Below are 56,667 nucleotides of genomic sequence, written 5' to 3'. Positions count from 1 at the left end.
CGTCGTGCTTGTCGCCGATCAGCCAGCCCTTGGCGGGGTGCTGGTCGCCGAAGGTCATCTCGCAGGTGTTCGACGCCTTGAGGCCCATCTTGTGCTCGACGTTCGTCGCGTACACGCCGTTGCGCTCACCGAGCTCGCCGGTGGTCCAGTCGAAGTGGTACTTCGGGACCAGGAAGAGGGAGAGGCCCTTGGTGCCCGGGCCCGCACCCTCGGGACGTGCCAGGACGTAGTGGAGGATGTTCTCGGACATGTCGTGCTCGCCCGAGGTGATGAAGCGCTTCACACCCTCGATGTGCCAGGAGCCGTCCTCCTGCTCGACCGCCTTCGTGCGGCCGGCGCCGACGTCCGAACCGGCGTCCGGCTCGGTCAGCACCATCGTCGAGCCCCACTGCTTCTCGACGGCGATCTCGGCGACCTTCTTCTGCGCCTCGTTGCCCTCGTCGAAGAGGATGCCGGCGAACGCGGGACCGGAGGAGTACATCCAGACCGCCGGGTTGGAGCCGAGCAGCAGCTCCGCGTAACCCCAGATCAGGGAGCGCGGGGACGTCGTGCCGCCGATCTCCTCGGGCAGTCCGAGGCGCCAGTACTCGGAGTCCATGAACGCCTGGTACGACTTCTTGAAGGAGGCCGGGACGGGCGCGGTGTTCGTCTCGGGGTCGAAGACCGGCGGGTTGCGGTCCGCGTCGGCGTACGAATCGGCGATCTCGTTCTCCGCGAGGCGGGTGACCTCGTCCAGGATGCTCTTCGCGGTGTCGACGTCCATCTCCGCGAACGGACCGGTGCCGTACAGCTTGTCGCGCCCGAGGACCTCGAAGAGGTTGAACTCGATGTCGCGGAGATTCGACTTGTAGTGCCCCATGGGAAGGCTCCGTAATCAATAGCAGTGGCGCGCAGCGCCCCGTGGAGGAGTGAGGATCGGGCGACGGACGGCCTGGCGTGGGTATATCAGCTGACCTCCACGATGATGCTACCCGTCAGTAATAAGACGCAACCCCTCAAGGTGCAGATGTGTCCGATTACTCTTTGCGGCATGTATGGCTACGACCAGAACCCGGGTGCACAGCAGCAGATGGGCGGCGGCTACGGCGAGCAGCCGTTGTACCCCGAGCCCTCGCCGCCGTCCCTGGCCGACGCGGTACGGGCCTTCACGACCGGTTCGCTCTCCGCGGAGGACTTCCAGCAGATCTTCGCCACGGCGAAGGTCTACTGCCCGCGCGGTGACAACCCCGGCTTCCTGGCGCTGCACAACACGCAGCAGCCGGTGATCCCCATGTTCACCACGCTCAAGGAGCTCAGGAGCTACGCGGGCAAGGAGTCCAAGTACTTCGTGATCACGGGCGCCGAGGTGATCGACCTGCTGCCGACGGGCTACGGCTTCGTCCTGGACATGGAGGGTGATCACCGCATGGTCTTCGACGCCAAGGCGGTGGAGCAGATGGTGGACTTCGCGATGCGCCGTATGTACGGCTGAGGCGTCCGCGCTCAAGGTCTCCCGAGGACCCGCACCGTTCCGGTGCGGGTCCTCGTCGCTGTCCGGGGGCGGCGGGAATGAATGTCGCCTTGCTAGATGTTCACCATTCAACTAAATTGGCAGCAGACTCCCGGAGGTGGCTTCCATGCCCGCAGTGACCGTCGAAAACCCGCTGACCCTGCCGAAGGTCGCGGCCGAGGCCGAGGCCGAGGCCCGCCCTGTACTGACCGTCACGACCGCGCCCAGCGGCTTCGAGGGTGAGGGGTTCCCGGTGCGGCGCGCCTTCGCCGGGATCAACTACCGGCACCTCGACCCGTTCATCATGATGGACCAGATGGGTGAGGTGGAGTACGCGGCCGGCGAGCCGAAGGGGACCCCCTGGCACCCCCACCGCGGCTTCGAGACCGTCACGTACATCATCGACGGGAGCTTCATCCACCAGGACAGCAACGGCGGCGGCGGGGCGATCGAGAACGGCGACACCCAGTGGATGACCGCCGGCAGCGGGCTCCTCCACATCGAGACGCCGCCCGAGGCGCTCGTCATGTCCGGCGGTCTCTTCCACGGCCTCCAGCTCTGGGTGAACCTGCCCAGGAGCGACAAGATGATGGCGCCCCGCTACCAGGACATCCGCGGTGGCCAGGTCCAGCTCCTCACCTCCCCGGACGGCGGCGCGCTGCTCCGTGTCATCGCCGGTGACCTCGACGGCCATGAGGGCCCGGGTATCACGCACACCCCGATCACCATGGTCCACGCGACGGTCAGGCCCGGTGCCGAGGTGACGCTGCCCTGGCGCGAGGACTTCAACGGCCTCGCCTACGTACTCGCGGGGCGCGGGAGTGCCGGAGCGGAGCGCCGCCCCGTCCGTACCGGGCAGACCGCGGTCTTCGGCAAGGGGTCGTCGCTGACCGTCCGCGCCGACGAGACGCAGGACGGCAACACGCCGGACCTGGAGGTCGTACTGCTCGGCGGGCGCCCGATCCGTGAGCCGATGGCGCACTACGGGCCGTTCGTGATGAACACCCAGGAGGAGCTCAAGCAGGCCTTCGACGACTTCCAGGCCGGCCGCCTCGGCACGGTCCCGGCCGTCCACGGCATGTGACCTGCCCCGCCGGGCGCGGATGACGCCGCGTACGGGCGGAGCCGGGCGTACAGGTGACGGCGCGTCACCCGTACGCCCGTGCGGAAGGGACACCGCTCCCGGCCCGTGATCGGGTGGGAGGGTGCCTAACCGGAAGCCCCTCCTGCCCGACGCCGCGCGGCGGACGGCCGCCTGGTGCGGTGTTCTGCTCCTGGTCGCCGGCGTCGTGGCCGTGGCCGTCTGGCTGTGCGTGACGCTCAAGACCGCGGTCACCCCGGTCCTGCTGGCGCTGCTCGGCACGGCCCTGCTCGGGCCCGTCCACCGCTGGCTGACCGCCCACAAGGTGAACAGATCGGTGGCGGCCGGGCTGACTTGTGCCGCGCTCGTCGCGGTGGTCGGCGGTGCCGGATACATCGTGGTCACCGCCCTCGTCGACACCGGCGACCAGATCGTGTCCTCGCTGAAGGACGCCGGGCAGTGGGTCATCGACCACTTCGACGTCGCGGGTTCCGCGAATGTGGACGACCTGGCGGAGAACGCCAAGGGCCTGGTCGAGAAGTTCGGCGCGAGCGCGGCGGGCGGCCTGCTCACCGGGATCAGCCTCATCGGGTCGCTCCTGACCACCGCCGTCCTGGCCCTGCTGCTGACGTTCTTCTTCCTGCGTGACTCCGACCGTGCCGCCCACCTCGCGCACGCGGTCGCTCCGCGCGGCCAGGGCGACCTCGTGGAGGCCATGGGGCGCAGGGCCTTCGAAGCCGTCGAGGGGTTCATGCGCGGCACCACCTTCATCGCCCTGATCGACGCGGTGTGCATCACGGTGGGCCTGCTGATCCTGCGGGTGCCGGGCGCGGTGGGCCTGGGGGCGCTGGTCTTCGTCGGCGCCTACATCCCGTATCTCGGGGCCTTCATCTCCGGTGCCGTCGCCGTGCTGGTCGCGCTGGCCGACCGGGGCTTCGTGATCGCGCTCTGGGCCCTGGGCGTGGTGCTCGCCGTCCAGGTGCTGGAGGGCCATGTGCTCCAGCCCGTCATCCAGAGCCGTACGGTCCAGATGCACCCCGCCATGGTCATGATCGCGCTGACCGCGGGTGCGAGCGTCGCGGGACTGGTGGGCATGCTGCTGGCGGTGCCGCTGTGCGCCGCCGCGTTCGGGGTGATCGGCGAGCTGCGCCGGGATTTCGAGGCCGAGGGCCCGGAACGCGCGGTTCCCGAGGGCTCATGAACTGACGCCGGCGCCCAGCTCCGCGGGCTCCGCCGACTCGTACAGCTCGAACCAGATCGACTTCCCCTCCCCCCTCGGATCCACGCCCCACACGTCGGCGAGCATCTCCATCAGCATCAGCCCGCGGCCGCTGGACGCCATCTCGCCCGGCCGCCGCTTGTGCGGCAGCTCGTCGCTGGTGTCGGCCACCTCGACACGCAGCCGCCGCCTGCCCCGCTCACCCGTCACCTCCGCGACGAGCAGCGCGTCCCCGTCCGTGTGCACGAGTACGTTCGTGGACATCTCGGAGACCATCAGCTCTGCGGAGTCGACCTGCTCCGCGTCCCCCCAGTCGTGCAGCAGCTCCCGCAGCTGCTGCCGGGCGGACGCGATCCGCTCGGGCTCCGCCTGGGCGATGGTCATGACCGAGCGCCGCGCCGGGGTCCTGCGCGTCCGCGCCCCCTCGCGGCGCAGCACCAGGACCGCGATGTCGTCCTCACGGCGGTCCGCCAGCGGCCCGGTCGTGTAGTGCGATCCGGGACCGTGGACCGTCTGCACGAGGGCGTCCGCGAGCTCCTCCAGGTCCTCCACGGGCTTCTCCAGGACCGGCCTGAGCCTGGTCCATCCGGTGGCCATGTCGTGTCCGCCGGTCTCGATGAGCCCGTCCGTGCACAGCATGATCGTCTCGCCCGGCCCCAGGACGACGCGGGTCGTCGGATAGTCGGCGTCCATCTCGACACCCAGCGGCAGCCCTCCGGCGGTCTGCCGGATCACCGCGGTGCCGTCGACGCTGATCACCACCGGGTCCGGGTGGCCCGCCCGGGCGACGTCGAGGGTCCCGGTCCCGGGGTCGGCCTCCGCGTACAGACAGGTCGCGAAGCGTGTCGCGTCCGACCGGTCCTCGCCGTCGAACGGGTCGTACGTCTCGGTCAGCCCGGACAGGAAGCGGGAGGCCCTGGAGAGCACGGCGTCGGGGCGGTGCCCCTCGGAGGCGTACGCGCGCAGGGCGATCCGCAGCTGGCCCATCAGGCCCGCCGCCCGCACGTCATGGCCCTGGACGTCGCCGATGACCAGGGCGATACGGCCGTTGGGGAGCGGGATCACGTCGTACCAGTCGCCGCCGACCTGGAGTCCTCCGCCTGTCGGGATGTAGCGCGCCGCCACCGTCAGGCCCGGTACATCGGGGCCGAGAGACGGCCTCATCGACCTCTGGAGGCCCAGCGACAGCTCGCGTTCGTTCTCGGCCGCACCGGCGCGGGTCAGCGCCTGTGCCAGCATCCTGGCCACCGTCGACAGTACGGAGCGCTCGTCCGGTGAGAAGGCCACCCGGTGCTGGAACCCCGCCATCCAGGCCCCCGTGGTGTGCCCGGACGAGATCAGCGGCAGGAAGGCCCAGGACTGGCGCCGGAACCCCTTGGCGAGGGGCCAGGTGGCGGGGAAACGCCGCCGGTACTCCTCGGGTGACTCCAGGTAGATCGCCTGGCCCGTCCGCACGACCTCGGCGGCCGGATAGTCGGTCTCCAGAGGCATGTCGGTGAACGGCTCCTCGTCACCGGCGTTCTGCCCGTGGTGCCCGATGACGGTCAGCCGCTCGCCCGAGATGCCGAAGAGGGCGAGTCCGTCCGGCGAGAAGCCGGGCATGGAGAGCGAGGCGGCGACCCGGAGGACCTCCTCGGTGGACGCGGCCTCGGCCAGCGCACGCCCCGCGTCCAGCAGGAACGCCTCGCGCGAGCGTCGCCAGTCGCCGGTGAGCGGGGTCTGCGCGGCGGCGCCCGCCGGGGGCTCGGCGACCTCCTGGAGCGTGCCCATCAGCACATATGTAAGACGGCCCGGGGTGTCCAGCGGGACCGGCTTCGACCGGGAGCGCACCGTGCGGAGGACCGAGCCGTTCTCGTCCATGATCCGGAGTCTGGCCTCGGCCAACGTGCCCTCGGCGATCGCGAAGTTCACGATGCCGTCGATCTCGTCCCAGTCGGCCGGGTGGAAGCGCGAGCGCACCTCGCCGCCGGGGCGGGTCGTTGGCTCGGCGGGCAGCCCCACCAGCCGTGCCGCCTCGGCGTCGAACGAGACCGAGCCCGATGAGCTGTCCCAGCTCCACAGGCCGGTTCCGATCGCAGCAAGGATCTCCTCGGTGCGCATTGCCCCACTTTAGGAAGATGTTCTCCGCGGTCGCCACCGAGGGAGACCGCCCGGCAGCGGCCTGCCGGGCGGTCTCCCCTCGGTGGCGACCGCGTCCCGGACAGCCGTGCGGCGACAATGCCAATGAAGCGCTGCGTCCATGGGCGGTAGCCTGGGGTGTCGCTACACCCCCGCCCCGCGAAGACTGGATGAACGACGATGCATCGGTACAGGTCCCACACCTGCGGCGAGCTCCGCGCCTCTGACGTCGGCACCGACGTCCGGCTGAGCGGCTGGCTGCACAATCGCCGAGACCTGGGTGGCATCCTCTTCATCGATCTGCGCGACCACTACGGTCTGGTGCAGCTCGTCGCCCGCCCCGGCACCGCCGGCAACGACGCCCTGGCGAAGCTGACCAAGGAGACCGTCGTCCGGATCGACGGCAAGGTCTCCGCGCGCGGTGCCGACAACGTCAACCCGGAGCTCCCGACCGGCGAGATCGAGATCGAGGTCACCGAGGTCGAGGTGCTGGGCGAGGCCGGCCCGCTGCCCTTCACGATCAACGCCGAGGACGGCGTCAACGAGGAGCGGCGCCTGGAGTACCGCTTCCTCGACCTGCGCCGCGAGCGCATGCACCGCAACATCATGCTGCGCTCGGCCGTGGTCGCCTCCATCCGCTCCAAGATGGTGGCCCTCGGCTTCAACGAGATGGCGACGCCGATCCTCACCGCGACCTCCCCCGAGGGCGCCCGTGACTTCGTGGTGCCCTCCCGGCTCAACCCGGGCAAGTTCTACGCCCTCCCCCAGGCGCCGCAGCAGTTCAAGCAGCTGCTGATGATCTCCGGCTTCGACCGGTACTTCCAGATCGCGCCCTGCTTCCGTGACGAGGACGCCCGCGCCGACCGTTCGCCGGGCGAGTTCTACCAGCTCGACGTGGAGATGTCGTTCGTCGAGCAGGAGGACGTCTTCCAGCCGATCGAGAAGCTGATGACCGAGCTCTTCGAGGAGTTCGGCAACGGCCGCCATGTCACCTCGCCGTTCCCGCGCATCCCGTTCCGCGAGTCGATGCTGAAGTACGGCAACGACAAGCCGGACCTGCGGGCCAAGCTGGAGCTCGTCGACATCTCGGACGTCTTCGCCGACTCCGGGTTCAAGGCGTTCGCCGGCAAGCACGTCCGCGCCCTCCCGGTGCCGGACACCGCGGGGCAGTCCCGGAAGTTCTTCGACGGCCTCGGTGAGTACGCCGTCGAGCACGGAGCCAAGGGCCTCGCCTGGGTGCGCGTCGGCGAGGACGGCACGCTGGCGGGACCGATCGCGAAGTTCCTCACCGAGACGGACGTCAAGACCCTCACCGAGCGGCTGTCCCTGGCCCCCGGCCACGCGGTCTTCTTCGGCGCGGGCGAGTTCGACGAGGTCTCCAAGATCATGTCCGCCGTCCGCGTGGAGGCCGCCAAGCGCGCCGGACACTTCGAGGAGGGCGTCTTCCGGTTCTGCTGGATCGTCGACTTCCCGATGTACGAGAAGGACGAGGACACCGGAAAGATCGACTTCTCGCACAACCCCTTCTCGATGCCCCAGGGCGGACTGAAGGACCTGGAGGAGAAGGACCCGCTGGACATCCTCGCCTGGCAGTACGACATCGTCTGCAACGGCATCGAGCTGTCCTCGGGCGCCATCCGTAACCACGAGCCCGAGCTGATGCTCAAGGCCTTCGAGATCGCCGGTTACGACCGCGAGACCGTCGAGCACGAGTTCGCGGGGATGCTCCGCGCCTTCCGTCTCGGCGCCCCGCCGCACGGCGGCATCGCCCCGGGCGTCGACCGCATCGTGATGCTGCTCGCCGATGAGCCCAACATCCGCGAGACGATCGCCTTCCCGCTCAACGGCAACGCCCAGGACCTGATGATGGGTGCTCCGACCGTGCTGGACGAGACGCGGCTGCGCGAGCTGAACATCCAGCTCCGCAAGCCCGTCGCGGCGACGAAGGAGAAGGCCGAGGCCAAGGACTCGGTGGCGAGGGACACCGGCGCGAAGTAGGCGTCACCCCTCCGCTTCGGTTCCACGTGAAACAGCCCCCGGCCACCGGCCGGGGGCTGTTTCACGTGGTTCTTGCCCGCGTACGGGTGGAACTCCCACGACCTCGGGTACACGGGCCGGGTACATCCGGATGGCCCCGGTTCAGGTTCGGCGCCCTCGGGCCCGGCAAAGACTGGCACGGGAAGCTCGTCCGCCCTCTCCACCGAGGAGTTCCGCACCGTGTCCCTCCCGCGCCGCCCCTACGTCCTTCTCGTCGCCCTGTACCTGCTGGTCATCGGCTGTTCCGCCGGGACCGTAGGGACCGTCGACCCCTCCGCGCCCCGGGGTGCGGCCGGCCCCGAGGCCTCGACCGCCCCGCCGCGCCCCGTGGAGAGCCTCCGCCCCCCGGCGGAGATCCCGGACCTGGGTCCGGGGACCCGCGCGCGGATCCCGGCCACGGCCCGGCAGGCCGTCGTGGTGACGGGGCAGGGCCCCGACTCCAACAATTCATCGGTCGTGCTCTACAACCTCGACGACTCCGCTCTCGGATGGAGACCCGGGGTGGGCCCCTGGCCCGCCCACAACGGAAGGGAAGGCTGGACGGACCACCATCTCGCGGATGACCTCAGATCCCCCGTCGGGGTCTACGGCCTCACCGACGCGGGCGGCCGGCTGCCCGACCCGGGCGCGCTGCTCCCGTACGACGAACAGCACCGCTTCGCCGTGACCGGCGAGGGCTTCCTCGGCGAGCCTCTGGAGGGATCCTTCGACTACGTCGTCGCCATCAACTACAACCGGACCCCGGGCACCAGCCCGCTGGACCGCACCCGGCCCCTGGGCCCGGAGCGGGGCGGCGGCATCTGGCTCCACGTCGACCACGGCGGCCCGACCCAGGGCTGTGTCTCGCTGGCCGAGGACCGGATGCGGGAGCTGCTGCTCACCCTGGACCCGGCGAAGCACCCGGTGATCGTGATGGGGGACGCCGCGTCGCTGGCCCTGTGAGAGGCGGAACCGCTCAAGAACTGGACGCGCTGACGGGCACACACAGGAGCCCGGGTCCCGATGCGTTCGGGGACCCGGGCTCCTGCGCTGTGTGCGTCGCTTACGCGGGCTTCTCCTCCAGGCGGGGGAACAGCACCGCGCCCTTCGTGACCGTCGCGCCCACGGGCAGCTGTCCCCAGCGGCCCGCGTCCTGCACCGGCTGGTCGGCCAGCGCGCCGAGGGACGCCTCGGCGCCCAGGGACTCCCACAGCTTCTGCGAGGTGTCCGGCATCACGGCGTTGAGCAGGACCGCGACAGCGCGCAGCGCGTCGGCCGCCGTGTACAGGATGGTCGCGAGCCGGGCCTGTCCCTCCGGGGACGTGTCCTTGGCGACCTTCCAGGGCTCCTGCTCCGTGATGTAGCCGTTGACCTGCTTCACGAAGTCGAAGACCGCCAGGATGCCGCCCTGGAAGTCCAGCTCCTCGCCGATCTTCCGGTCGGCGGAGGCGACAGCCTTGGCCAGGCCCTCCTGGACCGCCAGCTCCGCGTCACCGGCCGCCGTGGCCTCGGGGAGTGCGCCGCCGAAGTACTTGCCGACCATGGCCGCGACGCGTGAGGCGAGGTTGCCGTAGTCGTTGGCGAGCTCGGAGGTGTAGCGGGCGCTGAAGTCCTCCCAGGAGAACGAGCCGTCGCTGCCGTACGCGATGGCCCGCAGGAAGTACCAGCGGTACGCGTCCACGCCGAAGTGCGAGGTGAGGTCCTGCGGCTTGATGCCGGTCAGATTGGACTTGGACATCTTCTCGCCGCCGACCATCAGCCAGCCGTTGGCGACGACCTTGCCGGGCAGCGGAAGACCCTGCGCCATCAGCATGGCCGGCCAGATGACCGAGTGGAAGCGCAGGATGTCCTTGCCGATCAGGTGCACGTCCGCCGGGAACGTGCCGTCGAACTTCTCCTGGTTGGCGCCGTAGCCGACCGCGGTCGCGTAGTTGAGCAGGGCGTCGATCCACACGTAGATGACGTGCTTCGGGTCCCACGGCACCGGGACGCCCCAGTCGAACGTGGAGCGCGAGATCGACAGGTCCTGCAGACCCTGCTTGACGAAGTTCACGATCTCGTTGCGGGCGGACTCGGGCTGGATGAAGCCCGGGTTGGCCGCGTAGAACTCGATGAGCTTCGGGCCGTACTCGCTCAGCTTGAAGAAGTAGTTCTCCTCCTTGAGGAGCTCCACCGGCTTCTTGTGGATCGGGCACAGCTTCGTGCCGTCCTCGGCCTCGATCAGGTCGCCGGGGAGCTTGTACTCCTCGCAGCCCACGCAGTACGGGCCTTCGTACCCGCCCTTGTAGATCTGATCCTTGTCGTACAGGTCCTGCACGAACTCCTGCACACGGTCGGTGTGCCGCTTCTCCGTCGTACGGATGAAGTCGTCGTTCGCGATGTTCAGATGCTCCCAGAGGGGCTTCCAGGCCTCCTCGACGAGCTTGTCGCACCAGGCCTGGGGGCTGACGTCGTTCGCCTCGGCCGTGCGCATGATCTTCTGACCGTGCTCGTCCGTGCCGGTGAGGTACCACACCTTCTCGCCGCGCTGGCGGTGCCAGCGGGTGAGCACGTCGCCTGCGACGGTCGTGTAGGCGTGGCCCAGGTGAGGAGCGTCGTTGACGTAGTAGATGGGGGTCGCTACGTAGAAACTCTTCACGACGTCGCCCCCTTGCTTCTCGGATCCAGTGGCCGCCATGGGCGAAATCCTAACGGCCCGTGGGAGATCCACTCACATCGATAACGGCGGCCCGGGATGCGGAGAGGCGCGGAGAGCTTTGCGAAACATCCTTTCCCGTACCAAAGACGCATCCTGGGAGGAGTGGGCACGCGTGCACGAGGCAAGGGACAACACGATGCGGGTACTGGTCGCCGAGGACGAGGAAATTCTTGCGGAGCTGGTGGCGACCGGGCTGCGACGGGCCGGATTCGCCGTCGACACCGTGTACAGCGGCGACGCGGCGCTCGCCTACCTCGGGCTCCACGACTACGACGTCGTCGTCCTGGACCGCGATCTTCCCCGGGTGCACGGCGACGACGTGGCGCGCAGGCTCGTGTCCGCCGGCTCGCGGACCAGGATCCTGATGCTCACCGCGTCCGGGACCATGGAGGACCGGGTGGAGGGGCTCGACCTCGGCGCCGACGACTACGTGAGCAAGCCCTTCGAATTCCCCGAGCTGGTGTCCAGGGTGCGCGCCCTGCGGCGGCGCAGCGCCCGTCCCGTGCCGCCGCAGCTGGAGAGACACGGCATCCGGCTCGACAGCGTGCGCAGGGCCGCCACGCGTGACGGGCGGGACCTGGATCTTTCACCGAAGGAATTCACCGTGCTGCAGTTGTTGCTGGAGGCCGACGGAGGCACGGTCAGCGCCGAGGAGCTGCTGGAGCGGGCCTGGGACGCCAATGCCGACCCCTTCACCGGCGCCGTCCGCGTCTGCATGAGCAAGCTGCGCGCCAAGCTGGGGGAGCCGGCGCTGATCCGCACCGTCCAGGGCGTCGGATACGTGCTGTGAGGCGGCTGCTGAGGCTGGTGCTGCCCACCGGCACGGCGCAGGCCAGGCACTCGACGATCCGGATGCGGATCGCCCTCGTGTACGGCGGGGTCTTCCTGATCCTCGGTACGGCGCTGCTCGCCACGGTCAATCTGGCCTCACGGGCGGGCACGGACTCGCAGGCGCGGGCCATCGCCACGTCCGCTGCGGTCGCCCAGCCGGGCTTCGCGGTCAACGGGCCCCTGCACACGCGAGGGCGCCTCGGGCCGCCCACGGTCTACGACGTCACCGACGACGTCAGCAACGCGGCGAGCCGGGAGCTTCTGTCCTGGTCGGTCGCCGCGCTGCTGGTCATGACGGGGTGCGCGGTCGGCGTGGGCTGGTGGACCGCCGGCCGGGTGCTGCGGCCCGTCCACGCCATGACGGCGAAGGCACGGCGGCTCTCCGAGCACACCCTGCACGAGCGGATCGCGTCCAGCGGTCCTGACGACGAGCTGAAGGAGCTGGGGGAGACGCTCGACGCCCTGCTGGCGCGGCTGGAGAAGGCCTTCGACAGCCAGCGGCGCTTCATCGCCAACGCCTCGCACGAGCTGCGGACCCCGCTGGCCACCCAGCGGGCGGCGATCCAGGTGGGGCTCGACGACCCGTCTCCCGAGGACCTCGTGCGGACCCGGCAGACGCTGCTGGACAACAACCGGCGCAGCGAGCGGCTCATCGAGGGCCTGCTGGTGCTGGCCCGCAGCGAACGGGGGCTGGCCGGGAGCGAGCGCGCGGAGGTCGACCTGGCGCGGGTGCTGAAGGAGGAGTCGGCCAGGACCCCCGCGGCGGCGGGGCGTTCGGCGGCGAACCGGCCGAAGGTCACGGTCGAGGCCGAGCCCTGCGTCGTACGCGGAAACCGGCAGCTGCTCGCGCAGCTCGTGGCGAATCTGCTGTCCAACGCGGTGCGGTACAACGTGCCCGACGGCCGGGTGGAGGTGTCACTGTCGGCGGCCGGGGTCCTGGTGGTCCGCAACACAGGTCCTGTGGTGGCCGAGGGTGACATCGCCGGGTTCTTCCAGCCGTTCAGGCGTGGGGAGGGGCGGGACCGGATGGGGCAGGGCTCGGGGCTCGGACTGTCGATCGTGCGGTCGATCGCGCTGGCCCACGGCGGTACGGTCACGGCGGTGCCCGGCCCGGAGGGCGGGCTCGCCGTGACCGTACGGCTGCCGGCGGATCAGTCCTCCGCGACGACCCCGCGGGCGGCGGCCCAGGCGGGGAGCCCGGCGAGCACCTCCCGGTAGAACGTCGCGTCGGGCACCTCGCGCGGGGCGGGGCCCGCGTGGAAGAAACCGGCGTTGTCGACGTCCAGCCTGCGCAGGAAGTCGAAGCCCTTCGCGTCCTCTTCGCCGAACGCGACGAACTGGAAGAACAGCGGCAGCCGTGCCGCTTCCGCCAGGGCCTGCTTGGCCGCGACCTTGGCGTCCGGGGCACCGTCCGTCTGGAAGATCACCAGAGCCGGTCCTGTGGCGCCGGACTTCTCGTAGTGCGTGACGATCTCCTCGACGGCCCGGTGGTAGTTCGTACGGCCCAGGCGGCCGAGGCCCGCGTGCAGCTCGTCGATCCGGCCCTCGTGCGCGGCGAGGTCGATCGCCCCGGTGCCGTCGATGTCGGTCGAGAAGAAGACGACGGGCACGGTGGCGTTCGCGTCCAGGTGCGCGGCGAGCGCCAGTGTGCGGTCGCCGAGGTGCTGGGCGCTGCCGTCCTTGTAGAACGGCCGCATGGAGCCTGACCGGTCGAGTACCAGATACACGGTGGCCCGCAGCCCGGTCAGCCCGTGCGCCTTGAGCCCGGCCTGCGCCGCCTTGTACGGGGCGACGAGGGCGGGCGCCGCCGCCTTGACGCGGGCGAGGGTGACGGCAGGCTTGCCGGCGGGAGCGGAGGCCTTGGGCTCGATGGCCGGCTCGGCGGCCGCCTCTGCGACCGGCTCCCTGGCAGGCTCGACGACCGGCTCGGCGGCCGCCGCTTCGGCCTTCGGCGCTTCAGGTGCGGCCTCGGGCTCGGGAGCAGGTGCCTCGGCGGCCGGCTCCTCGGCCGTGACCTCGGCCGCGACCTCGGCCGCGACAGCGGCCTCCGGCTCCAGGTCGATGTCGATCGTGATCGGCTCGGCGTCGGCAGCGGCACTGTCGGCAGTCGCACTGTCGGCAGCCGCATCGCCGTCGGCGACAGCGGGAGCAGCGACTGTCTCGGCCTCCACGGCCGTCTCCGCAGCAGTTTCCGCAGCAGTCTCCTCGGCCGCGTCCGCCGCAGCGCTGTCCTTCCCGGCGCCGGCCGAGTCCTCCGCCGGCTTCGCCTCCGGGTCCGACCCCTGGGCCGGAATCCTCGGCGCGGGCGCGGGCGCGGGGGCCGTGTCGGCCGAGGTGCCGGCCGAGGGCTCTGCCGTCTTGTCGAAGGCCGCCGAAACCAGGTCCGACGCCTGTCCGCTGTCGGTCTCGGCACCGGCGGACCGGTCCGAGGGGGAAGCCGGGGCCGGTACCGCGGCCTTCGTGGGCTCGGCCGCCGAGCCGGCGGTCTCCGGCTCCGGCTCCGTGGCCTGGGTGCGCTCGGCCTGGGGCGGGACAGTGGCCGTGGTCGGCTCGTCCTGCTCCGTCCGGCCGAACACCTTGCGCAGCAAGCTCCGAATGCCCATGGGCGAGGCCTTTCGCATGAGTTGGGTGCGATAAATGTCCGTACTGCGGGAATTGATCCCTGGCCAGGGCGGATACGTAAGGTTAGCGGCCGGATCCGGCCGTTCGGCGGCGCGGCCCGCCCCTGCGTCAACCGAGCCCCAACCGAGTCGTCACCGAGTCCTGAACGGGAGCCCGGACGGGGGCCGGACGCGGCCCGGGCGGGAGCCCCGGACGGCCGGAAGAACAGCGGTGTCCCGGACTTCACTCTCCGTTCACCAGCAGTCCCACGAACGGGATTGACGCGCACCTACCGTCACGCGTGACACACAGACGGAGGGACGAAAACGTGCGCAATCTGCTGCCACTCATCGGCTCGCACCAGGGCGGGCGCTCTGCGTTGACCTGCCGCTACCGCTGCGGTGACGCCTGCTTCCAGGAGGTCCCGAACACCAGCGACAACGAGTACGCCGGTGACATCATCGCCGGTGCCCTGTCGCGCCGGTCGATGATGCGGGCCGCCGCTGTGGTGACCGTGGCGACCGCCGCCGGAACCATGGCTCTCGCCGGCCCGGGGGTGCGGACCGCCGAGGCCGTACCCTCCGCAGGCCGCCCCGGCAGCAAGCCGAAGCCCACCGCTTCGGGCGCCCGTGGCCTGCGCTTCGAGGCCGTCGCGCCCAACACGGACGATCAGGTCACGATCCCTGACGGCTACAGCCAGAACGTCGTGATCCGCTGGGGCGAGCCGATCCTGCGCGGGGCTCCCCGCTTCGACCCGGACAAGCAGTCCGCCAAGGCGCAGGCGGGCCAGTTCGGTTACAACAACGACTTCCTCTCCCTGCTCCCACTGCCCGGTGAGCGCGGGCGTCAGGTGCTGGTCGCCAACCACGAGTACACGGACGAGATCCTGATGTTCCGTGGATACGATCCGGCCAGTCCGACCCGTGAGCAGGTCGAGATCGCCTGGGCGGCGCACGGACTCTCCGTGGTCGTCGTCCAGGAGGAGAACCGCACGGGCAAGCTCGCCCCGGTCACCCGCCACCCGCTGAACCGCCGGCTCACCGCGACCAGCGAATTCCGGGTCACCGGCCCGGCCGCCGGCAGCCCGCTGCTGCGCACCTCCGCCGACCGCACCGGCCGCAAGGTGCTGGGCACCCTGAACAACTGCGCGGGCGGCACCACCCCGTGGGGCACCACACTCCACGGCGAGGAGAACTTCAACCAGTACTTCGCCAACGGCTCCAGCGACACCGATCTGCGCTACGGCATCGGCACGACCGCCACCGAGCGCAAGTGGGAGCGGTTCGACAAGCGCTTCGACCTGGCGCAGGAGCCCAACGAGGCACACCGCTTCGGCTGGGTCGTCGAGCTCGACCCGTACGACCCCGACTCCACGCCCCGCAAGCGGACCGCGCTCGGCCGGTTCAAGCACGAAGCGGCGCAGCCCCGGCTGACCGCCGACGGCCGTCCCGTGGTCTACATGGGTGACGACGAACGGTTCGACTACTTCTACAAGTTCGTCTCCAGCAAGCGGATGAAGAAGGGGAACTCGCGCGCCGCCCGCGAGCACAACCTCACCCTGCTGGACGAGGGCACCCTTTACGTCGCCAAGCTGACGGGCGACTCCCCGGCCGCCGAGTTCGACGGCACGGGCAAGCTCCCCTCCGACGGCGAGTTCGACGGCAGCGGCGTCTGGATCCCGCTCGCCACGGGCACCACCTCGCACGTCCCGGGCATGACGGCCGAGGAGGTGTACGTCTTCACCCGCCTGGCTGGTGACAAGGTCGGCGCGACGAAGATGGACCGCCCCGAGGACGTCGAGCCCTCGCCGCGCACCGGCCGTGTCTACGTCGCCCTCACCAACAACACCGACCGCGGCAAGGCGGGTATGGCCGGCGCGGACGAGGCCAACCCGCGCAACGCCAACAAGCACGGTCAGATCCTGGAGCTCGCGGAGAACTGGGACGACCCGGCGGGTGACGGCTTCGCCTGGCGGCTGTTCCTCGTCGCGGGCGACCCGGAGGACCCGTCGACGTACTTCTCGGGCTTCCCCAAGGAGAACGTCAGCCCCATCTCCTGCCCGGACAACGTGGCCTTCGACGACCACGGCAATCTGTGGATCTCCACGGACGGCAACCAGCTCGGTTCGCACGACGGCCTGTTCGGCGTGGCGACCCAGGGCGAACGGCGGGGCGAGCTCAAGCAGTTCCTGACCGTGCCGAGCGGTGCGGAGACCTGCGGCCCGGTGATCCAGGACCGCCGCGTGCTCGTCGCCGTGCAGCACCCGGGTGAGGTCGACGGCGCGTCCGTCGAGAAGCCGGCGAGCACCTGGCCGGACGGCCCCGGCAAGATCGTCCGCCCCGCGGTAGTCGCGATCTGGCCCAAGTCCGGCAGCGACGTCGGGGTCTGACGGTCGGGGGAGGTTACGGACGGGGGATTCGGACATATCGACCGGATTCCTGTCCGTAACCTCCCCTCGCCGGGGGAAGCGGCATCCACGCGGGCGGCATGGTCCGGTACGGCTACGGCTACCGGTACGTGATGCCCCAGGTCGCCACGCTGAAGTTCACCACGGCGAAGAACGGCGGGACGACCAGAGGTGTGCACGCGGGAGCTGTACAGCTGCGACATGGGGGATGTCGTCGGCGGCTTCCGTTCCTGAACCCCATCCAGGTGCCTCACCGGTCTACAGTCGTACGCATGGTTTCCGGTGAGGCGCCGCAGGCGGAGGGAAGCGTCCGGGTCGATGCCTGGGTCTGGGCGGTCCGGCTGACGAAGACGCGCTCGCAGGCGGCTGCCGCCTGCCGTGCGGGGCATGTGCGGGTCAACGGCGAGCGTGCGAAGCCCGCCCAGGCCCTGCGTACGGGCGACGAGGTGCGGCTGCGGCACGCGGGCCGGGACCGGATCGTGGTCGTCTCCAAGATCGTGAAGAAGCGGGTCGGCCCGCCGGTCGCGGCCGAGTGCTTCGTCGACAACAGCCCGCCCCCGCCGCCGCGCGAGGTGGCCGTCCAGGTCCCGGTCCGCGACCGGGGCGCGGGCCGCCCGACCAAGCGCGACCGCCGCGAGATGGAACGCCTCCAGGGCCACCAGGGCGGGTAGACCCGCTCCGCGGGCGTATCAGCGGCCGTGGAGGGACAGCTCGACGAGCAGGGCACGGTGGTCCGTGCCGCTCAGATCCAGGAAGCGGGCGGACCGTACGGAGAAGTCGTCGCTGACCAGGACATGATCGATCTGGGTGCGCAGAGGAGTGGGCCGGTCGGCGGGCCAGCTGTACGTACGGGCCTTCCCCGCGACCCGTGCACTGTCGTGGAGCGCGCCCGCGTCGAGGACCGCGCGGAAGGCGGCATGGTCCTGGGAGGCGTTGAAGTCGCCCGCGAGCAGGACAGGACCGCCCTTCGTCCCGGCCGCGAAGTCCCTGATCCTGCCGAGCTCGTCCCGCCACGCTCCGACGCCGCCCGGCACGGGCGGCAGCGGGTGCGCGAGCTGGAGCCGGATGTCCTTCCCGGCGACGGAGGCCACCGAGCCCGGCATCGCCATGGTCGCCTCGACCGGTTCGGCGGTCCGCAGCGGATACCGGCTGAGCAGGGCCGACCCGCGTGAACCGTCGAGGCGGACGACATTGCGGTAGGGGTATTCGGCCTCCGGGATCCGCGCGGCGAGTGCGTCGGCGCAGCGCGGATCGCACTCCTGGACGAAGACGAGTCCGGGGCTTTCGCGCCGGACCGCGTTGATCAGCGCATCGGTGGCGCCGCCGAACTCCACGTTGGAGGTCAGCACGCGCAGCTCGGCCAGGACCGGCCCGTGCGCGCCTGTATCGCCGGGACCGTAGGGCCTGGCGTACCAGCAGGTGGCCGCGAGGACCACGGCCGCCCAGACCATGCCCGTGCGCCACCGGGCGGCGCCGGCCAGCGCGAGGGCGACGGCGCCGGGGGCGAGCAGCCAGGGGAGGAAGGCGAGGGCCTGGGGCAGCGGCGTGGGGCCGTCGGCGTCCGCGGCGCGGAAGCCGAGCACGACCGTGGTGCAGCACAGCGCGAGCGCCGCACAGCCGCCGGCCACGGTGCGCCACCGCCCGCGCGGCCGGGGACGGGCCTCCACGGCTGACCTTGCGACGCTGCTGCTCACACCGGGGCCCTACCCGCCCCGGGCCCCCGCGACCCGTCCCACCAGCACCCTGCCCACCAGGCCCCCGACCACCAGGACCGCCCCCACGATCAGTACGGCCCACACCGTCGTCCGCAGGGACGCGGTCAGCGCGTCGTACACCGCGGCGGCCCCGTCCCGGTCGGTTCCCGGCACCTGACCGAGCACCCTTTCGCGGCCGGCGGCGACCGCGATCCACAGCAGGGCCGCGCCGAGGGCGAGGCCGCCGCCTGCCACGGCCGTGGCCGTCAGGCCGGCCCGGGGGCCGCCGCGTACGAGGGTGAGACCCAGAACCAGGACGAGGAGCACCGCCGTCCCCACGGTCGGCCAGACGCTCCAGTACCTGAGCCACTGGAACGAGTTCCGCAGGTCGTCGGCGCGGTCCGCGGACAGCACGGTGATGGTGGTCTCCCGGACCGGGATCCGGTCGGCGAACGGTACCCGGCTGTCGACGAGTTGCTTCTTGACCTCCTCGATCACCGGAGCCAGATCGATGGTCACCGCCTGCCCGTCGTCCCCGTGCAGGGAGGCGGTGACGGCCTGCTGCGCCTTCCGGTTCGCGCCGTCCCAGGCCCGCTGGAAGGCCTCGGTCGTGGTGAACGACAGGGCGGTCTCGTGCAGGAACTGCTCGACGGTGTCCTGGAGCGGTCCCACGTCGATGTTCTTCATCGCCTCGTCCGTGACCCGTGCGGCCACGGTGTCCCGCACATCGTCGTCGGAGGCCAGCGGGGAGACGGCGGCGAGATACCGGTCGGTGTCGTCGAGCTCCAGATCGACCCAGGCGGACAGCGCGCTCAGCGGGACCAGGACAGCGAGCAGGACGAGGAGTACCGCCGACAGCGCCGCTGAGAGAGAGGTCCGCACAGCACCAGCCAATCCCCTGCGGTGGCGGGGCGCTCCGGGCCGTACGCCATTCGAGTTGCCGGGCGGCCCTGCCGGGTGTGCGCTGGAGGAGACCCGACGATGGACCACCGGGGGCGACGGAAGGGGCTGTGCACCATGGCCACACACGCGACGATGCCGACGCACCGGCGAACACCTGCGCGTACCCCCGCCCGGCAGGGGCACAGCGCGCTCTCCTGGGCGGTGCCCCTGGTGCTGGGCGTGATCCTCGGCTTCTGGGCCTTCTTCATCAACCGGGACGGCGGAAGGACGACCAACGGCCAGATCTGGCTCGGTGTCATCTCCGGCGTGGGCTTCGCCGTGCTCTGCTACGCGTTCGTACGGATCCGGAAGGCCCTGCCGCGCGAACTGCGCGCCGCGGCGATCGGGGCGCTGACCGGCGGCGCGGTCGGCTATCTGTCCAGCCTGAACGGCAAGAGCGTGCTGATGTCGGGGTTCATCGGCCTGGTGGTCGGCGCGGGGATGCTCCTCACGATGTTCTACGTGTACTACACCCGCGAGGAATGACCCCGGAGCGGCCGGCGGTTGACGTTCCCGGTGGGGGAAGCCTCAGCATCGGCGGGGCCGGGCGCATCCGTCCGGCGCGAGGAGGGGGCTGTGGTGGAGCGCGAAGGCGGGGCGTCCGGGCACGCGGGGCTGGTGACGATCGGGGAGTTCGCCCGGCTGTCCCGGCTCTCGGCGAAGGCCCTGCGCCGGTACGACGAGCTGGGGCTGCTTCGCCCCGCCCTGGTCGATCCGGTGAACGGCTACCGCTACTACGCCCGTACGCAGGCGGAGACGGCACGGCTCGTGGCGTGGCTGCGCCGGATCGGGATGCCGCTCGCCCGGATCGCCGAGGTGGTGGCGCTCGACGACGGCGCGGCCGCGGCGGAGGTCCGCGCCTACTGGGCGAGGACGGAGGCCGAGACGGCCGCCCGCCGGGAGCTCGCGGCCTTCCTCGTCGACCATCTGTCAGCGAAGGAGAACGCCGGAATGTCGAACGGCAACAAGACCGGCCGGGGGCCGGCCACCCTGGGCATCCGTTATGCGGCACTGGCCCACCCGGGGGCGGTACGCGCCTCCCAGCAGGACACGGCGTACGCAGGGGCACGGCTGCTCGCGGTGGCCGACGGCTTCGGGGTGGGCGGTGCCGGGGCGAGCGCGGCGGCCGTGGAGGCGCTGAAGCCGGCAGCGCGCGGCGCGGTGGACGCGGCGGATCTGCTCAGCGCCCTGCACGAAGCGGCGGAGTCCAGTGCGCGGGCGGTGCACGACGCGGTGGGCGGTGACGGCGTACCGGCGGAGTCGGGGACCACGCTCACGGCCCTGGTGTGGACCGGCGAACGGCTGGGCCTGGTGCACATCGGGGACTCCCGGGCCTACGTACTGCGTGGCGGCGAGCTGTTCCGGATCACCCATGACCACACCCTGGTGCAGTCGATGATCGACGACGGCTCGCTCACCGAGGAGGAGGCGGTCTCGCACCCGCAGCGCGCGATGCTGCTCCGAGCCTTGGGCGGCGACCCCCGGGAGCCGGCGGCCGGCCCGGAGGTCCGGCTGCACGACACCGTGCCGGGCGACCGCTATCTGCTCTGCTCGGACGGGCTGTCGGCGGTCGTCGACGAGGCAGACGTGACCCGCACGGTCATCGCGGCGGACGGTCCTGACGCGGCCGTACGCGCTCTGGTCGACCTGGCTGGTGACGCGGGCGCCCCGGACAACGTGTCCTGCGTCGTGGCCGACGTCGTCGCCCTCTGACCCGGCGCGCGACGCCCACGAGCGAGGGCCACGAGCGAGGGCCACGCGCGACGAGCTGATGGGCGGGTCCCCGTGCGTCGGGGCCCGCCCGTTCCGGCCGGGTGTGGAGGGCGCCAGTCGGGGGGCGTCTGTCGGATGGGCGTCAGTCGGATGGGCGTCAGTCGCGGACGACGGTGACCGGGCAGCTCGCGTGCTGGGCGACATGGAGGCTGACCGAGCCGAGCAGCGTCGCCTTGAAGCCGCTGTAGCCACGGGCGCCGACGACCAGCAGATTCGCGCCCTTGGCGCGTTCCAGCAGGGACTGGGCGGGATTGCCGATCACGACGATCTTCTCGACGGCCGCGGCCCCGTCGACGCCGAGTGCCTCCTCCAGTGCCTCGGTGAGCGCGCTGGTCGCCACCGCCTGGGGGTCGAAGTCCTCCGGCACGCCCGGCATCATGGACCCCCAGCTGGTCGCGGGGTACTCCCAGCTGTTGACGGCCTCGACGGTGTCGCCGGTCAGTTCGGCCTGGCGCACGGCCCAGCGCAGCGCCTTGATCGACGGGTCCGATCCGTCGACACCCACGACGATCCTGCCCATGTCTGCCTCCAGTGTGCTCAACGCGTGTTCAACAGGTACGGCATACAGGCTGCAACTGTAGTCAAGGCAGGCATCGCGGGCCTTGGGGGCCTTGCGGGCCTTGCGGGCAGCCCCGCAGGCCCCGACGCCGTGGTCAGCCGACCCGCAGAGCGGCGAGCTGCTGCGCGAAGGGCACGACCGCGTCCTCGCCGTCGTCGAGCGCCAGCGCCCTGGAGGCGCCGGAGACGGTCCGTCCCGTGACGGCGGCGGCGAGCTCGCCCCCCGCGCGCCGGATGCGGGAGGGCAGGCCCTCGGTGTACTCGTCCCCGGCCGAGCCCCAGTCCTCCGAGGCCGCGTACACGGAGGTCGGCAGGGTGACGGCCCGCAGATAGGCGAAGAGCGGGCGCATGGCGTGCTCCAGGACCAGCGAGTGCCGGGGGGTTCCGCCGGTCGCCGCGATGACGACCGGCTTGCCGGTCAGCGCGGTGTTGTCGATCAGGTCGAAGAAGGACTTGAACAGTCCGCTGTACGAGGCGGTGAAGACGGGCGTCACCGCGATCAGCCCGTCGGCCCCGGTCACCGCGTCGATCGCCTTCTTCAGGCCGGCCGGCGGGAAGCCGCTGACCAGGTGGCCGGCTATGTCGACCGCGAGATCACGCAGCTCGACGACCTGGATCTCGACCCGGCGGTCCTGCTCGGCGGCCAGCCTCTCGCGGGCGGCCTCGGCGAGCCGGTCGGCCAGCAGCCGGGTCGACGAGGGGCTGCTGAGTCCGGCCGCGACGGCGACGATCCTCAGCGGGGCGGTGGCGGGCACGGTCATCGGAGCTCCTCGGGGGCTGTGGCGGCGGCGCGGGCGGCGGCGACCGCGGGGTGGACGGGGGCGTCCGGCACTCCGGCCGGGCGCAGGCGGGCGAACTCCTTGCGCAGCACGGGCACGACCTCCTCGCCCAGGATGTCGAGCTGCTCCAGGACCGTCTTCAGCGGCAGTCCCGCGTGGTCCATCAGGAACAGCTGGCGCTGGTAGTCACCGACGTCCTCGCGGAAGGACAGGGTCCGGTCGATGACCTCCTGCGGGGAGCCGACGGTCAGCGGGGTCTGCTGGGTGAAGTCCTCCAGCGAAGGCCCGTGCCCGTAGACCGGCGCGTTGTCGAAGTACGGGCGGAACTCCCGCACGGCGTCCTGCGAGTTCTTCCGCATGAACACCTGGCCGCCGAGGCCCACGATCGCCTGCTCCGCGGTGCCGTGCCCGTAGTGGGCGTAACGGCGCCGGTAGAGGTCGACCATCTTCCTCGTGTGCTCCATGGGCCAGAAGATGTTGTTGTGGAAGAAGCCGTCGCCGTAGTACGCCGCCTGCTCGGCGATCTCCGGCGAGCGGATCGAGCCGTGCCAGACGAACGGCGGGACGCCGTCCAGCGGGCGCGGGGTCGCGGTGAAGGACTGCAGCGGGGTGCGGAACTTCCCCTCCCAGTCGACGACGTCCTCGCGCCACAGCTTGTGCAGCAGCGCGTAGTTCTCGATCGCCAGCGGAATGCCCTGACGGATGTCCTTGCCGAACCAGGGGTAGACCGGGCCGGTGTTGCCGCGGCCCATCATCAGGTCGACACGGCCGTCGGCCAGGTGCTGGAGGGTGGCGTAGTCCTCGGCGATCTTCACCGGGTCGTTGGTGGTGATCAGCGTGGTGGACGTGGAGAGGATCAGCTTCTCGGTGCGGGCCGCGATGTAGCCGAGCGTGGTCGTCGGGGAGGACGGGACGAACGGCGGGTTGTGGTGCTCGCCGGTCGCGAAGACGTCCAGGCCCACTTCCTCGGCCTTGAGCGCGATCGCGAGGGTCGCCTTGATCCGATCGTTCTCGCTGGGTGTCCTACCGGTCGTGGGGTCGGTGGTGACATCCCCGACGGTGAAGATCCCGAACTGCATGGGGCCCGCCTCCTACTGATTGAGCGAACTGATCGAGCAAGCCGATCGAGCCAATGGTTGAACGTTGAACTATGTGAACACACCCTACAACGGAGCACCCCCTCTCTCTATTCCACCCACTCCGGGACAGCTGTCCACCGGGGCTCTGCGTACCCTGGAAGGCGGCGCCACGGCGGCAGCCGGACGGAGGAGGCCCTGATGAGCGAGAGCGAGAGCTGGAAGGAACGCAGCGTCGCCCTGCGCGTCTTCGTCTACATCTTCGCGACGCACATGTTCGCCGGGTTCGTCATGCTGCTGTTCTACGTGGGCGGCGACAAGTAGGCGGCAGGCAGCGGAAACGCTCTGCCCCGCGCGGGCCGGTGCACGCTACACTCGCCCCATGACCTCCGTTACGTGCCGAAACTGGTGGCGCTCCTCCTAGGAGCGGCCACTCCCTCTGCACGGAACCAAGGGCCGTTCGATCTTCGGACGGCCCTTTTCGCTGCCTCGCCGCCCCGTGACGGGCCGTCCTCCACGCGTACACCACCAGCGAGGAGACCCCCCGTGACCATCACCGACGACCTGTCCGTCAGCCCCGCCGTGCGTCGCAGCGCCGAACTCGAACAGCAGCTCGCCCTGGACCCCGGACGCTTCCGTGTCCTCACCGGGGACCGGCCCACCGGCGCCCTTCACCTCGGGCACTATTTCGGCACCCTCCACAACCGGGTGCGCCTCCAGGACCTCGGCGTGGACGTCTTCGTGCTGATCGCCGACTACCAGGTCCTCACCGACCGTGATGTCGCCGAGCGGCTCACCGAGCATGTGGAGGGGCTGCTCCTGGACTATCTCGCCATCGGGATCGACCCGTCCCGCACCACGGTCTTCAACCACAGCGCGGTCCCCGCCCTCAACCAGCTGCTGCTGCCCTTCCTGTCCCTCGTGTCCGTCGCGGAGCTCGGCCGCAACCCCACAGTGAAGGATGAGATCGCGCACTCCCGGCAGTCCGCGGTCAGCGGCCTCATGTACACCTACCCGGTGCACCAGGCCGCCGACATCCTGTTCTGCAAGGGCAACCTCGTGCCCGTCGGCCAGGACCAGCTGCCGCACCTGGAGCTCACCCGCACCGTCGCCCGGCGCTTCAACGAGAGGTACGGCGACGTCTTCCCCGAGCCCGACGCACTGCTCTCGGCCGCGCCCCTGCTGCTCGGCACCGACGCCACCAAGATGAGCAAGAGCCGCGGCAACTCCATCGCTCTGGGCGCCGACGCCGACGAGACCGCCCGGCTGATCAAGGGCGCCACGACCGACGCCGAACGGCACATCACCTACGACCCCGAGCTGCGGCCCGGAGTGTCGAGCCTGGTGCTGCTGGCCGCGCTCTGCCTCGACCGCGACCCGCACGAGGTCGCGGAGGAGATCGGGAGCAGTGGTGCGGCCGGCCTCAAACGGACCGTGACCGAGGCCGTCAACGCGACGATGGCCCCGATCCGCGCCCGGCGGGCCGAGTACGCCCAGGACCTGGGGTACGTACGGGACGTGCTGCGGGCCGGCAACGAACGGGCGAACGCGGTGGCCGAGGCGACGCTCCAGGAGGTGCGGGACGCGATGGGGACAATTCGATAGTGGGTCCGTGCGGCCCCGGGCACACTGGGCGCCATGCCCGTCTCGCTGCATCACATCGTCATCGACGCCCACGACCTCCCCGCCCTGTCCCGGTTCTGGGCCGAAGCACTGCGCTGGCGCATCCTGTCCGAGCGGGAGCGTGAGGTGGTGATCGGGCCGGACGAGACCTCACCGGTGGGTATCTGCTTCATGCCGGTGACGGATCGCAAGGTCGTCAAGAACCGCCTGCACCTCGACCTGACGTCCGCCGCGGAGGACCGGGACGCCGAGATCGAGCGCCTCTTCGCGCTCGGCGCCCGTGAGGCGGACGTCGGTCAGACCGGCGACGAGTCGTGGACGGTGCTGGCCGATCCGGAGGGCAACGAGTTCTGCGTGGTCCGCCCGAAGGAGACCCTCATCGGCTGAGGGCTCTCCCGGGCGGGCCCCGGCTCGGCGGCGGGCCGCCCGGGAGGGGCGGGCCCCGGCTCAGCGATGGGCCGCGTAGCGCTGGCCGCGCAGCAGTTCGGCCAGACCGCGCCGCGTCGCGGCGATCACCACCCGGTCCTGGGGCTGGAGCACATAGCCCGGGTGTAGATCCCAGACCAGTCCCGATGGCCGGTCGGGGGTGCTCTGGGCGGCCGGGGCGAGGGGGTCGAACGGCGGTACGGCCGCCAGGTCCGGGAGGCGGTCCGCGGGCGGGGTGGCGTCCAGGGCCAGCACCCGCCAGGCGCCCGCCCGGAACGCCTGGTCGACGGTCCTGCCCTCCAGATGGGGGTGCCCCGCCACCTCCAGCGCGGCGAAGAGCATCACCTTGCGCTCCACCGGGACCGCGCCCAGGATCTGCCGGCCCATCATGGCGACCGCGAACGAGGGCGCGGCCAGATGGGACACCGAGCGGGAGCGGGTCAGCGCCTGCGGGTGTGCCGTGCGCAGGGTGCGGTAGACGGCCGTGGCGAACTCGTCGTCGTACAGGCGCAGCGCCACCCGCAGGCCGGGCTTGAGCGAGCGGGCGTAGAGCACGGCTTCGAGGTTCGTCGTGTCGATGCTGGTCAGAGCGAGCAGCGCGCGGGCCCGGCGGATCTTGGCCGCCTCCAGAACGCCCTCCTGGGTCACATCGCCGAGCACCGTCGGGACGTGCAGGCTGCGGGCCAGCGGGATGCCGCGCGCCTCCGGGTCCTCCTCGACGACCACCACCGGGATGTCCAGCTCACGGAGGCGCACCAGCACCCTCGTACCGATCTTGCCGAGCCCCAGCAGGACCACATGGCCGGACAGGCCGCGCGGCGGGCGGCGCAAGGACGACGCGGTACGCAGTGAGCCGAACGCCTCCAGGACGGCAGCGACCAGCAGGGGCAGCAGCAGAAGCCCGGCCACACCGGAGAGCAGCTGGATGACCTGGCGGGACGTCGTGTCGGTGTCCTCGACCGCAGGGTCACCCATCGCCAGCAGATCGAGCAGGGTCAGATAGGCGGCGTGCAGAGGGCTGTCACCCGTGGTGATCACCGAGGTGACGGCCAGCGCGAGCACGGACGCCGCGACGCCCAGCGCCGACCAGCGCAGCCGCCGTGAGAAGACCTTGCCCAGCGGTGCGCCCCTGCCTCCCATGCGGGCGGGCCCCTGGTCGGGCCCCACCTGGCTGATGGCCTCCAGGACGACGGTGCCCCGGCCCGTGGCGGCGTTCACCGTCGCCCGGTCGGGCAGGAGCTGGGGGCCCTCGTCGCCGCTGCTGTCGGAGCCCTCGCTGCCGGCCGGGTCCTGGCTGGTGGAGGAGAGCAGGGCCAGGGTGCACAGACCGGGGTCGGCGAGCTCGCCCGGGCGCGGTGGGTTGCGTTCGACGGCGCGCAGGAGCAGGCCCTCGGCCTGGATGACCTTGTTGCTGCCGGGCAGCGCGGTGGCGGCCAGGGCGGGCGCTGCGGTGTCGGCGTCGGACAGGACGGTGGTGGAGGCGTCCAGTGCGGCCGGGTCGAGTCCGGGCATGGAGACGGCGGCCGCCTGGTCGAGCAGCGTCTCCAGGTGCTGGCCCAGCTTGCGGTTGTAGAGCCGGATGACCAGGCGCAGGCGCGGATTGAGCCGACGAGCCGTCAGGGCGGCCCGGATGTTGAGCTCGTCGTCGTCGTAGACGAGGGCGAGCGCCGCGGCCCGGTCGGCTCCAGCCTCCTCCAGCACCTCGTCGGAGGGCTCGTGGGCCTCCATGATGCGGACGGCCTCGACGCCGGCGTTCGTGTCGCCCGAGCCGTTCCCCGTGCCCCCGTGGCGGTTCATCGCCGCCGACATCCGCCCGAACAGGGCCCCGGCACGGGCCCGTTGGGTCAGCGGCTGGTCCGGCCTGCTGGGCTCCCGGCCCGGCGGGACCAGGAGCGTGACCCGCTCCCCGTACACGTAGCGCAGTTCCACGGCGAGCCGGCGGGCGAGGGTGTCGTCACCGCAGACCACCATGTGGCCACTGCTCGCTGAGCGTTGGGGCTGTTGAGGAAGTGAGGTCACGGAACCCAGCATGCCTTGCTCCCCCCGGTTCAGTCGGGCGTGTCGGTGATCATCGCGTGACGGGGACGTGGGTGCGCGTCCGCCCGGTGCGGGCCCGCGGCCCGCTCGATGGCCGCCTCGACCGCCGCGAGCCGGTCCGCGAGCAGCCCGAGCGCACCGACCGCGCGGGCGGCGGGGTCGCCTTCCGCGCCGCCGATGGCCTGCGTACGGACGTGGGCGGCGGTGACCGCCGACCAGCGCTCCGCCTGTGCCGGGGTGAGCGTGCCCCGCAGGGCGGCCAGCTTCAGCAGATTCGACTCGGCGCCCGTGGTGAGGGTCTGCGCCTCGCCCGCGTAGTGGTCGTCGACGACGGCGGACAGCTCGGCCTCGTTCATGACGGGCACGATCCGCTCGACGATCTTGTTCATGTTGCGGTACGAGCCCTGGAGCCTGAACGGCGGCTCGGTGCGCGCCGCGTCGCTCTGCGCCGCGGAGGCGATGTACGCGGCGTTCACCGCGAGGACCGTCTCGCGTGCGGTGAGCAGATGGCGCAGCACCGACACGATCCTCTCCAGCTCCGCCGGGGCGTAGGCGTGCTCCAGCTGGTCGGCCCGCACCGCGAGCCCCGAACCTGACGCCATGCGCACGAGCAGCGCCAGGTCGGCGCGCGAGCGGCCTGCGAGCGGGGCGAGGACCGGGTTGGCGGTCAGGGCGTTCTCGACGAAGCTGAGCGCGAAGACGTCCTCCCGGCCGCTGAGCACCTCACCGAGATTCCATACGTCGGCCCGGTTGGCGAGCATGTCCGGAATCCTGAACCGGTCCCCCGACTCGGTGTACGGATTGCCCGCCATGACCACCGCGAACCGCTTGCCCCGCAGGTCGTAGCTGCGCGGCTCGCCGTCCTTCACCCCCTCGACACGACGGGTCGCGTCGCAGAGCGGAATGAACTTCTGGAGCAGTTCCGGCGAGGTGTGCTGGATGTCGTCCAGGTAGAGCAGGGTGTTGTTGCCCGACTCGAGCGCGAAGTTGATCTTCTCGATCTCGCGGCGTGCGGTCGCTCCGCGCGCCTGCGCCGGGTCCAGCGAGGTCACGTCGTGGCCGAGGTTGGGCCCGCTGACCTTCACCAGGACCATGCCGAGCCGGTCGGCGACGTACTCCATGAGCGTCGTCTTGCCGTAGCCCGGCGGGGAGACGAGCAGCAGCAGGCCCTGCGAGTCGGTGCGCCGGTCCGCGTCGGCGGTGCCGAGCTGCTTGGCGAGGCTGTCACCGATCAGCGGCAGATACACCTCGTCCAGGAGCTGGTTGCGGATGAACGCCGACATCACGCGCGGACGGTGGTCGTCCAGCCGAAGCCGGGCGCGCTCGGAGTCGACCAGCTCGGTGCGCAGCCGCTGGTAGGCCCGGAAGCCGGGCACGGCCTCGGCGCGGAACCGGGCCGTACGGGCGAGGAATTCGTCCAGCCGGACCGTCAGCGTCCCCCTCTCGATGCGAGGGTGGTCGCCGAGCAGCCCCTCCACCGTCGCGCCGAGCGGGGCGTCCCGGTCGTACCGATCGAGGCCTGGGCAGAGCTCCACGGCGACGGCCTCCGCCAGGTCCCCGGCGTCGGTCTCCGTGCCGGACGCGTCGGCGTACGGGCCGAGCCAGCCCTCGACCAGCTGGCGCCGGGCGGGCAGGTCGTCGCGGAGTGCGGCCAGGTCGTCGTCGTACGCCGAAGTACCGGTCGCCCGGCGGAACTTCTCCAGGAAGGTACGGGTCGCGGCGCTGGTGACGAAGCCGGCCGGGCCGCTCGTCAGCTCCTCGAAGAGATACCCGGCGACCGCTGCCTCCGCCCCCATGACCTCCGCCCACTCCTCCTGGAGGACGGCGATCGCCGGGGCGAGCCCGAAGGTGTCACGGGCCCGCGCCAGCGACACGGCACGGCGCTGCCAGGACGTGCGCAGGGCGTCGTCGGCCTCGTGCGCCCAGAACAGCTGCGCGGCGGCCCGTACGCCGGGTCCGTACCGCAGGAGCCCGGCCCCGGCGTGCAGCCGCAGCAGGACGGTCAGGATCGCGGTGGCGTCCTCGTCGTGCACACCCCGCTGATGGCCCTCGTCGTACGCCGCCGCTGCCGCCTCCCGGACGAGCGCGGCCAGGTCGGGGGCGCCGGCCAGGGCGTCGGCGCCGTGCTCGTCGAGCAGCCGGGCGGCCAGGTGCTCGGCGCGGTAGACGTCCCCCGACTCGGAGGGCAGCAGCCGGTCCCAGTACGGGCGGGTCGCCGCGAACCCAGGGTCGGTGACCGGGGCACGGTAGTCGGTGCCGGTCAGCGCGAAGGCGAGCCGGTCGCCGTGCGGGACCAGGGTCAGGTCGAAGGGCTGGGTGTTCACCGCGAACCTGTGGCGGCCCAGCTTGAGGACGGTGCCGCCGTCCGCGTACAGCTCACCGCGGTCCCTGAGCGCCCGGCCGGCCTCCTGACGGGCCGCCTTCAGCCGGCCGTCCAGCTCATCGGCGCGCACCGGGTCGCCCAGCTTACGCAGCTCATCGGCGGTGCGCCTGACCTTGGCGACCATCGGGTCGGAGGCGAAGTACGTGTGGACGGCGTCCAGGTCCTCCAGGGTGGCCAGGCGGCGGTCCACCGTCTCCAGCACCCGGGCGGCCGAGTCCGCGAGCCGCTCGGCCCGCCGGGCGCGGGCGTCCTGAAGGGTCTGCCGCCTGGCCGAGAACGCCTCGTGGACCTCGGTCCTGCGCTCGGCCAGCCGGCCGAGGAAGTCGTCGGACTCCGAGAACCTGGACTCCAGGTTCTCCAGCTGGAGCAGCAGCCGCGCCAGCTGCTCGTCGCAGGACTCCGGGGTTTCGGCGGCGGCCAGCGCCCCCGTCACGGCCTGTCCGAGCAGCGCGAACTCGGCGGCGAACTCGGCCCGGCCCTCCTGGGACAGCAGCTCCCTGCGGCGGGCGTCGAGGGTGGCGCGGGCCCGGTTGGCATCCCCCAGCACCCCGGCGATCCGCTCCAGGATCGACGTACGGACCGTGGCGTCCCCGATGTCAAGACCGGTCACCACGTCCGTGACGGTCGCCAGGCCCTCGGTGATCTCCGTCAGCCGGTCGCCCACCTCCGAGGCGTCCGCGACGGCCGTCAGAGCGTCGGCGGTGGTGGTGAGGGCGGCGAGCTCCTCGTGGTAGCCGGTGAAGGAGTCCTCGCGGGCCAGGAAGGAGACGGCACGCCGCGCGGCCGACGCCAGGTCGTCCTCGGCCTCTGCGGACAGTGTGGCGATCCGCTCGGTGTCGGCGTACCGCATCTCGGCGAGCGTCGCCAGATGGCCGTGGGCGCGCCGGAGTTCGGTGAGCTGGCCGACCCATGCGGCGGCCGAGCGCGGGGCCTCTCCCCGGATGCGGCGGACCAGGGCGGTGAGCCGGGCGGCCGTCCCGTCCAGGGCGTCGGCGGCCTGCCGGGTCAGCTCCTGCACCGTCTCGAACTCGGCCAGGACCTGGCCCGCGGTGGCCCCGATCTCCGTCAGGGGCTCGGCGAGTCCGCCCAGGTCCGGGTCGGTGAGCCAGTGGTAGCGGTCGCCGGCCCTGGCGCAGTCGGTGACGAGCCGGGCGTACACGGCGGTGGTCGGCGTCATGTCGCGTACGCCGTGTGCCAGGGCGAGGCAGTCGGAGATCCCGCGCACCAGGTCGGCGTTGCCGGTCCGGGCGAGCGGACCCGTGCCTGCGGGGTGCGAGGCGGCGTGGGTGTCGGAGACGTACGGGGTCTGCCAGCGCTGAAGGGGGTGCACACGGGCGGGCCCGTGGTCGCCGCCCTTCAGCAGCACGAGGGTGCCGTCGTCGAGCAGCGCGTGGCCCCGGCCGATGAGCGGGGTGGCGACCTCCTGGCGGATCAGGTTGTACGGCAGGAGCAGGGTGCGGCTCTCGTCGCGGGAGCGGAAGACGTACAGCACGTCCTCGCCGTTGGGCGAGCGGACCGCGCCCTCGAAGACCGGGTCGGTCAGCTCCTCGGCGGTGTCGAAGGTCTTGGCCGCGCCGGTCGTCAGGTAGTAGCCGCCGGGGAAGATGATCCCCTGGTCCTCGGGCAGCCGGTGGCAGGAAGGCCCGATCGCGTCGAGGCGCTGGACCCGGCCCAGCAGCGTGTTGAAGACCAGGTGGCGCCAGGCCTCCTCCTTGTACGGACGCACCCGCAGCAGGACCAGGGGGCCCGCCGTCGCGTACTCGACGTCGGCGTCCGCCAGGGACTGCAGCGGCTCGTCGACCGGCTCCTCGTAGATCCCGTCGGGAGTCTCGGTGTCGTCCTCGGTCTTGACGGTGAGCGTCCCGCCGAGGGTGTCGACGAAGAGCGCGCCGTCGGCCACCGCGATGTGCGGGTGCCGGCCGGTCCTGTGGGTGTCCCGGCCCGCCGGGGTCCAGTCGAAGTCGTGCGAGGGCGGGAGGACATGGTCCTTCTCGCCCCGCGCGTCCAGGAACTCTCCGGGCGTCCCGTCGGCGCCGAGGGCCCACCGCAGGACGCGGACGTCCTCGGCGTTCTCCCCGGTGCGGAACACGGCGATCAGCCGGCCGTTGACCTTCCGCAGACGCAGCAGCCGGGCATCGCGGAAGTAGCGGTGCAGGCCCGCGAACTCCCGTACGAACGCCTCGTCGGCCAAAGGCCCTTCGCCCGCCACCTCGTCCAGTCCCGCCTCCCGCAGGACGAGGACGTCCCCGACCCCGGGCTCCCCGCCGACCCCGGGCCCGCGCTCGAAGCCGAACAGCAGCCGGCCGCCGACGGCCACGAGGTCCCGGGCCAGCGAGGCACGCTCGGTGTGCACCTGCTCGGTGGCCAGCAGCCGCAGCCCGGTCGACCCGAACTCCTCGGTCCGCCGGACATTGAGCGCTTCGGCCCGCCGGACGAGCTCATCGGCCTGCGCCGAGAGCCGCCGCCGGAGCACCTCGTAGGCACCGCCATCGGCGAGTGTGGTGTCACGGTCCATGCGTACGGCTCCCTACGAAACAAAACTCACTGACAACCCAGCGCGGCACATCAAGCCCGTCCGGCGTTTGAGGACGGAACCCTCACGGGAGAGGGGCGGAAACTCGGGGCCTGGCCGCGCCCATCCCTGCCGAAACCCCCAACTCAAGGCGCTGGGGGGCCAGGGCGACCCGGCCCCCCGGGACGCGGCCAGGCCGGCTACGCCACCCCCGCAGGCGCGGCCCCGTTCGAAGACGCCCCGGCGGCCGGACCCGCACCACCGTCACCCCCACCCGCGAGCGAAGACACCGTCATCCCCGCGAGCCCCAGCTCCTCCGCGGCGGCCAGCAACTGCCGTACCTGCCCCGTGGCAGGCCCCGACGTCCCCCGCATCAGCCCCATCAGCAGCGCGGACACCGTCAGGTTCTGCACATCCCCCGAGGAGACGGACCCCAGCACCCGGGTCAGGTCGTCCGTGAAGGACGAGGAACCGTCCAGCCACGGCCCGGCAAGGGCCTGCGCGGTCTTCGAGTTCTCCACGAACCCGTCCACGCTCCGCCCCAGCGAGATCGACGAGACGAGCCGGTCGAAGAAGACCGAGTCCCCGCCGACGATGTCGATGTCCGCGTTCTCAAGACCCGTCGCCAGGATCGTCGCCTGTGCCTCGGCCACCTGCCGCTGCACGTCGAACTCCGCCAGCCGGATCTCCTTCTCCGCGGCCAGCCGCAGCCGGTACTCCTCGTGCCCGCGCGACGCCTCGTCCAGCGCGGCCATCGCCGCGGCCTTCTCCGTGAGCCCCGCCGCCTCGGCCTTCAGCTTCTCGCCGATCACCGCCGCGTCCGCCGTCGCCTGGGCCTGCGTACCCTCCGCGGTGGCCAGCGCCTTGAGTCGCGCGCCCTCCGCCTCGGCCTTGAGCCTGGCCCCGGTCGCCTCGGCCTCCGCGCGCCCGGCCTTCTCGGTGACCTCGGCCTCCGCGTCCCGGACCTGGACCTCCGCGAGACCCGGCGCCGCGGACTCGGCCTGGACACCCTCCGCGAGCCGCAGCTTCGCCTGCGCGTCCAGGTCGGCCGTCTTCAGCCGGGCGTCCGCGAGCGTCAGCTGCTCGGCCGCCAGGTGGACCGCCGCCGCCTCCGCGGCCTCGGCCGCCTTGATGTCCTTGACCAGCTTCTCCTGTGCCTCCGCCTCGGCCGCGATGATCACGGACCTGCGGGTGCGCTCCGACTCCTCGACGGACCGCAGGGTCAGGATCGACTCCTCCTGCTCGGCGACCGTACGGTCCACCGCGATCCGCTCCCGGATCACGTCCGCGACCTCACGGCGCTCGGCCTCGACCTCCTTCGTCGCGGCGATCCGGTTCAGCTCGGTCTCCCGCTCGCGCCCGATGACCTCCAGCATCCGGTCCTTCTCGATGCGCTCGTTCTCCACCGCGATGACCCGCTCACGGTTCTTCTGCGCGACGGCGACCTCGCGCGCCTGGTTCTCCCGCTGGATGCCGAGCTGCTCCTCGGTACGGATGAACGCGCCCTGCGAACCGAGCCGCTCCTCCTCCTGCACCCGTGAGGTGGCCGACTCCTCCCTGGCCCGCAGGGTCTCGACCTCGCGGCGCTGCTTGATCTCGGCCTCCGACTGCCGGCGCTCCAGCTCCAGGATGGTCTCGCGGGCGTCGACGTCCTGCCGGGTGATCTCCTTCTGCTCGGTGCGCTGGAACTCGTTGGTCCGTACGTGCTCGATCGCCGTCAGTTCGGTGATCTTCCGGATGCCCTGCGCGTCCAGGATGTTGGCGCCGTCGAGCTGCGCCATCGGCGTCTGCTCCAGGAAGTCGATCGCGGCGTCGTCGAGGTGGTAGCCGTTCAGGTCGGTCCCGATGACCCGGATGATCCGGTCCCGGAACTCCTCGCGCTTGGTGTACAGGTCGACGAAGTCGAGCTGCTTGCCGACGGTCTTGAGCGCCTCGGAGAACTTCGCGGCGAAGAACTCCTGGATGGCGATCTTGTCGCTCGCCCGCTCCGTTCCGATGGCCTGCGCGACCTTGATGACGTCCTCGACGGTCTTGTTGACCCGGACGAAGAACGTGATGTGGATATCGGCGCGGATGTTGTCCTGGCAGATCAGGCCCTCGCGCCCGGTACGGCGGATCTCGATGGTCTTCACCGAGATGTCCATGGTCTCGGCCTTGTGCAGCACCGGGAGGACCACGGCCCCGGTGAAGGTGACATCGACCTTCTTGGTCTTGGAGATGATCAGCGCCTTCCCCTGCTCGACCTTGCGGAAGAGTCGGGTGATGACGAAGACCAGAGCGATGGTGATGAGCAGGACAACGGCGATGATCACGCCGATGCCCCAGGAGATGGCATCCATGTCAGTCCTTGCGGCTGGTGGGACGTACGAAGAAGAAGTCAGGCCCCGGCCGCCCGTAAGGCGGCGCGCGGAACCACGGGCCAGGGCCCGGAGAAGGAAGAGGAAAGCGGGTCAGCCGGCCTCGCGCGGCAGGTGCCGCGGTGCGAGCGACGCGTCGTACGGCGAGACCCAGAAGAACTCGCCGTCGGCGTCGTAGGCGTAGAGGAGCCCCGTACTGCCGGATGTGAACACATCGCCGGGTGCGGGGGACTGCCGTACCTGCACGATCGCGGTCGACCCGTCGGCGGCTGCGACCTCGGCCTGCCCGAAGTCGGCGCTGACGGATCCCGTACGGATCGTGCAGACCTGACCCACGAAGTCCTGCCGGGATGGAGGAGGTTCCGCGGGGAAGTGCCGGCGGAAGCGGCGTACGAGCATGCGGACCACCCCCCAGGCGATCAGGAGCGCACCCGCCAGGACGGCGAGGTGCAGTACGGCCCGCTGGGTGCCGGTAGCTCCGCCGCGGAGCACCAGGACCGAGCCGGCCAGGCCGGTGAACCAGGCGACGGCGATGAACAGCGACACGGACACGGAGACGGGCACCCCGCCGAAGCCGACCGCTCCGGTGTCCAGGTCGGTGTCGAAGGAGTCGGGCCCGGCCGCTCCCACGAGCACCAGCAGCCAGAAACAGATGACGACCACCAGCGCGCCGCTGAAGATGACAGCCGGGAACGCGACTGCCGCGGAAAAGAACTCGGTCATCCGGTCCACCCCCCTGCGATGTCGTATCGTCCGGGAGGCCGTGCGTGTCGGGAGGGGTCGAGGGGGCCGGAGCTGCGACACCGCGAACGGCCCCGCAGCAACCGGATCCTCCCCCGTGTTCCCCCGTAACCCCCGTGATTCCCCCGTGTGTTGCTGGACTGATCGTGTCAGCCGGGGCGGTCCTGGCGCATTGCCGGAATCCGGCAGCCTTTACGGGGTCGGCCTGCCGGGCACCGGCACCGGCTTCCGTGCGTTGACGGGGTGACAGTGCTGCTGATGTGTGGAGGAGTGTGCCGTGGCGGAGCCCGAGATCCCCGAACGGTTTCTGGAGGGCTACGCCCGGATTCTGGCCGAGGTCGCGGAAACCGGCCGCCGGCTCACCCGCGACGAGCTGGAGGCCCGGCGTACGCTCGGCCGTGAGGCCGCGGAGGCCGGACACCAGCTGCGGGCCCTGGTGCGGCGCCATCTCGCGGAGACCAGCGCCCACTGGCCGATCACCCCGTCGGGCGCGGGCGCCACCGACGCCGTGCTGAGCGCGGTGGAACAGGCGGTCGACGCGTTCGCGGAGGGCTTCGAGCGGGCGCAGCGCATCACGGTACGGCGTGAGGAGGCCGCGCGGCGGGAGTTCATCGACGACCTGCTGTACGGACGCAGCGACCTGGGCCGGCTCGCGGAGCGCGCCACCCGGTTCGGGCTGCGGCTCTCACGGGCCCACGCCGTCGCGGTGGCGGCGGGCCCTGAGGCCTACGCCGAGTCCGATTCGGTGCCCCGCCAGGTGGAGTCGGCCATGCTCGCGCGGTTCAGCGGCCGGAAGATCCTGATCACCACGAAGGACGGGCGGCTCGTCTGCATAGCCCCCGGCAGCCAGCCGGACGTCCTGCGGTATTTCGCGAAGCAGTCCCATGCCGCGACGGACGGCGGCCAGGTCGCGGTCGGCCGCCCGCACCGAGGCCCGGGCGGGGTGGTCCACTCCTACGACGAGGCGCTGGACGCCCTCGACCTGGCTCAGCGGATGGCCCTCGACGACCCCGTGCTGTACGCCGCCGACCTGCTGGTCTACCCGGTGCTGACCAGGGACCGGCAGGCGATGGCCGACCTGGTGCGCAGTGAGCTCGGCCCGCTCAAGGAGGCGCGCGGTGGCGCGGAACCGCTGCTGCGGACGCTGTCGGTGTATTTCGACGCGGGCTGTGTCGCCGCCGAGACGGCCCGCCGGCTGTCGCTGAGCGTGCGGGCGCTGACGTACCGGCTGGAGCGGATACACCAGCTGACCGGCTCCGACCCGTCCGACCCGATGCACCGCTACACGCTGCAGACCGCGGTGATCGGTGCCCGGCTGCTGGACTGGCCCGCGAAGGAGCTCTGAGGGCCCGCGACGCGTACGGCCCGAGGGGCCAGGGCCGTACGCGTCGTGAGCGTGCGTCCTACAGGTCGAACTCGTGCGGCGGCAGGTCCAGCGCGAAGCACGCCTCGCGCACGACGCCCTGTTCCGACTGGTCGAAGTCGCCGTCGGCGCCGCCGATCACGATGCCGATCTGGATGACGGCACGCGCCTCGGCGGGCTTCTTCTTCGCCTTGGCGACCTCCTGGAGCACGCTGACCTTGCCGAGGGCGAAGTCCGCGGTCAGCTTGTTCACATAGTCGTTGAAACGGCGCTGGAGGTCGTCCGCCGGGAAGTTCTTCAGCACGTCGTTGGTGCCGATCAGCGTGGCGACGCGCTGCCGCTCCGACGGGTCGATGGAACCGTCCGCCGCGGAGACCAGGGCGCACATGGCCATGCTCGCGTCCCGGAACGACCCGCTCTTCAGGTCGTTCTTCTTCGACTCCAGCTGCGTCTGCATCGACGACGCGGATTCCTTGATCCGATCCCAAAGGGCCATGACACGTCTCCATAAGGTTGCGTTGCCTGTGGTGCGGGAACCAGGCAAACTCTACAACTGTGTAGAAGAACCGCGGATGGCCGTTCGGACAACCCGGCGGCCGACAGGCCGGCCACCCGGCCACTCAGTAGGATGCGGCGGATGAACAGGCCCACAGGCGCGGACGACGGCGGGACCCGGGACGGCTCGCGGCTGCCCAGGCGCCGCCAGGGACAGCTGGAGTCCCAGGTCCTGACCGTGCTGCGGTCCGCGGACGGGGCCGCGACGGCCGGCTGGGTGCAGGAGCACCTCGACGGGGACCTCGCCTACACCACGGTCATCACGATCCTCTCCCGCCTCTATGAGAAGAAGGCCGTGACCCGCGCCAGGCAGGGCCGTTCCTACGCCTGGACCCCGGCCTCCGACGAGGCGGGCCTCGCCGCCCTGCGGATGCGCCGCGTCCTGGACGGCGAGCGCGACAGGGAGGCCGTCCTGGCCCGGTTCGTCTCCGCGCTTTCGGCCGGCGACGAGGCCAGGCTCCGCGCCCTGCTCTCCCGCGCGGCCGACGACAGCGACGGCGTCGGCGGTTCGCACGGCCGCGACGGTTCGCACGACCCCGACGACCCCGACGGCCGCGACGGTTCGCACGACCCCGACGGCCCCGTAGCTCCGGAAGGCTGAGAGCCACCGACGATGGGCGTCTTCGTCTACCTGCCACTCGTACTGCCGCTGACCGCCCTCCCCATGGCGCGCCTCGCCGAACAGCACCTGCACCCCAGGAGCGCCACCCGGCTCCTGTCCGTCGCGAGTTCGACGCTGGCCCTGTGCAGCACCCTGTGCCTGGTCCTGCTCATGGTGGCGGGCACCGCCCAGCTGCCCGGCAATCCGCTGCCCGACAGCTGGTCAGGGCCCGAGGTGAGCGCCGCGGTGCCGTACGAGGAGAAGGCCGGTCTGGTCGCGATCGGCGTCCTGGCGGCGGTGCTGACGGCCTGCAGCGGCACCCTGCTCCGGCACGCACGGACCCGCATCCGCGCCACCCGCGCTATGCCGGACGCCGCCGCTCTGCCGGAGGCCGCCGCCCCGCCGGATCACACCGGCGACGGCGGCACCGGGGACCTCGTGGTGGTCGCGTCCGCCGGCCCCTACGCCTACGCCCTCCCGGGCAGGCGCGGGCGCGGCGGCCGGGTCGTGGTCTCCACCGCGATGATGGACTGCCTGGACGCCCGTGAACGCCGGGCGCTCGTCGCCCATGAACGCGCGCACCTGACCGGCCGCCACCACCGCCATCTGCTGGTGACACAACTGGCGGCCCGCGCCAACCCGTTACTCCTGCCGCTGCGTACGGCCGTGGCGTACAGCACCGAGCGCTGGGCGGACGAGGAAGCGGCGTACGCCATCGGCAGCCGCCGGGCCGTCGCCACGGCGGTCGGCAAGGCGGCCCTCTTCTCGCACCGTCCGCCGGGGTCCGGGGTGCTCCCCGCCTTCACGGCGGCGGGTCCCGTGCCGCGTCGGGTGGCGGCGCTCCTCGACCCCGAACCATCGGCCGGACTCTGGCCCCCGGCCTCCGCGCATCTGGCCGTGGCGGCGGTGACGGCGACGGTGGGGACGGCGGCCTCGGCGCTGTCGTCGCTGAATGCGACGGTGACGCTCGTCGGCATCCTCCACGCGGCCACCCCGCTCTGACCCGTGCGGCGGGGACCCGCCGCACCCTCAGTCGGAGTCGCGGCCCGCGGGCTCCGGCGTGAGGTCGTCGTGCGACGGCATCGGCTCGGCCTCGGCGGTGGCCACGGCCGGCTTGGTCCGCTTACCGGCCAGCACGCCCTGGAGCTTCGACGCGATCGGCTCCGTCCACCGGGCGGTGAGCGGTCCGACGATCACCAGGATCAGTACGTACGCGGTCGCGATGGGCCCGATGCGTGGCTCGGTGGCCACGGCCAGACCGGCGATGACGATCGAGAACTCACCGCGCGCGACCAGTGTTCCTCCCGCGCGCCAACGGCCGCGTGGTCCGATCCCGGCCCGCCGGGACGCGTACCAGCCGGTGCCGATCTTCGTGAAGACCGTGACGATCGCCAGCAGCGCCGCCGGGAGCAGCACGGGCGGGATCTCGGCCGGGTCCGTGGACAGCCCGAAGAACACGAAGAAGACTGCGGCGAACAGGTCCCGCAGCGGTGTCAGCAGCTTGCGCGCGCCCTCGGCGACCTCGCCGGAAAGGGCGATACCCACGAGGAAGGCGCCGACGGCGGCGGAGACCTGGAGCTGCTGGGCCACTCCGGCCACCAGGACGGTGAGCCCGAGGACGACGAGCAGCAGCATCTCGGGGTTGTCGGACGACACCGCGCGGCTGATGAGCCTGCCGTGGCGCAGGGCGAGATAGAGAACGAACCCGACGGTGCCGAGCGCGACCAGCAGGGCGATGCTGCCCCCGGCCAGGCCGACGCCGGCCAGCATCGCGGTGAGCAGCGGCAGATAGACGGCCATGGCGAGGTCCTCGATCACGAGGACACCGAGGATGACGGGCGTCTCGCGGTTACCGAGCCGGCCCATGTCGGTCATCACCTTGGCGATCACGCCCGATGACGAGATCCAGGTGACGCCGGCCAGTGCGACGGCCCCCACGGGGCCCCACCCGAGCATCAGACCGGCGATGGCGCCGGGCGTCGCGTTGAGTACGAAGTCGACGGCCCCGGACGGATACTGCGTCTTGAGACTGGTGACGAGCTCCGAGGCGCTGTATTCCAGGCCGAGAAGGAGCAGAAGCAGGATGACGCCGATCTCGGCGCCGATGGCGGTGAATTCCTCACTTGCGCCGAGCGGCAGCAGCCCGCCTTCCCCGAAGGCCAGTCCGGCCAGCAGATACAGGGGAATGGGCGAGAGCCCTATCCGCCCGGCAAAACGTCCGATGATGCCGAGCCCCAGAATGACGGAGCCGAGCTCCACCAGCAGTGCGGTCGTGTCGTGCACGGTCAGCCCTCCGCGATGATCTCGGAGAGCGTGTCCACGCCCTCACGCGTTCCTACAACAACGAGCGTGTCCCCGATGGCCAGCCGGAAGTCCGGTCCCGGGGACGGATGCGCACTGTGGGTGCGCAGAACGGCCACGATCGACGCGCCGGTACGGGTCCGCGCCTTCGTGTCACCGAGCAGCCGGCCGCCGTACGGCGAGCGGGTCCCGAGCGGAATGTGCTCGGTGACGAGGTCGATCCCGTCGGTCCGTACGGCGTCGATCGGCGCGGCATCGATGAGGTGCGCGAGACCGGTGGCCTCGGTGGTCGTCAGGGGTACGGAGAGGCGGCACGAATCTGGGTCGTCCTTCTCGTAGAACCCGAGGAACCGTCGCCCGTCGTGATGCACGACCACGGAGATGTGCTGCCCCGACTCGGTGGTGTAGTCGTACTGGACGCCGACTCCTGGCAGTGACGTGCGGTGGGTTCCCATGGCTTCCTCCCGAGGAGCGCGGCGATAAGGTGGTGCTTTTGATCATTTCTTTAGTCGCCCATTACCTTAACGGGCCCCGTCAATGGCCCCGCTCACGGACCATGTGCCCGCCGGCTCAGCGGGGCGTGGTCGTCGCCAGGCCTCCGTCGACGGCGGCGAGCAGGGCGTCGCTCCGGCCCGTGAAGCTGTCCGCCGCCCAGAGGACATGGCCGTCGGGACGGATGAGCAGGACAGCGGCGTCCGGACCGTCGGTGCTGGTGGCGCGGACGAGATCGACCCGGGGCGGCAGCGGGAAGCCGGCCGGGACGCTTCCGGTCAGGTCGAGCAGGACGGCGTGCCCCGAGGCGAAGAGCGCCGACAGCCGGGTGGGACCGTCTTCGGTGACCAGATCGGCGTCCGGCACGCGCTGCCCGGTGAGCGGGTGGTCGCCCGGCAGGTCGTAGCGCAGGGAGAGGCCGGACATGAGCCCCGCGAGGTGGCGGTTGGTGTCGGGGAGGCGCAGCAGGTCGGTGAAGATGTCACGCAGGGCGGCCACGTCCTGGTCCGGATTCGGATAGGCCAGCACGCGCTGGGCCGACGTGTGGTGCAGGACCTGGGCTCCGACCGGATGCCGCTCGGCGTGGTAGCTGTCCAGGAGGCCGCTCGGGGCCCGGCCACGGACGGCTGCGGCCAGCTTCCAGCCGAGGTTGAACGCGTCCTGTATGCCGATGTTGAGGCCTTGGCCGCCCAGCGGCGGGTGGATATGGGCGGCGTCGCCCGCGAACAGGACGCGGCCCACGCGGTATTGCTCGAGCTGCCGGGTCGCGTCGCCGAACCGGGAGGAGTTGTCCACGGAGCTGAGGGTGGTCTCCTCGCCGTACACCGCGCGCACCGCGTCGGAGATCTCCTCGGAGGTGACGGGGGTGTCCCGGTCGGTGTCCTTCCGGTCCATGTCCCCGAAGGTGATGCGGTACCGGTCGCCGCCGAGGGGCACCAGCATGGACCAGTACCCCCCGGCCTCGCGGGTCAGCGTGCTCATGTGCCCGATCTGCTCCGGCACCAGCGACGAGACGGTGGACAGCCGGATGTCGGCCAGCACCGCTTGCTGGGTCCCGGAGCTGCCGGGGAACGGCAGGCCGAGCAGCTTCCGCACCGTGCTGTGGCCGCCGTCGCACGCCACCACGTAGTGAGCCCGCACACGCAGGGAGCCCGCCGTGACGACCACGCCGTCGTCCTGCGGCTCGACGGCGGAGACGGCGGTGCCGCGCAGCACCCGCGCACCTGCGGCGATGGCGCGCTCTTCGAGCACCTCCTCGATCTCCCACTGGGGGATCGAGATCGGGAAGGGGCGCCCGGTCCGCCACGGGGCGCAGTCCAGGGGCACGGGCAGGGTCCCGAAGTGCCCGCCCACCGGCTCACGCGCCATGGCCCGGCGCGACAGCGGCTCCAGGAGCCCGCGCGACTCCAGCACCTCGGCGGTGCGGGGCTGGATCGTGCCGCCCTTCACCTGCTCGATGCGCTGGTCCAGCTTCTCCAGGACCAGGGTCTCGGCCCCGGCCAGGGACAGCTCGTACGCCAGCATCAGCCCGGCCGGGCCGGCGCCCACGACGACGATCTCGGTCGACTTCTCCGTCAGCACAGTCATTCTCCCTCGCTCAATCTCTCCTGGGGTTAAATGTATACCAGGTGCAAAAAGTTCCCGAGGCGAAAAGGTTCCCGAGGGGAGTCAGGTGCTACGGTGTACTCCGTGGACGCAAAGCCAGGACTGCGTGAGCGGAAGAAGCAGCGGACCCGCGCGGCGATCTCCGACGCGGCGATCGAGCTGTTCCTCGAACACGGCTTCAACCAGGTCTCGGTGGCGCAGGTCGCCGAGGCGGCCGAGGTCTCCAAGCGCACGCTCTTCGCCTACTTCCCGACCAAGGAAGACCTCGTGGTGCACCGCCTCGCGGACCACGAGACGGAATCCGGGCGCGTGGTGCGGGACCGCCCGTCCGGCGCCGGTCCGCTGGCCGCGCTCCGCGAGCACTTCATCGAGGGTCTGCGGGAAAGGGACCCGATCACCGGGCTCAACGACCAGCCTGAGGTGCTGCGGCTCACCCGGATGATCATGGATGCGCCGGCGCTCAGGTCCCGCATGGAGAAGTTCATCACCAGTGCGGAAGGCGCACTGGCCATGGCGTTGCAGGAGACGGCGGACGCCCCCGAGTTGATGGCGCGGCTGGCCTCCGTCCAGATCGTCGCCGTCCAGTGGGTGCTCGCCCAGGACAACGCCACCCGCCTGGCACACGGAGAGCCGGCCGACGTGCGCTACGAGGCCGCGCTGGCCGACGCGGAAAGCGCGTTCGCGCTGCTGGAGAACGGCTTGCGGCAACTGCCCCCGCAGCAGTGACCGCCACCGCTCCCGGGGCCGGACGCACGCAGGCCCGGCGTTGACGCGCTGAGGCGTCGCGGCCGGGCCCGGGTGGGGACGGGGTTTGTCAGTCCTTGATCTCGATCTGCTCGCCGTTCGACGAGGACGAGGCGGGCGTCGGAGCGCCGGCGGGCGCCGGTACGTCGGCCGTGGCCGTCCTGCCCCGGAGGTTCTGGAGCAGCGCGCCCAGGTCGACACCCGTGGTCGAGCTGAGGAGTTCCATGCCCTGGGCCACGTTGTCCGTGACCGTGCGGGACAGCTGGCTGGCGCCGTCCGTGGAGATGACCGTCATCTTGTCGATGGCGCTCATCGGCTCGGCGGCCTTGGCGACGACGCTCGGGAGCACCTCGACCAGCATCTGCAGCACGGCCGCGTCGCCGTACTGCGCGAAGGCGTTGGCCTTCTTCTGCATGGCCTCGGCCTCGGCGGAGCCCCTCGCGGCGATGGCCGCGGCCTCGGACTCACCCTCGATGCGTACGGCGTCGGCGAGGGCCGAGCGGTGGAGCTTCTCACCCTGACCGGTGAGGCGGGAGCGCTCCGCGTCGGCCTCGGCCTCCTTGACCTGGGCGATGCGGCGGGCCTCGGCCTCCTGCTCCGCCTGGTAGCGGGCGGCGTCGGCGGGCTTACGGACCTTGGTGTCGAGCTCACGGTCCGTCAGGGCCGCCTGTCGCTGGGCGACCTTCTCCTGCTCGCTGAGCACTTCCTGCTGGCGTGCTGCCTCGGCGAGCGGTCCCGCGGCGTTGGCCTTGGCCGCCGCCGCTTCGGTCTCGGCCTTGATCTCGGCCTGCTTGAGGTAGTACGTCCGCTCGGCGATGGCGATCTCCTCGGCCGCCTTCAGCCGTGCCTGCTCCGATGCGCGCCGGGCGATTGCCTCGGCGATGTCGGCCTCCTGCTTGGCGCGGGCGGCCTCGGGGCGGCCGAGGTCCTCCAGGTAGGAACCCTCGGTGGTGATGTCCTGGATCTGGAAGGCGTCCAGGATGAGGCCCTGGCCGGAGAGGCTGGCCTCGGCCTCCTCGGCGACCTGCCCCGCGAATGCGGCGCGGTCGCGGATGACGTCCTCGACGGACATACGGCCGACGATGGCGCGGAGGGCTCCGGAGAGCACTTCCTGGGTGAAGCCGACGATGCCGTCCTGCTGCTGGAGGAAGCGCTGGGCCGCCGCGCGGATCGCGTCCTCGCTGCCGCCGACCTTGACGATCGCGACGCCTTCGAGGTTCGACTTCACACCGCGCAGGGTGACGGCGCCGCGCACGGCGACCGGGATGTGCCGGCTGGAGAGGTCGAGCGTGAACTTCTGCTGGACGAAGGGCACGACGAAGACGCCGCCGCCGACGACGACCTTCTGACCACTGTTGTCGATGCTGGTGCGGCCGGTCACCGGGTCGGTCGACTTCTTGCCGCGGCGCCCCGTGATGATGAAGGCCTGGCTGGGGCCCGCGACCTTGTACCGGGTGATCACGGCCAGGGCCAGAAGTACAACGAGTACGACAATTCCGACGATGGCGATCGCTACTGGACTCATGATGAGGTGTCCCCCTTGCCCTCCCGACGGGACGGCAGTGTGTTCGGCTGTGCGGGTTTCGGACAGACAGGCTTTTAGGGCTGGGCGGGGTGGTGGTCAGCGCTCGACGGGGCGGACCGTCACCGATGTGGTCGAGAGCGTGGCTTCCACCCAGATCTCGGCGCCGCGTTCGACGGGTGCCGCGCTCTTCGCGGAGAACTTCACGGTCTGGCCCGCGAGTCGCAGCAGGACCTCGCCGTAACCGTCGGCCGGGATCGGTGTGACCACCGAGCCCGAGGTGCCGACGAGATCGGCACCTCGCGGTGTGGCCGCGGTCTGGTCCCGCATCAGCGCCTTGCTGAACTTCCACGTCAGCCAGGCCGCGACGACACCCGCCACCGAGCCGGCCGTCAGGGCCAAGGGGGTGCCGGCGCCGGTGGCGCCGAGGACGATCGCTCCGCCGAAGCCGAGCATGGACAGGAAGCCCGCGATGACCGGCAGGGAGAGCAGGCCGTCGAAGAGGCCGTTCAGCAGCCCGCCCAGGGCGTCACCGAGGAGCCCTTCGAGGATTCCGTCGAAGATCAGGGAAATGGCGAGAAGAACTATTCCCGCGATGCCGAGACCAAGAAAAACGGTCACGTGACCACTCCCCGCTGTTCGCTGTTCCCCCGAAAAGTTTCCGTCGAACTGGCTGAATGGTCCCATACAGGACGTCGTTGTGGTACTGCCGGAGTCCGGCAGTTTTTACGCAGTTTTGATGCCGGAAAGCTGCTCGGCGAGTGTTCCGAGTGACTGGAAGGTGGCTCCGAGCAGGGCGACGTGCTTCCACCGCAGCACGCCGTCAGGCCCGATCAGGAAGACGGAGCGACGTACGCCGATACCGGGTGCGGTGACCCCGTAGGCCCGCGCGGTCGCGCGCTCCGTGTCGGCCAGCAGAGGCATGCGCAGGCCGTGGTCACGGGCGAAGGATTCATGGCTGTCCACACCCTGTGGACTGATTCCCCAGACCTCGGCGTCGAGGCCCTCGAAGGTTTCGAGGCCCGAGGAGTAGGAGCAGAGCTGCTTGGTGCAGACGGCCGTGTTGTCGCCCGGGTAGAAGGCGAGGACGACGGCCCGGCCGCGCGCGGCGGAGAGCGTCCAGTCGCTCCGGGCGAAGGCGCTGTCGGAACCGGTGCCGGATGCGGTACCGGAAAGTACGCCGCCGGGGAGGGTGAAGTCCGGTGCGGGCAGGCCGATTCGGGGTCCTGACGCCATGTCGGCGGCTCCTTGGGTCGCGTAGGGAAACGGTGTGTACGGCCCCCAGTGAACGGCACTTTCCACGCGTCGACACGTTCGGCCCATCCGAATGCCGCCCGGCACCGAATATGGGGTGAGTCGCGGGCATCGGCCCGCACCCCAGGAACCGGAGGTACGTGTGGCCCGAAGACCGCCGTCGGCAGCGGTGCTCGTCCTCCACGGCGGCTACGAGACGGGCATGGCGGCGCCGGCCCCCGGTGCCCTGAATCTGCCCGGGCTCCGCATGCTGCCGGTCGCCCGTGTGGTGGCCCGCGCGGTGCGCGGTGACTCCGGTGTGCGCGTGCGGCGCGTCCGCTACACGCACCGTGGCTGGAACGGCCCCCGTGAGGACCCGCTGCACGACGCCCTGCGGATGCTGGACGCCCTGCGGCGCGAGGCGGGCGACATCCCCGTGGTCCTCCTCGGCCATTCCATGGGAGCCCGCGCCGCTCTGCACGCCGCCGGGCACCCGCTGGTCCGCTCGGTGGTGGGCCTCGCCCCGTGGTGCCCGCCCGGCGACCCGGTGACGCAGCTCGCGGGCCGCGACGTCGTCCTGCTGCACAGTACGAGGGACCGGGTGACGAGCCCCCTGGCCTCCCAGTCGCTCACGGCCAGGGCACGCCGGGCGGGCGCCAGGACCTGCCTGGTGACGATCCCGGGCAGCGACCACGCGATGATCCGCCGGGCCCCGGCCTGGCACCACCTGGCGGGCCTGCTGGTCACCGGGCTGCTGGGGCTGACCCCTGTGCCCCAGCGGGTCGAGGCGGCGTTCGGGCTGCCGCGGGGCGCCGCGGCCTCCGAAGGGACCCTGTCGCTTGACGGACTCGACGCCGGTGGGCCGGGCCCGCGGAGATGCGGGGCGGGGCGCGGCGGCGGACGATGAGGGGCCGTGCACCGGGGCGTGTTCCGGAAGAAGCGCCTGGGGCGGCCGGTGAGGCCCGGCTGCGGCGCATCCGCAGGCACAACCCTCCCAGGAGGCTCCGTTGCAGGCCGAAGAGCCCACCGGTCCGGCGCCCGTCGACGTGGTCGGCCCGGCCGCGCTGATCGGCGGCAGCCCGGCCGGGGTAGCGGTGTTCGACACGGATCTGCGCTACGTGTACGTGAACCCGGCACTCGAACGGCTCAACGGAGTGCCGGCCTCCGCGCATCTGGGCAAGCACATAGGCGAGGTGCTGCCGGACATGGACGTCCCGACGGACGTCATGCGCCAGGTGCTGGACGACGGCAGCCCCCGCGAGATGACCGTCAGCGGGCAGACCTGGGTGGACTCCGTCCTCACCCGGCGCTACTGGCGGGTGGCCCTCCACCGGTTCGAGGAGAACGGGCGGGTGCGCGGGCTGATCGGGATCGCGCAGGAGGTCACCGCCACCCGGAACCAGCGTGCGGAGCTGCGGCGGACCAGGAGCTATCTGACCCTCCTGGACAAGGCGACCGTCAGCATCGGTACGACGCTGGACGTGGAGACCACCTGCCAGGAGCTCGCGGAGTTCGTGGTGCCCGAGATGGCTGACGTCGCCATCGTCGAGCTGTTTCCCGAGGACACCGGACGTGGCAGGAACGAAAGGCCGTCCGGCGCTCTGCGGCTGCGCAGGGCCGGCGTGGCGACGATCCCGGAACTCGCCGATCCGCTCGCCCGGTTCGGCGGCCGGGGGACGGACATCGATTACCAGGAGAACGCGGCCGTGCCCCGCTGCCTGGCCGCCGACCAGCCCGTGATCGAGAACCTCTACGGTGACGAGCAGCTGGACCGCGCGGCGCCCGCACGCGGCCGGGTCGCCGCCTACCGTGCCATCGGTCTGCACTCGATGGTCGTCGTGCCGCTCACCGCGCACGGGCGGCCCCTGGGCGCGCTCAGTCTGGTGCGGGCCGGGGACTCGCCCCCGTTCTCGGAGGGGCTTGACGTGGTCGTCGCCCGTACGCTCGCCGGGATCACCGCTGTCGATGTGGACCACGCCCACCGCTACACACGCGAGCACGGTGTCGCCAGGGAGCTTCAGCGCTCCCTGCTCTCCGAGCCCCGGGGCCCGGACCCCGGCATCGAGATCGCGTCCCTCTACCTGCCCGCCGGCGCGGGGGCGCTGGTGGGCGGGGACTGGTTCGACGCCATCCCGCTGGAGGGGGGCCGGCACCTCAAGGTGATGGGCGATGTGATGGGCCACGGGGTGGAGGCCGCTGTCGCCATGAGCAACTACCGCTCGATGCTGCGCATCATCGCCGAGGACGACCAGCCGCCGCACCGCATGCTCGAACGGCTGGACAAGGCCGTGGAACAGTCCGGCCTCGACCGGGCGGCGACCTGTCTGATCGCGGTCGTCGACCGGCGGGAGGGGGTCTGCGCGCTGGCCGCCGCAGGACATCCGCCACCGGTGTTCCTCGACCCGGGGGCACCCAGGGGCCGGGTGGCGCGCATTCCGGTGGGGCCGCCCCTGGGCACGGGCTTCGGCGGATACCGGACCGCGGTGCTGCCGTGCGGTCCGGGGACGGTGCTGTTCATGTACACCGACGGTCTGGTGGAGCGCAGGGGCGAGGACATCGACCTGTCGATCGAGCGCCTCACCCAGCTCAAGCTCCCGGTGAACGGACGGCTGGAGGACCTGCTCGCCGAGGTCGTGGACCGGTACGCGGACACCGCCGAGGACGACATCGCGGTGCTCGTCTCACGGAGCCGGGGCTACTGACCCTGATCAGGGCCACGGTTCCAGGCCACGATTCCGGCCCGATTCCCATTCCCATTCCGGTTCCGGCTCAGGCGAAGAGGCATGCCGTCGCCGTCGCCGCACCCACAGCCGCGCCCGCCGCCGTCTGGGCCACCGAGTGGTAGCGCAGTGCCACCCGCGACCAGCACACGGCGAGGGCCGCTGCGCCCGCGCACAGCCACCACAGGGAGTGTGTGACGCTGAGAAGGGCCACCACGGCCGAAGCGACCGCCGAGTCGACGGAGATCTTCCAGAGCGTGTTGACCGCCAGGAGCACCGTCGTCATGACCCACAGGGAGATCATCGCGATCAGGATGCCGACGGGTGCGTGCCCCAGGACCATGATCAGGGCGCCGGTGCCGACCGAGCCCAGGATCACCAGGAAGATGGGCGCCCGCTTGGTCCGGTCCACGACATGGCGGTCGCCCCAGGTGCCGCGCCCGCGCTCCCACTCGATGTAGCCGGCGGGGACGATCCCGGCACACAGGGCGCCGAGAAGACCCCAGGGAAGCCCGGTCCAGTCACCGGCGGAGGCCAGTCCGACGGCGAGCATGCCGACGAGCAGCACATTGCGGGGCTGGAGGACGTCCGTGACCGTGCGGGCCACCGTGGTGGTCGTGTCCGTGCCGCTCATGCTCGGTGTGCTCCGGGTCGCGCGGGGCGCGGACAGGGCGGCCGCGCGTGAATGTAGCCCTTCACGACGGGGGATGCGTGAAGGGCTACCCGAGCAGTATGACCGTTCGCAGGTCCGCCGACAACTGGCCTGCCGGTCAGTGCCGTTGGGGTGGTCAAGCCACTACGGAGCGCTCCGACCGGCCGTCTCCGGGCCGTATCCGCGCCCTCCGCGGGTCCGCTCCGGGCTGTCCGCCGGCCGCCTCCCGGCCTGCGGGCCGCGCGCGGGCGACGCCGGGGACGGAGGAAACCTGTCCCGGCCGCAATAGACATGACCTACCCGTACGCCTAGGGTTTCTTGTGCGGCCAGGCCATATGAGTGGCCCGGAGCACAGCAGAAGAGGTGCAGATGCCCCCGGAATCCCCGTCGCACGCCACGGACCGTCTCGACGACGACGACTACCCCGCGTACACCATGGGGCGGGCCGCCGAGATGATCGGTGCGACGCCAGGCTTCCTCCGGGCCATCGGTGAGGCCCGCCTGATCACGCCGCTGCGCTCCGAGGGCGGCCACCGGCGCTACTCGCGCTATCAGCTCCGTATCGCGGCCCGCGCCCGTGAGCTGGTGGACGGCGGCACGCCGATCGAGGCCGCCTGCCGGATCGTCATCCTGGAGGATCAGCTCGAGGAGGCCCTGCGCCTCAACGAGGAACTGCGGCGGCCCACGGCCGGCCGGAGCGGTGTCGATTCCTGACCGGCACGCGTGTGCATATCTGTTTCGGCCGGCACAGAAATACGAGAATGAGCAGTGAGGGTATATGCCGTACGCGAGGGAGTGGCGGCGTAGTGATATGGCGTACAGCTCGCTTGTGCTCGAATCGTGCTACTGTTGATCTCAGTTGCAGTTGTGGTTCCCAAAACTTCAAGTGCACTCATCGGGTTTCACTCCGGTGAGCGTGCTTTTGTATTTCCGGTTTCCTCCGGACGGGGCAATCATTTGCGGCGACGTAGGGCTCGCACAGTGCGGGCCCACGGGCAACGCCCCGAAGGAGATATGACATGGCTACTGGCACCGTGAAGTGGTTCAACGCGGAAAAGGGTTTCGGTTTCATCGAGCAGGAGGGTGGCGGCGCTGACGTCTTCGCCCACTACTCGAACATCGCCGCCCAGGGCTTCCGCGAGCTGCAGGAAGGCCAGAAGGTGAACTTCGACGTCACGCAGGGCCAGAAGGGCCCGCAGGCGGAGAACATCACCCCCGCCTGATTCGCTCAGGCGTACGGCGCAGCTGGGGCCCGCACCTTGGGGTGCGGGCCCCAGCTCGTTGCGTTTTCCCGGCCGCCGTCGAGGCCGCCGCGTCCGCGGAGTAATTCGCCGACAGGCACGAGCGTGATGGCGTGCCGCTTATATGCAGTCATATGGAGTGCCGAATCAGGCCGGTTCATCCGGCGGACGGACTTCGTTTTTCTTTATTTCACCGGCTCGTTCTTGCGATTCTTGGCGCCGTACATGGCTGCAGCCGCCCGGAAAGAATCCCTCGATACGTGCCATTCGAGGGAAGGGTTCTCCATTGAACCGCGATCGCACAGCTCGCACGAACGACCGATTTTCCAGGACACGCTCAGGCGGATCCGCCGGCAGTCGTACCGCCAACGGCTTCCGCTCGGCGGGGTCCGGCCGGCAGGGCGCCCAGGGTTCGCAGGGCCGCTCCGGCGGCGGACCGAAGCGCTCCGGTGGCTACGGCCGCCGGTCCTCCTCCGTCACGGGTGAGTTCGCCCTGCCGGTGACCATCACCCCCGCGCTCCCCGCAGCCGAGTCCTTCGCCGACCTGGACATGCCCGCGCCCCTGCTGGCGGCGCTGGCCTCCGAAGGCATGTCGGTGCCGTTCCCGATCCAGGGCGCGACGCTGCCGAACTCGCTGGCCGGACGGGATGTCCTGGGCCGTGGCCGCACCGGATCGGGCAAGACGCTCGCCTTCGGCCTCGCGCTGCTGGCCCGCACCGCGGGCAACCGCGCCGACGCGCGCCGCCCCCTGGCCCTGGTCCTCGTCCCCACCCGGGAACTGGCACAGCAGGTCACCGACGCGCTCACCCCTTACGCCAGGTCCCTCAAGCTCCGGCTGGCCACGGTCGTCGGCGGTATGTCGATCGGCCGCCAGGCCAGCGCGCTGCGCGGCGGCGCCGAAGTCGTGGTCGCCACCCCGGGCCGGCTCAAGGACCTCATCGAGCGCGGCGACTGCAAGCTCGACCGTGTCGCCATCACCGTCCTCGACGAGGCCGACCAGATGGCCGACATGGGCTTCATGCCCCAGGTCACGCAGCTGCTCGACCAGGTGAACGCCGACGGCCAGCGGATGCTGTTCTCGGCCACCCTGGACCGCAACGTGGACCTGCTGGTCCGCCGCTACCTGCACGACCCGGTCGTCCACTCGGTGGACCCCGCGGCCGGTGCGGTGACGACGATGGAACACCACGTTCTCTACGTCCAGGGCGCCGACAAGTACGCGACGACCACGGAGATCGCCGCCCGTGAGGGCCGGGTGATCATGTTCCTCGACACCAAGCACGCGGTGGACAAGCTCACCGATCACCTGCTGCACAGCGGTGTACGGGCGGCCGCGCTGCACGGCGGCAAGTCGCAGCCGCAGCGCACCCGCACCCTGGACCGGTTCAAGACCGGTCATGTCACGGTGCTGGTCGCCACGAACGTCGCCGCCCGCGGCATCCACGTCGACAACCTCGACCTCGTCGTCAATGTGGACCCGCCCAGCGATCACAAGGACTACCTGCACCGCGGCGGGCGTACCGCGCGCGCCGGGGAGTCCGGCAGTGTCGTCACGCTCGTGCTGCCCAACCAGCGCCGCGAGATGACCCGGCTGATGGCCGACGCCGGCATCACGCCGCAGGTCGCCCAGGTCCGCTCCGGCGAGGCCGAACTCAACCGCATCACCGGTGCCCAGGCGCCGTCGGGCGTGCCGGTCACGATCAGCTCACCGGTGTCGGAGCGCGGCAAGGGCAGCGGTTCCGGTCCCCGTGGCCGCCGCGGCGCGCGTCCCGGCCAGGGGCGCCGCTCCAACGCCAGTACGCCGACTCCGCAGGCGCGTGCGGCGTCGGCGCAGCGCCGGGCCAACAAGGCCGCTTAGTCATCCGGCCGGGAGCCCGGCCGACCCTGTCCGGCTTTCTCCACGACCACCCTGTTGAGGAACCATGCGCTGTGTCATCGCCCGCTTCCCCTTCGACCTCTTCAAGAACGAGGTGGAGGACTTGATGAAGGGCATCAAGCCCGAACCCGTCACGGGTGACGCGGTGGTCATCAGCCGCCGTGTCTATCCCGTCAAGCAGGTCGGCGAGATCATCACCCGCCAGGACCGCCGGGACTTCACCGCCGGCGAGGTGACCAGGGCGCTGACGCGTCTCGGCTTCACCTGCCGTCCCGCGGAGGTGCCCGCCCCCGCCGCGGCGCCCCTCACCCCGCTGGAGAACGCGTCCGCGATGCTCGGAACGCCCGGCGAGGTCTGAGCCGCAGCCCCGTCCCGCGCCACCGCACCCCCGAGGCCTTCAGGCCCGGGGGTGCGGTGCGTCCCGGACCTCAGGGCGCGGGCTCCGGCTTCCTTGCCCGGTCGAGCCGCGGCTCCACGACGTGGCGGAACACCCGGCGCACGGGCGGGCCACAGAGAGCTGTGACCACGGCCGCGGCGACGACGGACGCCAGGACCCGGCCCAGGGGGGTGGAGACGATGTCCAGGTCGAAGAGACCGAGCCTGACCGCGCCCTTGATGACGAAGCCGTGGAGCAGATAGCCGTACAGCGTGCCCGCGCCGAGCGCGGTCATCCACAGCCTGCGGTTCGGCACCCAGGCGAGGAAGCAGGCGCTGAGCACGAGCGCGCAGCAGAACAGCAACGGCGTCACCACGGCGCCCGTCCAGGCGGGCGAGCCGAGCTGCTCGGCGCCGTACCGGCGGAAGAACCATGAGGTCGTCGTGCGCGGCACCGCCCAGTAGGCGACGGCCAGGGCCAGCAGGCAGACGGGGACGGACCCGACGCGCACGGCCCGGCGGCGTACGAGGTCGAAGTGCTCGGGCCGCAGCTGGAGCCCCAGGACGTAGTACGGGAGGAACTGCAGGACGCGCTGGAGTTGCAGGTCCCCGCCGATGTCGCTGGTCACCGCCGCCATGGAGGCGATCACCAGGGCGAGCGCCACGGGCCACCTGACCCGCTGCCAGAAGGGGGTGGTGAGGCGCCACAGGAACAGGGCCGGCAGGAACCACAGCAGCCAGTACGGCGTGAGCGGGCTCAGGGGAAAGTCAGGGGAGCCTGTCAGGCGCTCGAAGAGGGTGTAGGCGATCTCGAAGACCGCGTAGGGCACGGCGAGGCCGGTGACGAGCCTCCACACCCGGTCGGAAGTCAGCTCCAGGCCGCGCGAGAGGTATCCGGCGATGATGATGAAGACCGGCATGTGGAAGGTGTAGACGAAGGTGTAGAACGTCTCCACCAGTCGCCCGCTGCCGGGCAGGGGCTCCCAGGAGTGGCCCATCGCGACGAGGACGATGGCCAGGTACTTCGCGTTGTCGAGGAACGGGTCGCGGTCGGGGCGGGACCGCGGGGCGTCCGGTGCTCCGGCGTCGGAGCCCGCCGGCGCCGGGGCCCGTGAGGTCTGGGAGCGCATCGAGCCACCCTAGGCGCTCGAACGCCGGGGCTCAGGGAGATCAGGGAGATCAGGGAGATCAGGGAGTGAGAATCAGCTTTCCCGTGGTCCGGCGTGCGAGCAGGTCCTCGTGGGCGCGCCGGGCGTCGGCGAGCGGATAGCTGCCGCCGGTCACGGGCCTGAGGCGGCCGTCGGCGACCAGGGCGAAGAGCTCATCGAGCGGGCCGCTGACCCCGCCAGGGGCCGCGAGGGCGGGACGCAGCCAGAATCCGACGACGGAGGCGTTGAGACGGCCCAGCCGGCCCGGGTCGACGGGGGTGAAGCCGCCGCGGGCGGCGTTGCCGTAGGTCACGAGACGGCCGAAGGACGCCAGACTGTCCAGGGCCTGGTCGAAGAGGTCACCGCCCACGGCGTCCAGGACGACGTCGGCCTTCTCCGCGAGGGGGTAGGTGATCACCTCGTCCGCACCGAGGTCCAGGACGAGCCGCTCCTTCTCCCGGGTGGAGACCTGGGCGAGCACCCGGCCCGCCCCGAACTCCCGGGCCAGCTGGACCGCCAGGCTGCCGACGCCGCCCGCGGCCGAGTGCACGACGACGCTCTCGCCGGAGCGCAGCCGCGCCGCGGACCGCAGCAGATGCCAGGCCGTCAGGCCCTGCATCATGAGGGCGAGTGCCTGGGCCGCGCCGAGCTCCTCGGGGATCTCCAGGATGCCGGACTCCTTGGCGGTGACCTGCTCCGCGTATCCGTGCGAGACCCGTGCCAGCACCCGCCGGCCGTCCGGAGTGCGGCCCACGACCTCGCTGCCCGGGACGTACGGCAGGGCGTCGGCGCCCAGGTAGGAGCCGTCCACCTGGTGGGTGTCCGCGAAATTCACCCCTGCGGCCTCGACGGTGAGGAGCACCTCTCCGGGGCCGGGCACCGGAGAGGTCAGTTCCACGGGGCGGAGCACGTCGGGGCCACCGAAGCGGTCGAACTGGATCGCGAGCATGCCGCAGAGTATCGCGGGGTCCGGCGGGTGGTCAGGAGGCCCTGTAACTCCATCGGAACAGCAGGCGGAGCAGCAGGCGGAGCAGCGGGCGGAGCAGCGTGAGGAGCAAGGGAGAAACAGGACATTCGGTAGGTTATGGTCGCCATCCTTGGGGTGAGCCTGCCAGAATGCGGTCATGAGCGATCTTCTGCACGACAGAGTCGTCCTGATCACCGGGGCGAGCAGCGGTATCGGCGCGGCGGCGGCGCGGGTGTTCTCCGAGGAAGGCGCGACGGTCGTCCTGGCCGCGCGCCGGGAGGAGAGGCTGGCCTCGCTGGCGGCCGAGTTGAAGGACAAGGGGGCCCAGGCCTCGTACGTCGTCTGTGATGTCACGGTGCCGGAGGACGCCGCCCGTGCCGTCGGCTTCACCGTCGACACCTACGGCCGGCTGGACTCGGCGTTCAACAACGCGGGACTCGGTGGCGACCGGACTCCCCTGCACCTCATGGGGGATGACGTCTACGACGCGGTCATGGACGCCAATGTGCGCGGCGTCTGGAACTGCCTGCGCCCAGAGATTGCGGCCATGTTGGAGAATCCCGGAACCTGCTCCATCGTGAACAACAGCAGTGTGGGCGGGCTCGTCGCCATACCGGCGGCCGCGCCCTACATAGCGGCCAAGCACGCCGTCGTCGGCCTCACCAGGGCCGCGGCCGACGAGTACGCCCAACAGGGCATCAGGGTCAACGCGGTGGCGCCCGGCACCACGCGCAGCGAGATCACGGCCGACTGGTTCGGGCGTAACCCGGGCCTTGAGGAGATGGTCAACAGCCTGACGCCGCAGGGACGTACGGCCGAGCCCGAGGAGATCGCCAACGCGGCGGCCTGGCTGCTCAGCGACCGCTGTCCCTTCCTCACGGGCACGGTCATGCCGGTGGACGGCGGCTTCGTCAACCAGTGAGGGCCGAGAGGGCCTGACCGCAGGGCCCGCTCAACCGGCTCCGGAAGGCGGTGTTCCCGTCCTGCGTCGCGGTGACCAGGACGGAGGTCTCTCCGGGGCCGGCGGGCAGGATCTCCGCCTCGACCCAGCAGGGGCGGTCGAATTCGGTGTACCGCTCGAACGTGCTGGTGACGGTGGTCGCTTCGAAGGACACGGGGTACACGGCGGCACGCGCGGCCTGGTCCGCGGCTTCCATCAGCGCGAGCCCCGGGACATGGTCGACGGGGTGGTCGTACAGCACGACGTTGTCCACGTCGTTGCGCAACTGCCAGTGGCGGGGGTGCTTCCCGGTGGCCAGCACCACGTCGGCCGGGGTCTGCCGGCCGACGGTGCGCGGGTCGACCGGGGCGGGCAGCGGCCAGGCGTTCCAGTCGACGGCGAGGTGTTCACCGCGAAGTCGGTGGTAGACGCGCGTGGAGAGCCAGCCGAACTCGGAATCCGCGCGGGCCATCAGGCTGCCCTCCCGCAGGATGCGGAACTCCATGTCGAGCGAACTGACCTTCTTGCCCCGTTTTTTGGCGTTCTTGATCGTGACCTCGACGGTGAAGTCGCACGGCAGCTCGGGGGGTACCTCGAATCCAGGTGTGACGGTGAGATCGAAGTAGTTCAGCAAGGTGTGATCGGCGAGGGGTGCGCCGTACGCCGCGTGCGCGATGACCAGTCCGCTCTGCCGGACGGTCTGTGTGAGCATCCGTGGGTCGTAGGGGAGGCCGGAGGTGGGGGCGGGCCACCTCGCGGACAGCGAGAACTCGCCATCTTCCGTGCGTCGCCAGGACGTGAGGAGGACCATGTCGGAACGTCCCAGGTGGACGTACTCCTTGCGGATGCTGTCCTGCCCCTCGAATGCGGGGGGCGGCGGGCACGGAACAGCGGGTATCTCGGGCACAGCCCTCCTGGACATGGCGCAAAATGGTCATTACGGCGCTGATATGATACCGGTTCACCGGTAC

The 56,667-nt window shown here is 71.1% G+C and carries 49 protein-coding genes (1 of these 49 running past the window's edge); 25 read left to right on the top strand and 24 right to left on the bottom strand.

What is annotated here, in order from left to right; genetic code table 11:
* Positions 1-859: the beginning of an acyl-CoA dehydrogenase gene (locus tag AB0C75_RS24655; protein WP_362893861.1), read on the bottom strand. Its footprint begins 968 nt before the window's first position; the window shows 859 of its 1,827 coding nt (coding positions 1-859); the start codon lies at positions 857-859; the stop codon falls past the left edge of the window.
* 171 nt (positions 860-1,030) lie between these two features.
* Here AB0C75_RS24655 and AB0C75_RS24650 point away from each other — a divergent pair, with 171 nt between their 5' ends.
* From AB0C75_RS24650 to AB0C75_RS24640, 3 genes are all read left to right on the top strand, one after another.
* The gene (locus AB0C75_RS24650) at positions 1,031-1,471 is read left to right on the top strand and encodes an SseB family protein (RefSeq protein ID WP_073750539.1); all 441 of its coding nucleotides are present in this window, start codon (positions 1,031-1,033) and stop codon (positions 1,469-1,471) included.
* Positions 1,472-1,616: 145 nt separating this feature from the next.
* The gene (locus AB0C75_RS24645) at positions 1,617-2,573 is read left to right on the top strand and encodes a pirin family protein (RefSeq protein WP_362893860.1); all 957 of its coding nucleotides are present in this window, start codon (positions 1,617-1,619) and stop codon (positions 2,571-2,573) included.
* A 121-nt stretch (positions 2,574-2,694) separates the two neighbouring features.
* Positions 2,695-3,771: an AI-2E family transporter gene (locus AB0C75_RS24640; RefSeq protein ID WP_362893859.1), complete on the top strand. Its 1,077-nt coding sequence runs from the start codon at positions 2,695-2,697 to the stop codon at positions 3,769-3,771.
* On the opposite strand, the gene AB0C75_RS24635 is transcribed toward AB0C75_RS24640, so the two are convergent.
* Positions 3,766-5,889 (bottom strand): SpoIIE family protein phosphatase, encoded by a 2,124-nt coding sequence (locus AB0C75_RS24635; RefSeq protein ID WP_362893858.1) that lies wholly within the window; start codon positions 5,887-5,889, stop codon positions 3,766-3,768. The two genes, AB0C75_RS24640 and AB0C75_RS24635, sit on opposite strands and share 6 nt — an antisense overlap.
* A 198-nt stretch (positions 5,890-6,087) precedes the next feature.
* On the opposite strand from AB0C75_RS24635, the gene aspS reads away from it, so the two are divergent.
* Together aspS and AB0C75_RS24625 are read left to right on the top strand one after the other, a co-directional pair.
* A complete protein-coding gene (aspS, locus tag AB0C75_RS24630) occupies positions 6,088-7,905 on the top strand; it encodes an aspartate--tRNA ligase (protein WP_362893857.1) in 1,818 nt (605 codons plus the stop codon).
* 219 nt (positions 7,906-8,124) lie between these two features.
* Positions 8,125-8,886, top strand: a complete 762-nt coding sequence (locus AB0C75_RS24625) for a hypothetical protein (protein WP_362893856.1) — start codon at positions 8,125-8,127, stop codon at positions 8,884-8,886.
* Positions 8,887-8,986: 100 nt separating this feature from the next.
* Here the strand turns inward: AB0C75_RS24625 and metG are convergent, their stop codons facing one another.
* Positions 8,987-10,600, bottom strand: a complete 1,614-nt coding sequence (gene metG, locus AB0C75_RS24620; RefSeq protein ID WP_362893855.1) for a methionine--tRNA ligase — start codon at positions 10,598-10,600, stop codon at positions 8,987-8,989.
* 157 nt (positions 10,601-10,757) lie between these two features.
* Here metG and AB0C75_RS24615 point away from each other — a divergent pair, with 157 nt between their 5' ends.
* Together AB0C75_RS24615 and AB0C75_RS24610 are read left to right on the top strand one after the other, a co-directional pair.
* Entirely contained in the window at positions 10,758-11,411 is a 654-nt protein-coding gene (locus AB0C75_RS24615; RefSeq protein ID WP_164493759.1) for a response regulator transcription factor, read from the top strand.
* 62 nt (positions 11,412-11,473) lie between these two features.
* Positions 11,474-12,670: a HAMP domain-containing sensor histidine kinase gene (locus tag AB0C75_RS24610; RefSeq protein WP_362893871.1), complete on the top strand. Its 1,197-nt coding sequence runs from the start codon at positions 11,474-11,476 to the stop codon at positions 12,668-12,670.
* Here AB0C75_RS24610 and AB0C75_RS24605 read toward each other — a convergent pair.
* Positions 12,604-14,055: a VWA domain-containing protein gene (locus AB0C75_RS24605; RefSeq protein ID WP_362893854.1), complete on the bottom strand. Its 1,452-nt coding sequence runs from the start codon at positions 14,053-14,055 to the stop codon at positions 12,604-12,606. The two genes, AB0C75_RS24610 and AB0C75_RS24605, sit on opposite strands and share 67 nt — an antisense overlap.
* Positions 14,056-14,381: 326 nt before the next feature.
* On the opposite strand from AB0C75_RS24605, the gene AB0C75_RS24600 reads away from it, so the two are divergent.
* Entirely contained in the window at positions 14,382-16,442 is a 2,061-nt protein-coding gene (locus AB0C75_RS24600) for a PhoX family phosphatase (protein WP_362893853.1), read from the top strand.
* A gap of 290 nt (positions 16,443-16,732) precedes the next feature.
* A complete protein-coding gene (locus AB0C75_RS24595) occupies positions 16,733-17,131 on the top strand; it encodes an RNA-binding S4 domain-containing protein (protein ID WP_362893852.1) in 399 nt (132 codons plus the stop codon).
* 18 nt (positions 17,132-17,149) lie between these two features.
* On the opposite strand, the gene AB0C75_RS24590 is transcribed toward AB0C75_RS24595, so the two are convergent.
* Both AB0C75_RS24590 and AB0C75_RS24585 read right to left on the bottom strand, forming a co-directional pair.
* The gene (locus tag AB0C75_RS24590; protein ID WP_362893851.1) at positions 17,150-18,154 is read right to left on the bottom strand and encodes an endonuclease/exonuclease/phosphatase family protein; all 1,005 of its coding nucleotides are present in this window, start codon (positions 18,152-18,154) and stop codon (positions 17,150-17,152) included.
* Positions 18,155-18,163: 9 nt separating this feature from the next.
* Positions 18,164-19,036: a hypothetical protein gene (locus tag AB0C75_RS24585; protein WP_362893850.1), complete on the bottom strand. Its 873-nt coding sequence runs from the start codon at positions 19,034-19,036 to the stop codon at positions 18,164-18,166.
* A 135-nt stretch (positions 19,037-19,171) separates the two neighbouring features.
* Here AB0C75_RS24585 and AB0C75_RS24580 point away from each other — a divergent pair, with 135 nt between their 5' ends.
* Together AB0C75_RS24580 and AB0C75_RS24575 are read left to right on the top strand one after the other, a co-directional pair.
* Complete coding sequence (locus tag AB0C75_RS24580) at positions 19,172-19,582, top strand: hypothetical protein (RefSeq protein WP_362893849.1); 411 nt, start codon at positions 19,172-19,174, stop codon at positions 19,580-19,582.
* Positions 19,583-19,675: 93 nt separating this feature from the next.
* Positions 19,676-20,809: a MerR family transcriptional regulator gene (locus AB0C75_RS24575; protein ID WP_362893870.1), complete on the top strand. Its 1,134-nt coding sequence runs from the start codon at positions 19,676-19,678 to the stop codon at positions 20,807-20,809.
* 157 nt (positions 20,810-20,966) lie between these two features.
* On the opposite strand, the gene AB0C75_RS24570 is transcribed toward AB0C75_RS24575, so the two are convergent.
* From AB0C75_RS24570 to AB0C75_RS24560, 3 genes are all read right to left on the bottom strand, one after another.
* Positions 20,967-21,389: a universal stress protein gene (locus AB0C75_RS24570; protein ID WP_362893848.1), complete on the bottom strand. Its 423-nt coding sequence runs from the start codon at positions 21,387-21,389 to the stop codon at positions 20,967-20,969.
* A gap of 133 nt (positions 21,390-21,522) precedes the next feature.
* Entirely contained in the window at positions 21,523-22,182 is a 660-nt protein-coding gene (locus tag AB0C75_RS24565) for an FMN reductase (protein WP_362893869.1), read from the bottom strand.
* A gap of 2 nt (positions 22,183-22,184) precedes the next feature.
* Positions 22,185-23,285 carry an LLM class flavin-dependent oxidoreductase gene (locus tag AB0C75_RS24560; protein WP_362893847.1) on the bottom strand — a complete coding sequence of 367 codons (1,101 nt, stop codon included), beginning with the start codon at positions 23,283-23,285 and terminating at the stop codon, positions 22,185-22,187.
* Between the two features lie 198 nt (positions 23,286-23,483).
* On the opposite strand from AB0C75_RS24560, the gene AB0C75_RS24555 reads away from it, so the two are divergent.
* From AB0C75_RS24555 to AB0C75_RS24545, 3 genes are all read left to right on the top strand, one after another.
* Positions 23,484-23,606 (top strand): DUF6126 family protein, encoded by a 123-nt coding sequence (locus tag AB0C75_RS24555; protein WP_362893846.1) that lies wholly within the window; start codon positions 23,484-23,486, stop codon positions 23,604-23,606.
* Positions 23,607-23,828: 222 nt separating this feature from the next.
* Entirely contained in the window at positions 23,829-24,887 is a 1,059-nt protein-coding gene (trpS, locus tag AB0C75_RS24550; protein ID WP_362893845.1) for a tryptophan--tRNA ligase, read from the top strand.
* Positions 24,888-24,920: 33 nt separating this feature from the next.
* Positions 24,921-25,292 (top strand): VOC family protein, encoded by a 372-nt coding sequence (locus tag AB0C75_RS24545; RefSeq protein ID WP_362893844.1) that lies wholly within the window; start codon positions 24,921-24,923, stop codon positions 25,290-25,292.
* Between the two features lie 60 nt (positions 25,293-25,352).
* Here AB0C75_RS24545 and AB0C75_RS24540 read toward each other — a convergent pair whose 3' ends face one another.
* The 4 genes from AB0C75_RS24540 to AB0C75_RS24525 form a co-directional block, all read right to left on the bottom strand.
* Complete coding sequence (locus AB0C75_RS24540; protein ID WP_362893843.1) at positions 25,353-27,362, bottom strand: NAD-binding protein; 2,010 nt, start codon at positions 27,360-27,362, stop codon at positions 25,353-25,355.
* 17 nt (positions 27,363-27,379) lie between these two features.
* On the bottom strand, positions 27,380-32,266 hold the full coding sequence (locus tag AB0C75_RS24535) for a DNA repair ATPase (protein WP_362893842.1): 4,887 nt from the start codon (positions 32,264-32,266) through the stop codon (positions 27,380-27,382).
* A 197-nt stretch (positions 32,267-32,463) separates the two neighbouring features.
* Entirely contained in the window at positions 32,464-34,602 is a 2,139-nt protein-coding gene (locus AB0C75_RS24530) for a flotillin family protein (protein WP_362893841.1), read from the bottom strand.
* Positions 34,603-34,713: 111 nt separating this feature from the next.
* Positions 34,714-35,343: a hypothetical protein gene (locus tag AB0C75_RS24525; protein WP_362893840.1), complete on the bottom strand. Its 630-nt coding sequence runs from the start codon at positions 35,341-35,343 to the stop codon at positions 34,714-34,716.
* A gap of 295 nt (positions 35,344-35,638) precedes the next feature.
* Here AB0C75_RS24525 and AB0C75_RS24520 point away from each other — a divergent pair, with 295 nt between their 5' ends.
* Entirely contained in the window at positions 35,639-36,706 is a 1,068-nt protein-coding gene (locus AB0C75_RS24520) for a helix-turn-helix domain-containing protein (RefSeq protein ID WP_362893839.1), read from the top strand.
* A 58-nt stretch (positions 36,707-36,764) separates the two neighbouring features.
* Here AB0C75_RS24520 and AB0C75_RS24515 read toward each other — a convergent pair whose 3' ends face one another.
* Positions 36,765-37,220: a TerB family tellurite resistance protein gene (locus AB0C75_RS24515; protein WP_362893838.1), complete on the bottom strand. Its 456-nt coding sequence runs from the start codon at positions 37,218-37,220 to the stop codon at positions 36,765-36,767.
* Between the two features lie 141 nt (positions 37,221-37,361).
* Between AB0C75_RS24515 and AB0C75_RS24510 the strand changes: the two genes are divergently transcribed.
* The gene (locus AB0C75_RS24510; RefSeq protein ID WP_362893837.1) at positions 37,362-37,880 is read left to right on the top strand and encodes a BlaI/MecI/CopY family transcriptional regulator; all 519 of its coding nucleotides are present in this window, start codon (positions 37,362-37,364) and stop codon (positions 37,878-37,880) included.
* 12 nt (positions 37,881-37,892) lie between these two features.
* Positions 37,893-38,882, top strand: coding sequence for a M56 family metallopeptidase (locus tag AB0C75_RS24505; protein ID WP_362893836.1), 990 nt, complete (start codon positions 37,893-37,895; stop codon positions 38,880-38,882).
* A 27-nt stretch (positions 38,883-38,909) separates the two neighbouring features.
* On the opposite strand, the gene AB0C75_RS24500 is transcribed toward AB0C75_RS24505, so the two are convergent.
* The 3 genes from AB0C75_RS24500 to AB0C75_RS24490 form a co-directional block, all read right to left on the bottom strand.
* On the bottom strand, positions 38,910-40,163 hold the full coding sequence (locus tag AB0C75_RS24500; protein WP_362893835.1) for a cation:proton antiporter: 1,254 nt from the start codon (positions 40,161-40,163) through the stop codon (positions 38,910-38,912).
* A 2-nt stretch (positions 40,164-40,165) separates the two neighbouring features.
* A complete protein-coding gene (locus AB0C75_RS24495; RefSeq protein ID WP_362893834.1) occupies positions 40,166-40,636 on the bottom strand; it encodes a TrkA C-terminal domain-containing protein in 471 nt (156 codons plus the stop codon).
* 115 nt (positions 40,637-40,751) lie between these two features.
* Positions 40,752-42,260 carry an FAD-dependent monooxygenase gene (locus AB0C75_RS24490; RefSeq protein WP_362893833.1) on the bottom strand — a complete coding sequence of 503 codons (1,509 nt, stop codon included), beginning with the start codon at positions 42,258-42,260 and terminating at the stop codon, positions 40,752-40,754.
* Between the two features lie 102 nt (positions 42,261-42,362).
* Between AB0C75_RS24490 and AB0C75_RS24485 the strand changes: the two genes are divergently transcribed.
* Positions 42,363-43,004 carry a helix-turn-helix domain-containing protein gene (locus AB0C75_RS24485; RefSeq protein WP_362893832.1) on the top strand — a complete coding sequence of 214 codons (642 nt, stop codon included), beginning with the start codon at positions 42,363-42,365 and terminating at the stop codon, positions 43,002-43,004.
* 88 nt (positions 43,005-43,092) lie between these two features.
* Here the strand turns inward: AB0C75_RS24485 and AB0C75_RS24480 are convergent, their stop codons facing one another.
* The 3 genes from AB0C75_RS24480 to AB0C75_RS24470 all read right to left on the bottom strand — a co-directional run bounded on the left by AB0C75_RS24480 (position 43,093) and on the right by AB0C75_RS24470 (position 45,780).
* Complete coding sequence (locus AB0C75_RS24480; RefSeq protein WP_362893831.1) at positions 43,093-44,547, bottom strand: SPFH domain-containing protein; 1,455 nt, start codon at positions 44,545-44,547, stop codon at positions 43,093-43,095.
* A gap of 96 nt (positions 44,548-44,643) precedes the next feature.
* Positions 44,644-45,165 carry a hypothetical protein gene (locus tag AB0C75_RS24475; protein WP_362893830.1) on the bottom strand — a complete coding sequence of 174 codons (522 nt, stop codon included), beginning with the start codon at positions 45,163-45,165 and terminating at the stop codon, positions 44,644-44,646.
* A gap of 105 nt (positions 45,166-45,270) precedes the next feature.
* Positions 45,271-45,780, bottom strand: a complete 510-nt coding sequence (locus AB0C75_RS24470) for a peroxiredoxin (RefSeq protein WP_362893829.1) — start codon at positions 45,778-45,780, stop codon at positions 45,271-45,273.
* A 160-nt stretch (positions 45,781-45,940) separates the two neighbouring features.
* On the opposite strand from AB0C75_RS24470, the gene AB0C75_RS24465 reads away from it, so the two are divergent.
* On the top strand, positions 45,941-46,684 hold the full coding sequence (locus AB0C75_RS24465; protein WP_362893828.1) for an alpha/beta hydrolase: 744 nt from the start codon (positions 45,941-45,943) through the stop codon (positions 46,682-46,684).
* A 100-nt stretch (positions 46,685-46,784) separates the two neighbouring features.
* Positions 46,785-48,479, top strand: a complete 1,695-nt coding sequence (locus AB0C75_RS24460; RefSeq protein WP_362893827.1) for a SpoIIE family protein phosphatase — start codon at positions 46,785-46,787, stop codon at positions 48,477-48,479.
* A 67-nt stretch (positions 48,480-48,546) separates the two neighbouring features.
* Here the strand turns inward: AB0C75_RS24460 and AB0C75_RS24455 are convergent, their stop codons facing one another.
* Positions 48,547-49,131, bottom strand: coding sequence for a hypothetical protein (locus AB0C75_RS24455; protein ID WP_362893826.1), 585 nt, complete (start codon positions 49,129-49,131; stop codon positions 48,547-48,549).
* 387 nt (positions 49,132-49,518) lie between these two features.
* On the opposite strand from AB0C75_RS24455, the gene AB0C75_RS24450 reads away from it, so the two are divergent.
* The 4 genes from AB0C75_RS24450 to AB0C75_RS24435 all read left to right on the top strand — a co-directional run bounded on the left by AB0C75_RS24450 (position 49,519) and on the right by AB0C75_RS24435 (position 52,624).
* Positions 49,519-49,863 carry a MerR family transcriptional regulator gene (locus tag AB0C75_RS24450; protein WP_362893825.1) on the top strand — a complete coding sequence of 115 codons (345 nt, stop codon included), beginning with the start codon at positions 49,519-49,521 and terminating at the stop codon, positions 49,861-49,863.
* Between the two features lie 305 nt (positions 49,864-50,168).
* On the top strand, positions 50,169-50,372 hold the full coding sequence (locus tag AB0C75_RS24445) for a cold-shock protein (protein ID WP_031090619.1): 204 nt from the start codon (positions 50,169-50,171) through the stop codon (positions 50,370-50,372).
* Between the two features lie 304 nt (positions 50,373-50,676).
* Entirely contained in the window at positions 50,677-52,248 is a 1,572-nt protein-coding gene (locus AB0C75_RS24440) for a DEAD/DEAH box helicase (protein ID WP_362893824.1), read from the top strand.
* 64 nt (positions 52,249-52,312) lie between these two features.
* Entirely contained in the window at positions 52,313-52,624 is a 312-nt protein-coding gene (locus tag AB0C75_RS24435; protein ID WP_362893823.1) for an SCO5918 family protein, read from the top strand.
* Positions 52,625-52,694: 70 nt separating this feature from the next.
* Here AB0C75_RS24435 and AB0C75_RS24430 read toward each other — a convergent pair whose 3' ends face one another.
* Both AB0C75_RS24430 and AB0C75_RS24425 read right to left on the bottom strand, forming a co-directional pair.
* Positions 52,695-53,771 (bottom strand): acyltransferase family protein, encoded by a 1,077-nt coding sequence (locus tag AB0C75_RS24430; protein ID WP_362893822.1) that lies wholly within the window; start codon positions 53,769-53,771, stop codon positions 52,695-52,697.
* Between the two features lie 58 nt (positions 53,772-53,829).
* Positions 53,830-54,738: a zinc-binding dehydrogenase gene (locus tag AB0C75_RS24425; protein ID WP_362893821.1), complete on the bottom strand. Its 909-nt coding sequence runs from the start codon at positions 54,736-54,738 to the stop codon at positions 53,830-53,832.
* Positions 54,739-54,913: 175 nt separating this feature from the next.
* Here AB0C75_RS24425 and AB0C75_RS24420 point away from each other — a divergent pair, with 175 nt between their 5' ends.
* Positions 54,914-55,678 (top strand): SDR family oxidoreductase, encoded by a 765-nt coding sequence (locus tag AB0C75_RS24420; RefSeq protein WP_362893820.1) that lies wholly within the window; start codon positions 54,914-54,916, stop codon positions 55,676-55,678.
* On the opposite strand, the gene AB0C75_RS24415 is transcribed toward AB0C75_RS24420, so the two are convergent.
* Entirely contained in the window at positions 55,668-56,603 is a 936-nt protein-coding gene (locus AB0C75_RS24415) for a ScbA/BarX family gamma-butyrolactone biosynthesis protein (protein ID WP_362893819.1), read from the bottom strand. The two genes, AB0C75_RS24420 and AB0C75_RS24415, sit on opposite strands and share 11 nt — an antisense overlap.
* Positions 56,604-56,667 lie beyond the last annotated feature (64 nt).

It is taken from the genome of Streptomyces sp. NPDC048565 (genome assembly GCF_040650935.1).
In the GTDB taxonomy this organism is placed as follows: Bacteria; Actinomycetota; Actinomycetes; order Streptomycetales; family Streptomycetaceae; genus Streptomyces.
The sequence above is the reverse complement of the archived record's forward strand: the minus strand, read 5'-3'. Positions and strand labels throughout refer to the sequence as shown.

Bases quoted from the DNA above. Each gene is read 5' to 3' on its own strand.
- AB0C75_RS24650 (WP_073750539.1), top strand. From the start codon at position 1,031: ATGTATGGCTACGACCAGAACCCGGGTGCACAGCAGCAGATGGGCGGC.
- AB0C75_RS24645 (WP_362893860.1), top strand. From the start codon at position 1,617: ATGCCCGCAGTGACCGTCGAAAACCCGCTGACCCTGCCGAAGGTCGCG.
- AB0C75_RS24635 (WP_362893858.1), bottom strand. From the start codon at position 5,889: ATGCGCACCGAGGAGATCCTTGCTGCGATCGGAACCGGCCTGTGGAGC.
- aspS (WP_362893857.1), top strand. From the start codon at position 6,088: ATGCATCGGTACAGGTCCCACACCTGCGGCGAGCTCCGCGCCTCTGAC.
- metG (WP_362893855.1), bottom strand. From the start codon at position 10,600: ATGGCGGCCACTGGATCCGAGAAGCAAGGGGGCGACGTCGTGAAGAGT.
- AB0C75_RS24615 (WP_164493759.1), top strand. From the start codon at position 10,758: ATGCGGGTACTGGTCGCCGAGGACGAGGAAATTCTTGCGGAGCTGGTG.
- AB0C75_RS24610 (WP_362893871.1), top strand. From the start codon at position 11,474: ATGCGGATCGCCCTCGTGTACGGCGGGGTCTTCCTGATCCTCGGTACG.
- AB0C75_RS24605 (WP_362893854.1), bottom strand. From the start codon at position 14,055: ATGGGCATTCGGAGCTTGCTGCGCAAGGTGTTCGGCCGGACGGAGCAG.
- AB0C75_RS24595 (WP_362893852.1), top strand. From the start codon at position 16,733: ATGGTTTCCGGTGAGGCGCCGCAGGCGGAGGGAAGCGTCCGGGTCGAT.
- AB0C75_RS24580 (WP_362893849.1), top strand. From the start codon at position 19,172: ATGGCCACACACGCGACGATGCCGACGCACCGGCGAACACCTGCGCGT.
- AB0C75_RS24570 (WP_362893848.1), bottom strand. From the start codon at position 21,389: ATGGGCAGGATCGTCGTGGGTGTCGACGGATCGGACCCGTCGATCAAG.
- AB0C75_RS24560 (WP_362893847.1), bottom strand. From the start codon at position 23,285: ATGCAGTTCGGGATCTTCACCGTCGGGGATGTCACCACCGACCCCACG.
- AB0C75_RS24555 (WP_362893846.1), top strand. From the start codon at position 23,484: ATGAGCGAGAGCGAGAGCTGGAAGGAACGCAGCGTCGCCCTGCGCGTC.
- AB0C75_RS24545 (WP_362893844.1), top strand. From the start codon at position 24,921: ATGCCCGTCTCGCTGCATCACATCGTCATCGACGCCCACGACCTCCCC.
- AB0C75_RS24540 (WP_362893843.1), bottom strand. From the start codon at position 27,362: ATGCTGGGTTCCGTGACCTCACTTCCTCAACAGCCCCAACGCTCAGCG.
- AB0C75_RS24535 (WP_362893842.1), bottom strand. From the start codon at position 32,266: ATGGACCGTGACACCACACTCGCCGATGGCGGTGCCTACGAGGTGCTC.
- AB0C75_RS24530 (WP_362893841.1), bottom strand. From the start codon at position 34,602: ATGGATGCCATCTCCTGGGGCATCGGCGTGATCATCGCCGTTGTCCTG.
- AB0C75_RS24525 (WP_362893840.1), bottom strand. From the start codon at position 35,343: ATGACCGAGTTCTTTTCCGCGGCAGTCGCGTTCCCGGCTGTCATCTTC.
- AB0C75_RS24515 (WP_362893838.1), bottom strand. From the start codon at position 37,220: ATGGCCCTTTGGGATCGGATCAAGGAATCCGCGTCGTCGATGCAGACG.
- AB0C75_RS24510 (WP_362893837.1), top strand. From the start codon at position 37,362: ATGAACAGGCCCACAGGCGCGGACGACGGCGGGACCCGGGACGGCTCG.
- AB0C75_RS24505 (WP_362893836.1), top strand. From the start codon at position 37,893: ATGGGCGTCTTCGTCTACCTGCCACTCGTACTGCCGCTGACCGCCCTC.
- AB0C75_RS24495 (WP_362893834.1), bottom strand. From the start codon at position 40,636: ATGGGAACCCACCGCACGTCACTGCCAGGAGTCGGCGTCCAGTACGAC.
- AB0C75_RS24490 (WP_362893833.1), bottom strand. From the start codon at position 42,260: ATGACTGTGCTGACGGAGAAGTCGACCGAGATCGTCGTCGTGGGCGCC.
- AB0C75_RS24480 (WP_362893831.1), bottom strand. From the start codon at position 44,547: ATGAGTCCAGTAGCGATCGCCATCGTCGGAATTGTCGTACTCGTTGTA.
- AB0C75_RS24470 (WP_362893829.1), bottom strand. From the start codon at position 45,780: ATGGCGTCAGGACCCCGAATCGGCCTGCCCGCACCGGACTTCACCCTC.
- AB0C75_RS24455 (WP_362893826.1), bottom strand. From the start codon at position 49,131: ATGAGCGGCACGGACACGACCACCACGGTGGCCCGCACGGTCACGGAC.
- AB0C75_RS24450 (WP_362893825.1), top strand. From the start codon at position 49,519: ATGCCCCCGGAATCCCCGTCGCACGCCACGGACCGTCTCGACGACGAC.
- AB0C75_RS24445 (WP_031090619.1), top strand. From the start codon at position 50,169: ATGGCTACTGGCACCGTGAAGTGGTTCAACGCGGAAAAGGGTTTCGGT.
- AB0C75_RS24435 (WP_362893823.1), top strand. From the start codon at position 52,313: ATGCGCTGTGTCATCGCCCGCTTCCCCTTCGACCTCTTCAAGAACGAG.
- AB0C75_RS24430 (WP_362893822.1), bottom strand. From the start codon at position 53,771: ATGCGCTCCCAGACCTCACGGGCCCCGGCGCCGGCGGGCTCCGACGCC.
- AB0C75_RS24425 (WP_362893821.1), bottom strand. From the start codon at position 54,738: ATGCTCGCGATCCAGTTCGACCGCTTCGGTGGCCCCGACGTGCTCCGC.
- AB0C75_RS24420 (WP_362893820.1), top strand. From the start codon at position 54,914: ATGAGCGATCTTCTGCACGACAGAGTCGTCCTGATCACCGGGGCGAGC.